Origin of the sequence: Microbacterium sp. JB110, from assembly GCF_003335195.1 — a bacterium.
In the GTDB taxonomy this organism is placed as follows: Bacteria; Actinomycetota; Actinomycetes; order Actinomycetales; family Microbacteriaceae; genus Microbacterium.
Window position 1 is genome coordinate 111022 of the sequence record NZ_QPGM01000004.1, and the last position, 56805, is coordinate 167826.

The 56805-nt window shown below is 67.0% G+C and carries 57 protein-coding genes and 1 pseudogene (2 of these 58 cut by a window edge); 18 read left to right on the plus strand and 40 right to left on the minus strand.

The window, feature by feature from the left end; translation table 11 throughout:
- Positions 1-360, plus strand: partial view of a Stk1 family PASTA domain-containing Ser/Thr kinase gene (gene pknB, locus CIK77_RS08880; RefSeq protein WP_087053463.1) — the final stretch only. Its footprint begins 1329 nt before the window's first position; only the last 360 of its 1689 coding nucleotides appear in the window; its start codon lies beyond the left edge, outside the window; the stop codon is at positions 358-360.
- 132 nt (positions 361-492) lie between these two features.
- On the opposite strand, the gene CIK77_RS08885 is transcribed toward pknB, so the two are convergent.
- Together CIK77_RS08885 and CIK77_RS08890 are read right to left on the minus strand one after the other, a co-directional pair.
- Positions 493-681 carry a hypothetical protein gene (locus tag CIK77_RS08885; protein ID WP_087053462.1) on the minus strand — a complete coding sequence of 63 codons (189 nt, stop codon included), beginning with the start codon at positions 679-681 and terminating at the stop codon, positions 493-495.
- On the minus strand, positions 681-1451 hold the full coding sequence (locus CIK77_RS08890; RefSeq protein WP_087053526.1) for a class E sortase: 771 nt from the start codon (positions 1449-1451) through the stop codon (positions 681-683). Before CIK77_RS08890 ends, CIK77_RS08885 begins: the two co-directional genes overlap by 1 nt.
- A 90-nt stretch (positions 1452-1541) precedes the next feature.
- Between CIK77_RS08890 and CIK77_RS08895 the strand changes: the two genes are divergently transcribed.
- Positions 1542-1772, plus strand: a complete 231-nt coding sequence (locus tag CIK77_RS08895) for a cell division protein CrgA (protein WP_087053461.1) — start codon at positions 1542-1544, stop codon at positions 1770-1772.
- 433 nt (positions 1773-2205) lie between these two features.
- On the opposite strand, the gene CIK77_RS08900 is transcribed toward CIK77_RS08895, so the two are convergent.
- Both CIK77_RS08900 and CIK77_RS08905 read right to left on the minus strand, forming a co-directional pair.
- The gene (locus tag CIK77_RS08900) at positions 2206-3132 is read right to left on the minus strand and encodes a rhomboid family intramembrane serine protease (protein WP_087053460.1); all 927 of its coding nucleotides are present in this window, start codon (positions 3130-3132) and stop codon (positions 2206-2208) included.
- A gap of 19 nt (positions 3133-3151) precedes the next feature.
- On the minus strand, positions 3152-3706 hold the full coding sequence (locus CIK77_RS08905) for a peptidylprolyl isomerase (protein WP_087053525.1): 555 nt from the start codon (positions 3704-3706) through the stop codon (positions 3152-3154).
- Between the two features lie 133 nt (positions 3707-3839).
- On the opposite strand from CIK77_RS08905, the gene CIK77_RS08910 reads away from it, so the two are divergent.
- Both CIK77_RS08910 and CIK77_RS08915 read left to right on the plus strand, forming a co-directional pair.
- A complete protein-coding gene (locus CIK77_RS08910) occupies positions 3840-4352 on the plus strand; it encodes a hypothetical protein (protein ID WP_087053459.1) in 513 nt (170 codons plus the stop codon).
- A 114-nt stretch (positions 4353-4466) separates the two neighbouring features.
- Positions 4467-4937: an aminoacyl-tRNA deacylase gene (locus CIK77_RS08915; RefSeq protein WP_087053458.1), complete on the plus strand. Its 471-nt coding sequence runs from the start codon at positions 4467-4469 to the stop codon at positions 4935-4937.
- Between the two features lie 117 nt (positions 4938-5054).
- Here CIK77_RS08915 and CIK77_RS08920 read toward each other — a convergent pair whose 3' ends face one another.
- The 13 genes from CIK77_RS08920 to CIK77_RS08980 all read right to left on the minus strand — a co-directional run bounded on the left by CIK77_RS08920 (position 5055) and on the right by CIK77_RS08980 (position 19111).
- Entirely contained in the window at positions 5055-5774 is a 720-nt protein-coding gene (locus CIK77_RS08920; RefSeq protein WP_087053457.1) for a FadR/GntR family transcriptional regulator, read from the minus strand.
- 40 nt (positions 5775-5814) lie between these two features.
- On the minus strand, positions 5815-7218 hold the full coding sequence (locus CIK77_RS08925) for an aldehyde dehydrogenase family protein (RefSeq protein WP_170934004.1): 1404 nt from the start codon (positions 7216-7218) through the stop codon (positions 5815-5817).
- A gap of 11 nt (positions 7219-7229) precedes the next feature.
- Positions 7230-8075, minus strand: a complete 846-nt coding sequence (locus CIK77_RS08930; protein WP_258861464.1) for an HpcH/HpaI aldolase/citrate lyase family protein — start codon at positions 8073-8075, stop codon at positions 7230-7232.
- On the minus strand, positions 8072-9172 hold the full coding sequence (locus CIK77_RS08935) for a zinc-binding dehydrogenase (protein WP_087053454.1): 1101 nt from the start codon (positions 9170-9172) through the stop codon (positions 8072-8074). The genes CIK77_RS08930 and CIK77_RS08935 overlap by 4 nt, the downstream gene beginning before the upstream one ends.
- A 13-nt stretch (positions 9173-9185) precedes the next feature.
- Positions 9186-10478 carry a TRAP transporter large permease gene (locus tag CIK77_RS08940; RefSeq protein ID WP_212647417.1) on the minus strand — a complete coding sequence of 431 codons (1293 nt, stop codon included), beginning with the start codon at positions 10476-10478 and terminating at the stop codon, positions 9186-9188.
- Entirely contained in the window at positions 10475-10993 is a 519-nt protein-coding gene (locus tag CIK77_RS08945; RefSeq protein ID WP_087053453.1) for a TRAP transporter small permease, read from the minus strand. The genes CIK77_RS08940 and CIK77_RS08945 overlap by 4 nt, the downstream gene beginning before the upstream one ends.
- 6 nt (positions 10994-10999) lie before the next feature.
- On the minus strand, positions 11000-12031 hold the full coding sequence (locus CIK77_RS08950; protein WP_087053452.1) for a TRAP transporter substrate-binding protein: 1032 nt from the start codon (positions 12029-12031) through the stop codon (positions 11000-11002).
- A 217-nt stretch (positions 12032-12248) separates the two neighbouring features.
- Positions 12249-13814, minus strand: a complete 1566-nt coding sequence (locus CIK77_RS08955) for a threonine/serine ThrE exporter family protein (protein ID WP_087053451.1) — start codon at positions 13812-13814, stop codon at positions 12249-12251.
- A gap of 113 nt (positions 13815-13927) precedes the next feature.
- Positions 13928-14167 (minus strand): hypothetical protein, encoded by a 240-nt coding sequence (locus CIK77_RS08960; RefSeq protein ID WP_087053450.1) that lies wholly within the window; start codon positions 14165-14167, stop codon positions 13928-13930.
- A 211-nt stretch (positions 14168-14378) separates the two neighbouring features.
- Positions 14379-15977 (minus strand): mycofactocin biosynthesis glycosyltransferase MftF, encoded by a 1599-nt coding sequence (gene mftF, locus CIK77_RS08965; RefSeq protein WP_212647416.1) that lies wholly within the window; start codon positions 15975-15977, stop codon positions 14379-14381.
- A gap of 70 nt (positions 15978-16047) precedes the next feature.
- A complete protein-coding gene (mftE, locus tag CIK77_RS08970; protein WP_087053448.1) occupies positions 16048-16776 on the minus strand; it encodes a mycofactocin biosynthesis peptidyl-dipeptidase MftE in 729 nt (242 codons plus the stop codon).
- A 166-nt stretch (positions 16777-16942) separates the two neighbouring features.
- Positions 16943-17794 carry a vWA domain-containing protein gene (locus CIK77_RS08975; protein WP_087053447.1) on the minus strand — a complete coding sequence of 284 codons (852 nt, stop codon included), beginning with the start codon at positions 17792-17794 and terminating at the stop codon, positions 16943-16945.
- Positions 17795-17803: 9 nt separating this feature from the next.
- Positions 17804-19111, minus strand: coding sequence for an ISL3 family transposase (locus CIK77_RS08980; RefSeq protein WP_114347214.1), 1308 nt, complete (start codon positions 19109-19111; stop codon positions 17804-17806).
- A gap of 121 nt (positions 19112-19232) precedes the next feature.
- Between CIK77_RS08980 and CIK77_RS08985 the strand changes: the two are divergent.
- Positions 19233-20060 (plus strand): annotated as a pseudogene (locus tag CIK77_RS08985) (IS1380 family transposase); the annotation flags it as partial.
- An 849-nt stretch (positions 20061-20909) separates the two neighbouring features.
- Here the strand turns inward: CIK77_RS08985 and CIK77_RS08990 are convergent.
- The 5 genes from CIK77_RS08990 to CIK77_RS09010 form a co-directional block, all read right to left on the minus strand.
- Complete coding sequence (locus CIK77_RS08990; protein WP_025388378.1) at positions 20910-21596, minus strand: energy-coupling factor transporter transmembrane component T; 687 nt, start codon at positions 21594-21596, stop codon at positions 20910-20912.
- The gene (locus CIK77_RS08995; protein WP_006821247.1) at positions 21593-23053 is read right to left on the minus strand and encodes an ATP-binding cassette domain-containing protein; all 1461 of its coding nucleotides are present in this window, start codon (positions 23051-23053) and stop codon (positions 21593-21595) included. Before CIK77_RS08995 ends, CIK77_RS08990 begins: the two co-directional genes overlap by 4 nt.
- Positions 23050-23640, minus strand: a complete 591-nt coding sequence (locus CIK77_RS09000) for a hypothetical protein (protein WP_006821246.1) — start codon at positions 23638-23640, stop codon at positions 23050-23052. The genes CIK77_RS08995 and CIK77_RS09000 overlap by 4 nt, the downstream gene beginning before the upstream one ends.
- Positions 23637-24527 (minus strand): siderophore-interacting protein, encoded by an 891-nt coding sequence (locus CIK77_RS09005; RefSeq protein WP_006821245.1) that lies wholly within the window; start codon positions 24525-24527, stop codon positions 23637-23639. Before CIK77_RS09005 ends, CIK77_RS09000 begins: the two co-directional genes overlap by 4 nt.
- Before the next feature lie 94 nt (positions 24528-24621).
- A complete protein-coding gene (locus CIK77_RS09010) occupies positions 24622-25929 on the minus strand; it encodes an ISL3 family transposase (RefSeq protein ID WP_114347214.1) in 1308 nt (435 codons plus the stop codon).
- Positions 25930-26053: 124 nt separating this feature from the next.
- Between CIK77_RS09010 and CIK77_RS09015 the strand changes: the two genes are divergently transcribed.
- Complete coding sequence (locus tag CIK77_RS09015) at positions 26054-27316, plus strand: IS256 family transposase (RefSeq protein ID WP_087053862.1); 1263 nt, start codon at positions 26054-26056, stop codon at positions 27314-27316.
- A 270-nt stretch (positions 27317-27586) separates the two neighbouring features.
- Here CIK77_RS09015 and CIK77_RS09020 read toward each other — a convergent pair whose 3' ends face one another.
- The 7 genes from CIK77_RS09020 to mftA form a co-directional block, all read right to left on the minus strand.
- Positions 27587-28504, minus strand: a complete 918-nt coding sequence (locus CIK77_RS09020) for an AAA family ATPase (RefSeq protein ID WP_170934206.1) — start codon at positions 28502-28504, stop codon at positions 27587-27589.
- Positions 28501-29334 (minus strand): mycofactocin-coupled SDR family oxidoreductase, encoded by an 834-nt coding sequence (locus CIK77_RS09025; RefSeq protein WP_087055909.1) that lies wholly within the window; start codon positions 29332-29334, stop codon positions 28501-28503. The genes CIK77_RS09020 and CIK77_RS09025 overlap by 4 nt, the downstream gene beginning before the upstream one ends.
- Positions 29335-29488: 154 nt before the next feature.
- Positions 29489-30298 carry a mycofactocin-coupled SDR family oxidoreductase gene (locus CIK77_RS09030; RefSeq protein ID WP_087055908.1) on the minus strand — a complete coding sequence of 270 codons (810 nt, stop codon included), beginning with the start codon at positions 30296-30298 and terminating at the stop codon, positions 29489-29491.
- A gap of 15 nt (positions 30299-30313) precedes the next feature.
- Entirely contained in the window at positions 30314-31153 is an 840-nt protein-coding gene (locus CIK77_RS09035) for a mycofactocin-coupled SDR family oxidoreductase (protein WP_087055907.1), read from the minus strand.
- Positions 31154-31289: 136 nt separating this feature from the next.
- Positions 31290-32765, minus strand: a complete 1476-nt coding sequence (gene mftC, locus CIK77_RS09040) for a mycofactocin radical SAM maturase (RefSeq protein ID WP_087055906.1) — start codon at positions 32763-32765, stop codon at positions 31290-31292.
- Positions 32762-33037, minus strand: a complete 276-nt coding sequence (mftB, locus tag CIK77_RS09045; RefSeq protein WP_087055905.1) for a mycofactocin biosynthesis chaperone MftB — start codon at positions 33035-33037, stop codon at positions 32762-32764. Before mftB ends, mftC begins: the two co-directional genes overlap by 4 nt.
- 2 nt (positions 33038-33039) lie before the next feature.
- Entirely contained in the window at positions 33040-33150 is a 111-nt protein-coding gene (gene mftA, locus CIK77_RS09050) for a mycofactocin precursor MftA (protein ID WP_087055904.1), read from the minus strand.
- Between the two features lie 193 nt (positions 33151-33343).
- Here mftA and mftR point away from each other — a divergent pair, with 193 nt between their 5' ends.
- The 3 genes from mftR (at position 33344) to CIK77_RS09065 (ending at position 36514) form a co-directional block, all read left to right on the plus strand.
- On the plus strand, positions 33344-33961 hold the full coding sequence (mftR, locus tag CIK77_RS09055; protein ID WP_212647512.1) for a mycofactocin system transcriptional regulator: 618 nt from the start codon (positions 33344-33346) through the stop codon (positions 33959-33961).
- Between the two features lie 3 nt (positions 33962-33964).
- The gene (mftG, locus tag CIK77_RS09060; RefSeq protein WP_087055902.1) at positions 33965-35533 is read left to right on the plus strand and encodes a mycofactocin dehydrogenase MftG; all 1569 of its coding nucleotides are present in this window, start codon (positions 33965-33967) and stop codon (positions 35531-35533) included.
- A gap of 150 nt (positions 35534-35683) precedes the next feature.
- Entirely contained in the window at positions 35684-36514 is an 831-nt protein-coding gene (locus tag CIK77_RS09065; protein WP_087055901.1) for an IclR family transcriptional regulator, read from the plus strand.
- Here the strand turns inward: CIK77_RS09065 and aroQ are convergent.
- Positions 36504-36944 (minus strand): type II 3-dehydroquinate dehydratase, encoded by a 441-nt coding sequence (gene aroQ / locus CIK77_RS09070; RefSeq protein ID WP_087055900.1) that lies wholly within the window; start codon positions 36942-36944, stop codon positions 36504-36506. The two genes, CIK77_RS09065 and aroQ, sit on opposite strands and share 11 nt — an antisense overlap.
- A gap of 85 nt (positions 36945-37029) precedes the next feature.
- Here aroQ and CIK77_RS09075 point away from each other — a divergent pair, with 85 nt between their 5' ends.
- Complete coding sequence (locus CIK77_RS09075) at positions 37030-37281, plus strand: PLDc N-terminal domain-containing protein (RefSeq protein WP_087055899.1); 252 nt, start codon at positions 37030-37032, stop codon at positions 37279-37281.
- Positions 37282-37356: 75 nt separating this feature from the next.
- On the opposite strand, the gene CIK77_RS09080 is transcribed toward CIK77_RS09075, so the two are convergent.
- Positions 37357-38400, minus strand: coding sequence for a PDDEXK nuclease domain-containing protein (locus CIK77_RS09080; RefSeq protein ID WP_087055898.1), 1044 nt, complete (start codon positions 38398-38400; stop codon positions 37357-37359).
- A gap of 149 nt (positions 38401-38549) precedes the next feature.
- Positions 38550-39614: a PLP-dependent cysteine synthase family protein gene (locus tag CIK77_RS09085; protein ID WP_087055897.1), complete on the minus strand. Its 1065-nt coding sequence runs from the start codon at positions 39612-39614 to the stop codon at positions 38550-38552.
- 233 nt (positions 39615-39847) lie between these two features.
- On the opposite strand from CIK77_RS09085, the gene mgtE reads away from it, so the two are divergent.
- Positions 39848-41194: a magnesium transporter gene (gene mgtE / locus CIK77_RS09090; protein ID WP_087055896.1), complete on the plus strand. Its 1347-nt coding sequence runs from the start codon at positions 39848-39850 to the stop codon at positions 41192-41194.
- A gap of 29 nt (positions 41195-41223) precedes the next feature.
- On the opposite strand, the gene CIK77_RS09095 is transcribed toward mgtE, so the two are convergent.
- Positions 41224-42000, minus strand: coding sequence for a TSUP family transporter (locus CIK77_RS09095; RefSeq protein ID WP_087055895.1), 777 nt, complete (start codon positions 41998-42000; stop codon positions 41224-41226).
- Between the two features lie 94 nt (positions 42001-42094).
- Here CIK77_RS09095 and CIK77_RS09100 point away from each other — a divergent pair, with 94 nt between their 5' ends.
- The 3 genes from CIK77_RS09100 to CIK77_RS09110 all read left to right on the plus strand — a co-directional run bounded on the left by CIK77_RS09100 (position 42095) and on the right by CIK77_RS09110 (position 46574).
- On the plus strand, positions 42095-43111 hold the full coding sequence (locus CIK77_RS09100) for an NAD(P)H-dependent flavin oxidoreductase (RefSeq protein ID WP_114347241.1): 1017 nt from the start codon (positions 42095-42097) through the stop codon (positions 43109-43111).
- A 388-nt stretch (positions 43112-43499) separates the two neighbouring features.
- On the plus strand, positions 43500-45941 hold the full coding sequence (locus CIK77_RS09105) for a M12 family metallo-peptidase (RefSeq protein ID WP_087055894.1): 2442 nt from the start codon (positions 43500-43502) through the stop codon (positions 45939-45941).
- A 168-nt stretch (positions 45942-46109) separates the two neighbouring features.
- Positions 46110-46574 carry a hypothetical protein gene (locus CIK77_RS09110; RefSeq protein WP_087055893.1) on the plus strand — a complete coding sequence of 155 codons (465 nt, stop codon included), beginning with the start codon at positions 46110-46112 and terminating at the stop codon, positions 46572-46574.
- Positions 46575-46644: 70 nt separating this feature from the next.
- Here the strand turns inward: CIK77_RS09110 and CIK77_RS09115 are convergent, their stop codons facing one another.
- Positions 46645-48270, minus strand: coding sequence for a solute symporter family protein (locus CIK77_RS09115; RefSeq protein ID WP_087055892.1), 1626 nt, complete (start codon positions 48268-48270; stop codon positions 46645-46647).
- Positions 48267-48617, minus strand: a complete 351-nt coding sequence (locus tag CIK77_RS09120; RefSeq protein WP_087055891.1) for a DUF485 domain-containing protein — start codon at positions 48615-48617, stop codon at positions 48267-48269. The genes CIK77_RS09115 and CIK77_RS09120 overlap by 4 nt, the downstream gene beginning before the upstream one ends.
- 163 nt (positions 48618-48780) lie before the next feature.
- Here CIK77_RS09120 and CIK77_RS09125 point away from each other — a divergent pair, with 163 nt between their 5' ends.
- On the plus strand, positions 48781-49620 hold the full coding sequence (locus CIK77_RS09125; protein WP_087055890.1) for a helix-turn-helix transcriptional regulator: 840 nt from the start codon (positions 48781-48783) through the stop codon (positions 49618-49620).
- Positions 49621-49706: 86 nt separating this feature from the next.
- On the opposite strand, the gene CIK77_RS09130 is transcribed toward CIK77_RS09125, so the two are convergent.
- Entirely contained in the window at positions 49707-50327 is a 621-nt protein-coding gene (locus tag CIK77_RS09130; RefSeq protein ID WP_087055889.1) for a trimeric intracellular cation channel family protein, read from the minus strand.
- Positions 50328-50467: 140 nt separating this feature from the next.
- On the opposite strand from CIK77_RS09130, the gene CIK77_RS09135 reads away from it, so the two are divergent.
- Complete coding sequence (locus CIK77_RS09135; RefSeq protein ID WP_087055888.1) at positions 50468-51088, plus strand: hypothetical protein; 621 nt, start codon at positions 50468-50470, stop codon at positions 51086-51088.
- 50 nt (positions 51089-51138) lie between these two features.
- On the plus strand, positions 51139-51759 hold the full coding sequence (locus CIK77_RS09140) for a M23 family metallopeptidase (protein WP_087055887.1): 621 nt from the start codon (positions 51139-51141) through the stop codon (positions 51757-51759).
- 10 nt (positions 51760-51769) lie between these two features.
- Here CIK77_RS09140 and CIK77_RS09145 read toward each other — a convergent pair whose 3' ends face one another.
- Entirely contained in the window at positions 51770-52888 is a 1119-nt protein-coding gene (locus CIK77_RS09145; RefSeq protein WP_087055886.1) for a DNA alkylation repair protein, read from the minus strand.
- Positions 52885-54177: an MFS transporter gene (locus CIK77_RS09150; RefSeq protein WP_087055885.1), complete on the minus strand. Its 1293-nt coding sequence runs from the start codon at positions 54175-54177 to the stop codon at positions 52885-52887. The genes CIK77_RS09145 and CIK77_RS09150 overlap by 4 nt, the downstream gene beginning before the upstream one ends.
- A gap of 17 nt (positions 54178-54194) precedes the next feature.
- On the opposite strand from CIK77_RS09150, the gene CIK77_RS09155 reads away from it, so the two are divergent.
- Positions 54195-54404, plus strand: coding sequence for a hypothetical protein (locus tag CIK77_RS09155; protein ID WP_087055884.1), 210 nt, complete (start codon positions 54195-54197; stop codon positions 54402-54404).
- 65 nt (positions 54405-54469) lie between these two features.
- Here CIK77_RS09155 and arfA read toward each other — a convergent pair whose 3' ends face one another.
- Positions 54470-55981, minus strand: a complete 1512-nt coding sequence (gene arfA, locus CIK77_RS09160) for an arabinosylfuranosidase ArfA (protein ID WP_087055883.1) — start codon at positions 55979-55981, stop codon at positions 54470-54472.
- A gap of 95 nt (positions 55982-56076) precedes the next feature.
- Positions 56077-56805 carry the 3' portion of an ABC transporter substrate-binding protein gene (locus tag CIK77_RS09165; protein ID WP_087055882.1) on the minus strand. 600 nt of this gene lie beyond the right edge of the window, so the window shows 729 of its 1329 coding nt (coding positions 601-1329); its start codon lies beyond the right edge, outside the window; the stop codon is at positions 56077-56079.

Below are 56805 nucleotides of genomic sequence, written 5' to 3' on the forward strand. Positions count from 1 at the left end.
GCGGCCCAGCAGGAGCTGAAGGACGCAGGGCTGAAGGTCGGCCTCGTCGCACCGCGCAACGATCCGGAGGCGGAGAAGGGCCGAGTGCTCTCTGCAAGCGCAACCGCCGGAGATGAAGTGCTGATCGGGTCGACGATCAATCTCGTCGTGGCCACCGGTGAGGTGGCTATCAGCGACTACACCGGCTTCACCGTCGACAGCGCCACCCGCGACCTGGAGGCTCTCGGGCTCACGGTCGCGTCCGCTGGCGACGACTCGTGCGCCGCCACCGACCCGGCGACGGTCGTCGCACAGTCGATCGGCGCCGGCGACACGAAGATCGCTTCGGAGATCAACCTGCGCTACTGCTCAGGCGAGTGACGCCGGGCGGGCCTCATGTTCCGAGGCACCGCGGGCGAGGCCGGCGCTCGGCGCGTGCCCGCCTTCGAAGCCCAATCGCGTACGCGTCCCGGGATGAGGGAGCCGACGCTGTGCTTCGGCGACCGTAGCCGTCTATGCCAGATAGGCGGCGATGGTCGCTGCCGACTCGTCGATCACGCCGTTGTCCGGCACGTAGTTCGAGGCGATCCACGGGAACGCGTAGAAGAACAGCCCGTACAGCGCAGCCGCGATCAGGGCGAGGAGAATCAGCAGCCGCACCCACCACGGACCGGGAAGCACACGCCACAGCGCACCGTACATCAGGCCGCCCCTTCCGTCAGCGATTCCGGCTCGCCATCGGAGCGCGGCTGGAACGAGTCGAACACACCGTAGGCGACGATGCGCTCGGCGAGCGAGTACTTGGGCGAGCAGGCCGTCAACGTGATGTAGCGCCCGTTCGCGGGAACCTCTGGGCTCTGCGGCACATCGAGCAGCACGTCGGTCTCGTCCGGGCGGACGTACTCGAGTGTCCGGAAGCGGTACGTGTACCAACCGGCCTCGGTCTCGACGACGATCGCGTCGCCCGCGTGCAGCGTCGCGATCTCCGCGAACGGCTTGCCGAAGGTGGTGCGGTGGCCGGCGAGCGCGAAGTTGCCGACCTCGCCGGGCAGCTCGGTTTCGTTGTAGTGCCCGATGCCGATCGGATCGAGCGTGATGGGCCGGGTCGTGCCGCCTGCCATCGGCATGGCGTAGTCGTCTCCCCATCGCGGCACGTGCATGACCCCGAAGCGTTCGCCCTCGCCGGGAGCAGCGACGGCTGGCGGTTCGGCGTCCGAGTCGCCGGAACCATCGGACGACGAGTCGTCGTCATCCGTCGCCTGCTGCGCCCACTGCTGCGACAGCTCATTGCCCTGCTGATTGCGTTCGGCTCCGTAGATCATGTCGCCGATCCACAGCTGCCACGCCACGAAAAGCAGCAGCACGACGCCAGCGGTGATGAACAGCTCGCCGATCACGCCGATCACGCTCACTCGGCGACGCGGTTTCCTCTGCTTGCGCGCCGCGACGCGCGTCAGCGGCTGGTCCGTCATGGTCACCATCTTAGAGTGCTCAACCTCTGCGAATCCGCCACGGCGGCCTGCTGGTTCCGCGGCGGACGCATCCCCCAGTAGACTGTCGGCATGGCACGTGAGACCGACGAGACACCAGAGCGCCCCGCTGGCGCCGGCGCCCCCAACCCCGTGTGGTTCAAGCCCATCATGGTGGGATTCATGCTGCTGGGGCTCGTGTGGATCATCGTGTTCTACCTCACCGACCAGCAGTTCCCCATCCCCGACATCGGCGCGTGGAACCTCATGATCGGTTTCGGCATCGCCTTCATCGGATTCCTGATGACGACGCGCTGGCGCTGACACACGCTTCGAACGAACCCCGCCCTCCGTGGCGGGGTTTTTTCGTACCCCGCGCCGAAGGGCGCCTTGCGCCTTCCTCAACGCAGCTGATCGAACTACACCCATGTGATTCATCCACAGGGCTCTCCCCAGGCGTGAATAACACGTGTGTGATTCTCCCCAGATGGGGACAATCCTGTGGATAACTCCGGGGAAAACCCTCGTAGGACAGTGGACAAACCACCTCGTCGCGGTGGAAAACGAGGAAAAAGTGTGGAGAAACGGTGGACGAATCGACCGGCGCCGACCCGCGCACGAGCTCACATCCGCGCCGCGGCGGGCGACGGCGCCCTCGCGTCCTGTGGATGAGCCCTCAGCGCATGCAGAAGCGGCCGGACCCGTCTGGTGAGACGAGTCCGGCCGCTGAGTCGATGTGCCGCGGTTGTTCGACCGCTCAGGTCAGCGCGACGTAGCCGAGGAGGGGCTGCAGGCAGAACAGGGCGACGAGACCGACGCCGATGGCGCCGAGCCCGAGGTACTGCTTCGAACGCTGGTCTCGCCGGCGCGTACGCGTGAAGACGAGGCCGCAGAGCGCACCGACCGCGAGACCGCCGACGTGCGACTGCCACGACACGTTCATCCCCGGAATGAAGCCGAGCACGAGGTTGATGCCGAGCACGACGATCATGCCCGTCATGTTGGCTCCCAGGTGCCTGCCGATCACCAGCAGACAGCCGAACAGGCCGAAGATCGCCCCGGATGCGCCGACGACGGGCGTCGTGATCGCCAGGACTGCCGCTGCGGCCGATCCGCCTGCCGTGCTGAGCAGATATGTCGTCACGAAGCGACCCGTACCGAGAAGCGGCTCGAGCTGGCGGCCGATCATCCACAGCGCGAGCATGTTCAGCAGCAGATGCATGAACCCGCCGTGCGTGAGCGCCACGGTGAGGATTCGCCATGGCTGGAACGGGCCCATCTCCGGCGCCAGGCCGGCGAGTGCCGGAATCGTGGGATAGATGTCCGGGGCATCGAACATCAGGAACCGCCTGATCGACAGCCCGCCCGCCTGGCCGGCCCAGTCGACGAGGAACAGCACGGCGGTGAGGATGAAGATCCACATCATCCCGCGAGTGCCGCCGCCCGTCAGCGCCGCGACCCCGCCGCCCCTGCCCCGCCACCGGCGCTGGGCGCGCTTGATGGCGGGGCTGCGGTTCTTGCGCTGCTCCTTGATGCACTCGGGGCAAATGAAGCCGACCGACGCCTGGGTCTGACATTCGCCGCAGATGGTCCGCGCGCACCGCTGGCACAGCACGAAGCTCTGGCGCTTCGGATGCCGATAGCAGTAGTTGTCGCGGTTGCTCGCGAAGTCTCCCGTACTCACGTGCGGTCAGCGCTCGCGGTCAGACCGCGGCGATGTCGACCGACGTGATCACGACGTCCGAGGTCGGACGATCCTGCGCGCCGGTGGGAACTGCTGAGATGGCGTCGACGACGCGCTTCGAGTCGTCATCGGCGACCGCACCGAAGACGGTGTGCTTGCCGTGCAGGTGCGGCGTCGGGCCGGTCGTGATGAAGAACTGCGAGCCGTTCGTGCCGGAGAGCTTGCCGAACGCGTCGGGGCGCTTGCCGGCGTTCGCCATAGCGAGCACGTAGGGCTCGTTGAAGCCCAGTTCGGGGTGGATCTCGTCGTCGAAGTTGTAGCCAGGGCCGCCGATGCCCTGACCGAGCGGGTCGCCGCCCTGGATCATGAAGCCCGGGATGATGCGGTGGAAGATGACGTCCTTGTAGAGGGGGCCTTCGCCCTTCTCGTCCGTGCGGGGGTCGGTCCACTCCTGCGAGCCGTCCGCGAGGCCCGTGAAGTTCTTCACCGTCTTCGGCGCGTGGTCGCCGTAGAGGTTGACGACGATGTCGCCGTGGTTCGTGTGGAGGGTTGCAACTGCAGTGTGAAGAGCCATGCCGTCCATTCTTTCAGGTTCCGGCTATGGGGTTGCTCCGATCCCTGCGAGATTCGTCACTATCTCGGCGCGGTAACACTTCCCGTGGCAGGATATGGATTGACCGGTTCCGTCAGCGATCAGGGAGGGCACTGTGAGCCTCAGCCCGAGCAAGAAGCAGAAAAAGGAGCTCAAGAAGCTCCAGAAGTCGGCAGCAGAGCTGTGGGAGAAGCAGCAGGTTGTCGCCGGCGATGCCGCTGCCCTGGCACGCGTCGTCGGGAAGCAGGCCAAGCGCTTCGGGCGCGAGCGGCTGGCTCCCGCCGCTCAGGAGAAGTACGACGAATACCTCTCCCCCTACGTCGACCGGGCGCGCCCCTATGCGGAGCGCGGCTACGCGGCGTCCAAGAAGACGCTCGACAACCGCGTCCTCCCCGCCGTCGGCTCGCTCGTCGGCCGTGCGGCCGGCGCATGGGACGCGGCGCGACAGGCCACCGGACGCACGGTGATCGTCGAGCCGCCGAAGAAGAAGCGCAAGACAGGCCCCGTACTCGCCGTTCTTCTGGGCCTCGGTGCCGCGTTCGGCATCGCGTTCGTCGCCTGGCAGACGCTCCGCGCGGACGACGAGCTGTGGGTCGCCGACGACCCGCTGTCGGCCCCTGACGCGTAAAGCGCTGAGAAAGCCCCACCGTCGATCGCTTCGCCGCGACGGTGGGGCTTCTTTCGCACGCCGGATGCCGCCACGGGCATCCGGCGCAGCACAGGTTGGTGAGAGGGGAATCGGATGACGGATCGTTCCGATCGGGTGCGCGCGGCCGCCGAGTCGCTGGGCCTCGATGTGCGGATCGAGCAGACGCCGAATGCGGCATCTCTCGAAGAGGCGGCACGGCTGCGCGGAGTCACCCCGGCCGACATCGTGAAGTCATTGGTCGTGAAAGGGAAGGGCGACGCCTATTATTTCGCCCTGGTTCCCGGCGACCGCTCGATCTCGTGGTCGAAGCTGCGCGGCGTCGTCGGGGTCAACAAGCTGCGACTGCCGGAGGCAGAGCTCGCGCTCGAAGCGACGGGCTTCGAGCGCGGAACGATCGTGCCGCTCGGCTCAACGACGGCGTGGCCCGTGTATGCCGATGAGCGCATGCGAGGAAAGCACGTCTCGATGGGGGCAGGGGCGCACGGCAAGGCGCTCTACGTCGACGCCGACGCCCTGATCGACGCACTCGAGGCGACGATCGCCGACATCACCGACGCGATCTGATCACGGTCCCGACCTCGCGCCGGATACAACGCCTGATCGCGCTGTGGACCAGGTACGTCAATCGGTGCTCACCACACGCTGCCGACGGCGAACGGACATACACGCCGACAGTCGTGTTCAGGAACTCTCACCGCCGCTGATGGTGCCGCGCGCGATCGCGCCGTCGAACCAGTCGAAGTGCACGTCCACGGCGCGCATCGCGGCATCCGGATCTGAGTCGCGCACGGCCTGGTAGATATCGACGTGAAGGTCAGTCAGCTGAGATACGCGCTCCGCGAGCGGCACTTCGCGCACTGTCGCCCACAGGATGTCCCGAAGCATCTCGCCGAAGAACTCCAGCCCTGGCACGCCAGATGCGGCGATGAGCGCCGTGTGAAAGGCGTGATCGGCCTCCCGGAACGCACCGTCATCGACGGATGAGGCCATCCGGTCCAGGGCCACCGCCATGTGCGCCAGGTTGATGTGATCGATGCGCATCGCCGCCTGCCGCGCTGCTTCGCGTTCGAGCGCACGGCGCACGGGCATCATCGACCCCGGGTTCAGGTTGTTCACGAGCATCCCCATCGCGAGGGTGTCGCTGGTCATACGAGACGACAGCCCCCGCAAGTAGGTGCCGGATCCTGCCCTGCGTTCCACGACGCCGATCGCTTCCAGGCGCATCAGACGGTCGCGCAGCGCTGTTCGGCTCACCCCGAGCGTATCGGCGAGGGCGCGCTCGCTCGGCAGCCGCTCGCCCTCGCGGAGCGAGGAGAGCCGACGGATCAATCGACCGACCAGCTCATCCGCGAATGGGATTTCGGGCGGGTCCGGGGGCGTCGACGGCGGTTCCTCGGTCATGGCGCCTCACTTTCTCGAGCCGCCCGTCCCGTCGCCGTCCTCACAAGGCGCCGTAGCCGACAAACAGATCGGGCTCATCGACAAGGCTACCGAACAGCTCCCCATCCGACGGGATCACGGGATTCTCGATCGGGCGCGCGACCCACGTGGTGTTGATGTAGTGCTTCCACGTCACGTTCTCTGATGCGATGTTGCCTCCCCACGTGCCGCAGCCCAGATTGATCGTGAGCGGCATGCCCGTGGTCCAGCCGCCAGCGTTCGACTTCGTCGTCGCCTGGCCGACCGCGACGCGGACGGTGTTCGTGCTCTCTGCGAACCGCATCACCCGCTCGTTGTCCGCCGAGTAGATACCGCAGGAGTGACCGGCGCCGCTGTACGCGTGGACACCGTTGACGATATCGATCGCGTCGTCGAAGCCGTTTGCGCGGTAGAGCGCGACGACCACTGAAAGCTTCTCGCCGGAGAAGGGGAACTCCCTGCCGAAGCCCGACTCCTCGACGATCAGCCAGTCCTCACCGTTCGCGAGATCGATTCCCGCAGCCTCGGCGATCACTCCGGCCGGTTTGCAGATCAGGTCAGCGTTCAGGTGGCCGTCCGCGAAGAGCACCGACCGGAGTCGCTCCTTCTCCTCCGACGTGCACACGTGGGCACCCGCACGCCGGAAGGCAGCAATGGCGTCCTCGTACACGTCCGACACGACGACGGCCGCATTCTCAGTCGAACACCCGATTGCGAGATCGCTGCGTTGCGATGAGGCGATCTCGGATGCGACGTGGTCGAGATCCGCTGTCTCGTCTGCGACGGCGACGGCATTGCCCGCCCCGACCCCGTACGCAGGCGTCCCCGAAGAGTACGCAGCCTTCACCATCGGCGCACCCCCTGTTGCGACCACCAGGTCGGCGCCGCTCATCAGCTCGTTGGTCTTGTCCACGCTCGGGCTCTCGATGCACAGAAGCAGATCCTCCGGGACATTCAGTCGTCGCAGCAGTTCTCGCAGCTCCGCCACGATCCGGGCCGTACTGCCCTTGGCACGCGGATGCGGCGAGAAGACCGTCGCATTGCGACCCATGATCGCGTTCATCGCGCCGATGAATACGACACCCTCCGGCACCGTAGTCGGCACGAGCGCGGCGACGACGCCGACCGGCTTGCCGATCTTGACCAGGCTCCTCGCCTCGTCCGTCTCGATCACGCCGACCGTCCGCGCCGCCTGGTAGTCGCGCATCAGCACGCGAGCGCGCGTCGAGGTGCGCGTCACCTTGCTGGCCACATCACCCAAGCGCGTCTCCGCGAAGACCATCTCGGCCCAGTCCGAAGCGCGCTGGACCGCGAGCCATCCGATCGCGCCGGCTATGCGACGCACTTGTTCTTGGTCGTAGCTCGCGGCGATCCTCTGGGCCGCGCTGGCGCGGACGATCAGCTCGGGGATCTCTGTGGTGGTCATTGTTCTCTCCTTCATACGGAATCGGATGGCGTCGGGGCGGCCTCGAGGGTTGCGAGTATCCGCCTGGCTCGTGCAAGCACTGGGGCATCGATCATCTGCCCGTGAAGCGCGACCGCTCCGACGCCCCGCTCGGTCGCGTCCGCAGCGGCGCGCACGACGTCCCGCGCCCACTCGATGTCGTGCGCACCAGGGCGGAACGCCTCGGCCACGATCTGCAGCTGCGAGGGATGGATGCAGGCCTTGCCTGTCATGCCGCACGACCGGGCAATGCGTGTGTCGGCGACAAGCGACACCTCATCGGCAATGTCGAGCTGGGGCGTGTCGATCGCCATCAGGCCGTGCGCGCGCGCGGCGACGGCGAGCTGGTGACGGGCGAACCGGATCTCCTCGCCGCCCCGGGTGCGCGCGACGGCCAGCTCCGCGGTGAGATCCTCGGCACCGAGTTGGAGCCCGGTGAGCCGCGGGCTGGCCCGACACAGGCTCCCCAGCTCGAGCAGCCCCATGCATGTCTCAACCAGCGCCACGATCGGAATCGAGCTTCCCTGCGCGTCGAGGCGGGCGTCGAGGGCGGCCAGTGACGCAGGTTCTGCTTTCGGCAGCACGATCGCATCCGGCGCCGTCGCGACGATCATCGCGACATCGGCACGATGCTCGTCGCTGTCGCCCGGATTCACCCGCACCCAGCGGGCCCCTCCGCGAGTGCGCGACAGTTCAGCGGCGACATGTTCCCGCGCCGCACCCTTCTGGTCGGGGGTGACCGCGTCCTCGAGATCGAGGATCACCGCGTCCGCCTCGAGAGTGCGCGCCTTCTGGATCATCCGCGGCGAACTCCCCGGAACGTAGAGCGCGGCCCTCACCGCGCACTCCGCTGCGGATCGATGATGGCGCGGGCAACCTGCTTGTTCGCGGCGCGCTCGAGCGCGAGCTGCGTTTCTTCGAGCGCGTACTCCCTGTCGGTCAGCGAGGAGAACGGGAAGCGGTGCCCTTCCCGCGCCAGCAGACGAAGCGCCCTCGCGAGATACCATGGCTGGTACCTCAGCGTGCCACGGATCGTGAGGCATTTGCGGGTGATGAGACCCGGCAGGATCGCGGCTGCGCGTTCCTCCGACACGCTCACATTGCCGACCTCGACGACCTCTCCGCCGGCGCGCACGAGCCGGATGGCCTCGTCGAGCGCGACAGGCACCCCGGCGGCCTCGACCACGATGTCCGGTTCGCGCCCTGCCAACTCGACGATCCGCTTGCGGCGGTCCTCGACTGTGGGGAACTCCCCCATGTCGACGATGTGGTTCGCACCGAACCGCTCCGCGTCGCTGAGGCGGTCGGCGACCCCGTCGACCACGATCACCTCCGCGCCGGAGACAGAAGCGATAGCCGCAGCGAAGAGCCCGACTCCTCCGGCACCCTGGATGACGACAGTACGGTCGGCGAGCGCGCCGCACTGGTCGAGCACGTACAGCATCTGTGCGAATCCGCAGTTCGCACCGGCCGCGACAGTGTCCGGCACCTCGTCCGGCACCTTGAAGAAGTACTGCGCGCGCTGCACCACGTAGTGCGTCGCGAACGCGCCCGTGAAATGCGGCTCCCTCGCGGCAGGGGCTCCCTGGAAGTCACTGCCGTGCTCGCAGATGTTGAAGAGCCCTTGCAAGCAGTTCGGGCACCGCTGACAGGTCTGGTAATACACGGGGACGATCCGGTCGCCGATCGAGATCGGCGACCCGGCGGAGTCAGTGGCGACCCCATCGCCGAGCGCCTCGACCACCCCCGTCATCTCATGGCCCATGACATGGTCGCGGAAGATGTGGTTGCCCTCCCACATGTGGATGTCGGACCCGCAGACGTTCGCCTTCGATACCCGCATCAGCACCTGGCCCTCGACGGGCTCCGGCAGCTCGTACTCTTGGATCTCTGTCATTCGCACACCGCTCATCGCGGCGAGACGGCCATAGGCCATGGTGTTGCTCCTTCTACTTCCACCAGAGCGACAGCTCAGGCACGAATGTGATGACCATCAGCACCGCCAGCGCGGCGAGCAGGAACGGCCAGATGTGGCGGAGAACCTGCGGGAGCGTGGTCTTGGTGACCTTCAGCGCGACGAAGATGTTCGCCGCGAGAGGCGGCGTGATCAGTCCGAGCTCGATGTTCGTCACGAGGATGATCCCGAAGTGAACGGGATCGATGCCGAACTGAACGGCCGCGGGATACAGCAGCGGCGCCATCAGGAGCACGGCGGCATTTGTCTCCATGAACATGCCGACGAGCAGGAGCAGTGCGTTCACCGCGAGCAGGAAGAGCACGGGGTTCTCCGTGACGCCCGTCGTGAACTCAGCGATGTCCTGCGGCACGCGCATCAGGGTGAGCACCTTGTTGAAGATGCTGGTGAAGGCGATGACGACGAGAATCGCGCCGCTCATGAGCGCCGCCTGGTAGAAGGCCTTCGGCACGCGCTTCGCTGGCAGCATCCTCCCCACAACGATGACGACGAGCGCATAGAATCCGGCGAGCGCCGCCGCCTCTGTCGCAGTCGTCAGTCCCGAGTAGATGCACCCCAGGATGATGACCGGCATCACGAGCGCTGGCAGTGCACGCAGCAGACGACGCCCCAAGCCGTTGAGGGCTCCGGCGTGCAGACCGCCGCGTGCCTCTCCCAGCGCCGCATCACCCTCGGAGCCGAGCACGCGACGTGTCCGGAGAGCGTGAACCACCATGAACGCGAGCGTCATGATCATGCCTGGCAGAAGTGTGGCGAGGAACAGGTCGGCAACCGAAACCCCCACAGCCGCGCCGTACACGATCAACGGAATCGACGGCGGGATGAGCACGCCGAGGAGCCCGCTGCTCGCGGTGAGCGCTCCGACGTATCCGCGGTCGTACCCCGCACGGACCATCCGATCGCCGACGCTGCTGCCCATTGCTGCGACCGTGGCGACGGACGACCCCGTCATCGCGCCGAGGAAAGCGCTCGACACTGTCGTCACATGGCCGAGCCGGCCGGGGAGCCAGGAGAACACCGTGTCGGCGAGATCGACGAGCCGGTCGATCAGCTTCCCGCGGTTCATCAGTTCGCCGGCGAGGATGAAGAACGGGATGGCGAGGAGCGGGATCGCCGCGACCGCATAGTACGGCGCGTTCGCGATCGTCTGCGCCGGCAGGCCGGCGGCGGCGGCACCCACGCTGCCCGACAATGCGAACCCGAACCCGATCGGAACCCCGACAAGGAGGAGCAGGACGAGGGAGCCGATCGCGATGACGAGCTTCACTCGCTCTCACTCCCCTTCAGATGCACGTCGAACTCGCCGTCGCGGGTCCGCAGGACGCTGACGTCGCGAACGACGTTCATCACGGTGTGGAACGCGGCCATGATCAGCCCGAGAACGAGCGCCGTGAACGGCATCGCGAGTGGGATGCCCAGCGCAATCGAAGCCTCCCCTGATCGGATTGCTGCGGCGAGGAGGCTCTGCGCCTGCACGCCGAAGACCACGACGAACAGCAGGATCCCGATGTTCGCCAGTTGCCGCACCACGAACCTTGCGACCCGAGACGGCACGAGCGCGGCCACCTCGATGGCGATGTGCCCGCCGGTGCGCACGAGCAGCCCCACGCAGAGGAAGGTCATCGAGGCCACAGCGGCGATGCTCGCTTCGCTGATGTCGGGCACCGGCAGATCGAAGTATCGAACGGGAACCATCACGACGAGCCCGACGAATGCTACGGCCATCAGAAGGGCCACCAGCACTTTCTGCGCCACGAAGAGAGCGTTCTCCAGCATGATCATGAGCGCCTACTTCAGATCCGCGACGGCCTCGACCTCTTCGCGGAGAGCCGCGATCCGGTCCTCGCCGTACACGTCGGCCATGTCGTCCCACACCGCTCGCCCGGCCGCCTGGAACTCTGCGAGCTCTGAGTCGTCGAGCTCTGTGACCTCGACGCCCTCATCCGTCATGAGCTGGATGTATTCGTCAGTCACGGCCCGCTCCTCAGCGATCTCCCATTCCTGCGCATCCGCCGCGGCGTCTTCGATCCATCCGGTCTCCTCGTCGCTGAGGGTCTCCCAGATCGACTCACTCGCCGCGATGGTGCCTGAGGCGTAGACGTGCCGTGTCAGCGTGTAGTGGTCGTTGATCTCGAAGAAGCGGTTGTCATATGTGATGAGCAGGCCGTTGTCCTGGCCGTCGACCGTTCCCTGCTGGAGCGCGGAATAGAGCTCGGGAAACGGGATCGTCGTCGGCTGTGCGCCGGTCTCCTCGAAGAACGCTCCGATCGCCGCTGAACCGGGCACGCGGATCTTCTGTCCGGCCAGATCCGCCGGTTCCTGGATGGGCCCGTCGGAGGTGGATGCTCCGCGGAATTCCAACTCGTACCAGCCCAGTGCCCGGATGCCGTGCGCGGCGAGCGTCTCGGTCATCGTCTGCGGGATGATGCCGTCGCCGTAGAAGAGTTCATCGGCCTGCGCATAGTTCGTCACGATGTACGGCAAGTAGTGGAAATCAAGCAGCGGATCGGTCGCAGCCATCGAACCCTGGTTCAGGAACGCGAAGTCGAGCGCCCCAGAGGAAAGGTCCTGACCCAGCGACTCATCGCTGCCGATCTGCCCCGCGGGAAAGACCTCGACCTCCAGCTCGCCGCCCGAGCTCTCGGCAACTGACTCGGCGAATCGCTCCGCTGCCTGGTGCTGCACGCTGCCGTCGGCAGCGACCATTCCGAGGCGCAGCGTTGTCGCATCACCTTCCGCCGTGCCGCCGGAGCACCCGGCAACCATACCCAGCGCCGCCGTTGCGGCGATCATCCCGATAATCCGCTTGCGAGAAGTCATGTCGTACTCGTCCCTTCAGTGACGTCGCTGTCATGGAGGCCCGTCCACTCAACTTTGAGGATCAGTAGGACCGCTTACTCTAACGGTAGTACCACTTTTGCGAGAAGTCCACCACCCATCGCCTCCCGTGCGAACTCGACCCGCCCGTCTGAAGACGAACGTGCCCTCGGACGCTGCCGCGCTCCGTCCGACGGTCAGTCAGTCCGACGCGGGGAGTTCACCGCTCGTCGCGGAGATCCGACACGTCGAACGGGCGGGTGATCGGCGGTTCCTCGGCACCCGCGGGCTCCGCAACCGGATCGGGAAGGGGCTCGGTCGGGATCTCGCGCGGCTCTGCGGGAACGATCTCCAGCGGTGCCGTGCCAGCGCCGGAGGTCGGCCTGGCCGCGGGAAGGAAGCGGACCTTGCGGTCGGACAGGCGCACTCGAAGCGGCGCACCGAGGAAGATGCCGAGCGTGGCACCGGCGGCGAGCGCGATGCCGATCATGATCACGTCGAGTAGCCCGCCGAACGCGATGAGCAGGTGATCTGCCTCGGAGCCGGACTGCACGATGCCGAGGAGCGCCCGGAACAGGGCCGCACCCGGCACGAGCGGGATGATCGCGGCCGTCGTCACCGCCACTGACGGCACGTGCAGCTTCACGGCGAGCACCGACCCGACGAGGCTCGCCAGCAGCGCGCCGCCGAAGGCCCCGGCCGCCGTCGGCAGGTCCACGAGCCGCTCGAACGCGAACGACCCCATCCACGCCAGCGCACCCAGCACCGTGCTGACCCCGATGATGCGGGGGCCCCCGCCGTTGATGATGGCGACGGCGGAGGCGATGACGAGCGCGCCGACCAGTTGGAAAATCCACGGCCCCATCGTGACGGCATCACTGGGAACGGGAATGCCGACGCCGAGGCTCTCGGCGACCTGAAGACCCACCAGGATCCCGACGACCAGCCCCATCGTCATGATCGTGAGATCGAGGATTCGGCCGGTAGCCGTCAGCGAGAACCCGTCGATCGCGTCCTGCGCCGCTCCCACCACGGCGACACCGGCCAGCATCAGTACGATGCCTGCGGGGACCACCAGGTTCGCGCGCACGTCGACGAACGGTTCGACGCCCATCCGGCCGAGCCAGGCGATCAGCGCGGTCACGGCCGTGAGCACGATCCCACCGACGATCTGGCTGAAGAACACGGGCACGCGCGCCCTGCCGAGCCCCATCTGCGCCGCGGCGACGACGAGGGCGGCGAAGCCGGCCGACAGCAGCACCACCCACCCCGCGTTGAACATCAGTGCGACGGCGACGGCCAGCAGCGAGGAGACGAGCACGACGATCGCCTCGCGGTACATGAAGGGAATGCGCCGGATGCGATGGAACTCCGTCACGGCGTCGTGAAGCTCCATACCGCGCTCGATCTGGTCGACCAGAGCCTGCAGCCGCTGCAGCTTCTGATGATCGGCGCCGATGGACTGCACCACCTGCATCAGCGTGACCGGCTGCCCCGCGCCATCGCGATGGTCGGAGACGGTGATCGAGGTGAAGGTCACGTCGACGTGCGCCTTCTTCAGCCCGAACGCGCGAGTGATGCGCAGGGTCGCCTGAGCGACCTCCCTCGCCGACGCCCCGATCGACAGCATCGCCGCGCCGATGCGCATGGCGAGGTCGATGATGCGGTACGCCAGGGCGTCGTCGACGATCGGTATCGCCTCGGTCATCCGCCGCTTCGCGGGGTCGGTGACGAAGGCGCGCTTGACGCCCTCGAAGACCCTGCGCGCGTGGTGTTCCCTGCCCATGTCTAGAGCGTATCGGCGCGTTGCTGTGGGGTCGACCGGGGCTGGCCGTGAGGCGGCTGTGGGCCCGCTACCAGAGTGCCAAGCGGCGTCGTCCGCGCGGGTCGCGGAGCCGCCTACTCGCCCGCGTGAACCTCGACGGGGTAGGTCATCTCGATGCTGTCGGCGGGAACGCCGATCATCGGCGACAGCATCTGGCGCATCAGATCCTTCGGCACGAGGCACTCGGCGCACGCATCCGGCCCCGCCGTGATGACCGCCTTCGCCGCTTCGTCCGCGACGTCGAGCGACAGATGATAGTCGTCGGCCTCCAGCGAACCTCGCAGCGCGTCGATCTGACTCTGGTCGATCGTCATCGGTTCCTCCTCGCCCGCGGCATCCGGCTCCGCGAATACTCAGAAGCTACTCGCCGCGCACCCCATCCGGAAGCGCCCCTTCCACACGCCGGAAACCGACCCTTCCCGTGCGGCGGATCGCGGTTCCGCGCTGTCGTCACTCGATCCGATGCTCGGGCTGCGCCCTCCGACCGTCAATCGCTCGTCCCGAGCATGCGAGCATGCTCTGTCCTCACTCGATCCGGTGCTCGGATTGCCCCGAACGTCGCTCCTTGGCGCGATCTGCCGCACGGGAGCGACCGATCCGGATGACCGGGAGCAGGGCGGAGGGGTCCTTCGCGCGGAGGGCGCCCCACCAGACGCCCGCGCCATAGGCTAGGTCGTCGAGGCGGCGCGCGACGAAGAAGCGCGGGAAGTCGAGGCGGGGGCGCAGACGCAGGTACTCGACGGCCGCGTCTCCGACTGCGGCGAGCGCGATGAGACGGCGCACCCGTCTGGAGAACAGGCCGGCGATGGCGAACGCCGGCCACCAGTGCCGCACCACGAGCGCTGAGCTCTGTTCGAGCGCCGAGACGACGCCTTTGCCTGCCAGCTCGGCGGCGAGAACGCCGCGGCCGGTCGCCTCGCGCGCCTGCGATCCGGAGTCGTCCGACGCCGCACCGCGCGGCAGTCTGCGGGCGATGCGCACCGCCGCACCTGCCGTGATGGCGCAGGCCGCCGGCAGCGACCATCGCTTCCCCGCGGCGAGCACGGCGATCACGCCGGCGGTCCACGGTGCCAGGACGGCCGGGGCGGCCAGACCAGGGTGCCGCCGCGCGAGGTCGGCCGCACCCGTGCCGTAGACGAACTTGCGCTCGAGCCAGGTCGCGACCGTGCCTCGGTGCTCATGCGCGACCCTCGCGCGAGGTTCGTACCGCACGCGCCATCCGGCCTCGGTCAGTCGCCAGACCAGGTCGACGTCCTCCGCGACGCGCATATCGGCGCCGAAGCCACCCCGCCCATCCGGACCGCGCAGTGCGGCCACACGACCGATCAGGCACGTCGACGACACCCACGCCATCGGCGACTGCGGGCGCACCAGCGAGGGGCGGGGGCCGTGATCGAGCGACGAACGGGCCTCCTCGTAGCGGAGCACCCACGAGTCCTTCGGCCCCTCCCACTTGCGCTCGCTGCGCAGAGCGCGCACCCGCGGCGCCGCGAGCGCAAGGGCGGGATCGACGAAGTGGCGGAGCACGCGAGCGACGGCGCCGCGGCCGAGCACGACGTCGATGTCGCAGAACAGCACGAACTCGGTCTCGACCATCCTCAGGCCGGCGTTGCGCGCCTCAGCGGGTCCACGATTGCTCTCCAGCGCGACGATCTCAGCGCCGTGATCGCCCGCAGTGCGCGCGATCGCCTCCGCATCCCGAGGCGCCGATCCGTCGTCGACCACGATGATCCGGATGTCGCCGAGGTCGGCCCTGATGCTGCCGAGCAGACGCTTCAGCTGGCGCGAGCGTCCGTACGCGGGGATCACGACGGTGACCTCACTCGTGTCGGGCGCAGGCAGAGTATCGGGGTCCGGATCGGCGTGGCCGGCTTCGACGAGGTGCGCGGCGAGCGAGCGGGACGTGCGATCGGTGACCTCGAGCGCTCCGTCGCGGAGCAGCCCGCGGGCGGCACGCTTGAGTCTGGTGGCCCGCGTCGGCACGCCGCCCACCAGTACGGCGCCGCCCTCGGCGAGGCGGGTGTGCGCTCCGAGCCGCACGACCGCGCCTTCGGGGAGGGCACGCGCAGGGGCGGGCTTCGGCGCCGCCGCCATGCGATCCGCCGTGCTCGTACCGCGCCTCATGCGTCACCCTCCGAGACCTTCGCGCATTGCTGAATCAGCCGTCCGCCGATGCGCCGCGCTCCGCACACCATCATGCGTCCTTCCCCGCGATGCGTGCGACCACGGCCCGCACGATCGCATCGAACAGCGACTCACCCTCCGCCGCTGTCGCCCCGGTCGGGTCTCCCAGCACCCCGTTCGGTGAGACACCGGCGACCCCCGCCTCGCGCAGCTCAGGCAGCACGTCGCGCAGCGGTCGGGTGTCCCCGGGCTCCGCGAGCTCGTGCCGCACGAGCTCCGGGGCGAGATGGAGGAGCAGCGAGGTCTCGATGCGACCGGCGTGGGCGTCCGCCGCGGGCAGGCCCGCCTCGCCCTCACGTGGTGCGCACGGCACCCATCCGGCGCTGCGGCCCTCATACTCGAGGCGGTCGACCGCCGCGCGCGCGGCCTGAACGTTCCCGCCGTGGCCGTTGACGAACACGACGCGCCCGGCCCATCCGGATGCCGACCTGCCGTACTCGACGAGCAGGCGCTCCAGCACCTCGGTGCCGATCGATACCGTGCCGGCGAAGCTCTCGTGCTCGCCCGACGCGCCGTATGCGATGGCGGGCGCGGTGACGACGTCGTGCCCCTGCACCCGCAGCGCGTCGGCTGCGGCGAGCGCGACGGCCGTCGCAATGCGCGTATCGGTGTCGAGCGGCAGGTGCGGGCCGTGCTGCTCGAGCGCTCCCAACGGCACGATCAGCACGGTCCGTGTGCCCCCGGCCTCACGGCTCGCGCGCTCCGCGAGAAGGTGGCGGGGACCGCCGCTCGTGATCATCCCTTCAGTCTGCCCTCCCCCACGCGTCGCGCCCAGCGACACCCCACGCGCGACGCCGAGACCGTCGTGTTCAGGAGTGCCCAACGGTTCTTCACGCCGCGATCCAGAGCACTTCGACACTCCTGAACGGCGGCGGCAGGGCATCGCGGGCGATCTGGCGCGCACGTCACTCGCCGAACACCGCGCCCAGCGCGGGCGCGACGTCACGATGGTGCCGGATGACGCGCAGACGGCCGCGCCCGGATGTCGCAAGCTCCCGCCCCAGCTCGACGTCGTTCTCGCCGTCGGCGTCGAGGAGCACGTCGAGTCGGGGCAGCCGTGCGGCGAGCGGACGAGGGTCGGGCCCTGCGTTGTGCACGCAGTCGGAGAGCAGGAGCACACGCGATTCCCGCACGGGGACGCGTTCGAGCTGGCGCGCTGCGAGTTCGAGCGGGAAGGCGACATTGGTGAGGCCCTGCGCAGGAATCCGGAGCACCCGGTCGAGGATCTCGGAGGGCCGCACCGGATCGCCGAAGCGGTGGATGATCGCCGCGTCGGACCAGAACGCGATCACGGCGAGCGCGTCGTGCACCAGCTCGGCGGCGAGGGCGCCCACGGTCGCCGCCGCCGTGCGCACCCGCTCGCCGCGCATGGACCCTGAGACGTCGATCGCGAGCACCACACTGCGCCTGGTGCGCATCCGATCGCGCACCACGATGTCCTCCTCGTCCGGCACCGGCCGCTCGGCGAGCACCTCGAGCGTGCGGTCGAGGTCGATGTCGTCGCTTCCGCCCCGGTACGGCAGGCTCACCAGCGCGCCCGCGCCTCGCGTCGCCGTGGCATCGACCCTGGGGCGCGGCATCGACAGGCGCGCCGCGATCCGATGCGCGCGGGCACGCGCATCAGGGTCGGGTTCGACGGTCTCGACCTCGGCGGCGACCAGTTCCCCCTCCTCGTCGGTGAATTCGCGCGCATCACCCCCGTCGCTGCGCGGCGTCCTGCGCGCTCTGCCTGCTCCCGCTCGGGCGTGAAGCGTCATTCCGGCTCTTCACGAACGAGGGTGTAGTCGAGGTCTGAAACCGCCGGCTTCGAGCAGACTCCTGTCGATGTAGTGCCTCAGGTTCCGGAACCCAAGCGCGATCCCGCGCAGATGCTCGAGTCGGCCATTGATCGCCTCCGTCGGGCCGTTGCTGGTCCCGGGCCGATCGAAATAGCCGAGGACGTCAGCGGCTCGTTGCTTGAGCGTACGAGCGAGCTTGCGGACCTCGACCAGCTGCACGGGCACCCCCGTGGAGATCCGGTCGATCGTGTGCTGCAGGAAGAACCTCCCCAGCCCGCGGTCCGTCTCCCGATACGCGGTGATCATGTCCTGATACACACCCCAGGTCGCTTCAACCTCGACATGGCGCTGGTCGGCGAACACCTCCTCGAGTCGCGCATGCTGCCTCTCGGTGAGAAGACCCGCTCCTGTCAGCAGAGTCCGGCGGACCCGGTAGAGCGGATCACCAGTCCTACCCCGACGACCGAACACATCGCGCTGAACACGGCGCCGACAGTTCTCCAGCGCGTCCCCGGTAAGCCGGATCACATGGAATGGATCCATGATCGGAGCAGCGTCGGGAAGCTCTTCGGCGGCGGCGGTCTTGAACCCAGTGAATCCGTCCATCGCAACGACCTCGATCCCGTTCTGCCACTGCTGCGGGCGTGCAGCCAGCCACCGCTTGAAGACTGCTTTGGAGCGGCCTTCGACCATGTCCAGCAGCCGGGCAGGTCCGGTCTTCTCACGCACCGGGGTCAGATCGATGATCACGGTCACGTACTTGTCGCCACGCTTCGTGTGGCGCCACACGTGCTCGTCGACACCGATCGTGGTGACACCGTCGAAGCGGTGGGGGTCATCGATCAGTTGTCGTGTGCCTTCAGCGAGGATCGCGTCGTTCGCGGCCGACCATGACACGGCCAGTCCTGCCGCGACGCGGGAGATGGACAGATGGTCCACCACGAGTCCTTCCAGTCCCCATCGCAGACCGCCGCGGGAGATCTTCGCCCGCGGCGGCGCCGCTGCGGTCGTGTCCTGGCGCCACACCCGGCCGCATCCTGAGCACTTGTAACGACGCACGCGGATCAGCAGCGTCGTGGGTCGGTGTCCGAAGGGTTCGTGCGCGAGCCTGCGCACCACCGTGTCCCGTGGCGTCCCCTCACATCCGCAGTGCTGGCACCACTGGTCTGGTTCAACGACTCGGCATTGGAGCATCGCTCGGTCGGGTTCCAGGTGTTGTCCGACGGCTTGGAGACCGAGCTCGTCGAGGCGGCAGAACGTGGTCAGGCAGGGCGCATCAAAAGTAGGGTGGGACATGTCGAGGTCTTCCGGGTGGGCAGTGTAGGAACTTCCATCTTCAGGGAGACCTCGACTCCTACACGGACAGCGACGCGCTCAACGGACTACACCCTCGTTCGAGAAGAGCCGCAAAGGGGCAGCTCATTCGGTGCGAGGCGCTGACAAATTAGTCAGTGACAGCCTGGCCACTGCCAAACGCATCATCGATCCCGATACCCCTGTGTTGGCGCGGTTTGATTCGGCCTTTTATAGTGCCAACGTCGCCAAAGCAGTCCGCGCGGCTGGAGTCCACTACTCAGTGACCCTGCCCCAAAACGCTGCCGTGAAGAAAGCTATTGCTCACATCCCGGCCGAGGCCTGGAGAGGGATCAATTACCCACAGGCGATCTATGACGACGAAACGGGTCGATGGATCTCTGATGCGCAGGTGGCTGAAATTGATTTCACCGCCTTCTCGTCCAAAGCCCAAGAGGAGCAACTGGCTGGCCGGTTGGTGGTCCGCCGCATCCCGGAACTCAATACCACCAAACTGGCAGCCGCTCAAGGCCAGCTGTTTGACACGTTCCGTTATCACGCCTTCTTTACTACCGTCGAACAATCTGTCTTGGATACGGTGGCTGCAGACAAAGTCCACCGTCAACATGCCGTCGTCGAGCAGGTTTTTGCTGATCTCAAAGCCGGGCCATTAGCCCACATGCCCTCCGGGCGGTTTTATGCCAACGCGGCCTGGCTAGTCATCGCGGCCATCAGCCACAATCTGCTGCGAGCAGCAGGCAGTGTTGCCGGTGGCAAGCTGGTCAATGCCAGAACGGTCAGCCTGCGCCAGAAACTGGTCAATATTCCCGCCCGGATTGCGCATCGGGCTCGCAAACTGATCCTGCATTTACCTACGCACTGGAAATGGGCCACCGCCTTTGACCGGCTATGGCACAACACGCTGAGCCCACCACAGCTGGCCACACCGTGACCACCCAGCCCGAAAAGGGGCGCCCGGCCGAGCAGCAGAAAGGAATGCTCGGAAACCCATCAGTGGACACAACCGGTGCCAGGCCGGGAGACATCAACGACCCCAAAACGCTCAACCGCGCACCATCGATTCCTCAGCGTCGCAACTGCACATCGCTTATCTAATCGGTGGATCCAGGTTTAGTTTCACCGGCCAAAATCGCAGCCTGACCATACTGTTTGGGCAGAGCCTACCACCGCACTTAGCATGTCAATCTCTTGGTTTGGCGTTACAGTCATGGTTCACGGGAGATGCATCGTCGGCTCGAAGTTATGCGTTGATAGATCTGTAGGGGGCTGGAAGGATCGTGCCGGTTCGGGCTTGGGCTGGGTGAAAGCCGGGTCGCACTACGGGAGCAAGCTAAGGTTGACAGACTCAGCAACTCAGCAGTGCAGGAGGATGCTTCCCGGGGCGCGGATGTCGAGCTCTGTATTGCTGATGCTTGCGTGCCTGGCGAAGATGCACCCCGCAGGATGACCTGGCGGAGGTGGCTTTTGTGCAACATGACGGCAACACAGATACTTGGTTATTCACCGCCGGAATGAGTAGCGCAAGCGAGTTTCCAGTGCGCCTCTACGACACGGAGGGCGTCGTGCTCTCCGACACGGCGGCCGCCCCGGCGAAGCGACGGTCCTAGTGGGGCACTGACGGGGCCACTATCAAGTCTATTTCCGGCTCATTACCGCAGTTCAGTAGCGTCGGGATCGGGCCCGGTCTGCACCGGGAGGGCGGCTCTGGCGTCAAACTGGTGAATTAACAATACGAAGCTGCCTGGAATTGATCAGGGGGCAAGCTGCCTGTCAGGCACCTCTACATTCTTTCGAGGAATACGGCAATGAAAATGCTGCATACCCATACTGCGATGAGAATAGCCAGCTCGAACGCTCGGAGCGGTCGACTCTGGTGGACCGTGCGTTTCGGATGGGCACCGAAACCACGAGTGTCCAGGGCGAGAGCGAGCTCATCGCTATGCCGGAAACTTGCCACGAGAACTGGCAGCGTCGTCCGCAGTAATAATCGCGTCTGTCCACGAATGCTCCCGCGGGCACGTAGTCGAGCCATCCTGCGGGCGGTGCGCAGGTCAGCTCGCATGAGCATAGTGAAACGTTCCCCGAGTAGCACGGTGTCCATGACCCGATAGGAAACACGGAACCGATCAATCAACGAGTCTGCCAGCACCGGCCAGTTCACATAGAAAAACGGCACCACGAGTAGGGCGCTGAGTGCAACGATACGCAACGCCCCGTTCGTCGCGGCCTCTAGAGGCAGCCACAGGCCCATCCCGACCCAAAGAACCAGGGATAGCGCGCCAGCCGCCGCGATAAAGACAGCGGCAAAGCGGGGTTTCGTCACCACTGTCACCAAGAGACAGCACGCCAGCACTGTAATACTGAACCAGGGCCGTTGGGCGAGCAATACCGCGAGCTGTGCGGGAACGGTGAGCAATACGATAATCAGCGGATGCGGAACCCACCTGCGGGAGTTGAAGCGGGTCATATCTGCCAGACCCCTTTGACGATTCCGGTTTGTAGCTCGATGTGATGAGTGGCGATGCCGCGGAAGGAGCCCGCATCATGCGTCGCGATGACGGCGACGCGATCCTGAGCATTTCCTGCTAACAGCGCACGAATCTGTGCTGTGCCAGTCACATCCTGTGCATTCGTAGGTTCGTCCAGCAGGAGAAATGCCGGTCTTCCGGCGACGGCGAGGAGCACCGAGAGCCGCTGTCGTTGCCCGCCCGATAAGTGCTGCGGATGCACTTCGGCCAGACACAAGAGCCCCGCCCGGTTCAACATATCGTCGATCTCCGCGGCACTAGAACGCGCCCCCGGTGGTAATGCCAGGTGTAGCTCCGTCCGAACGGTGTGGGCGAACATGAGCTCGCTCCCGCGTTGTGGCAGGTACCCAATGCCTCTGGTGAGCCTTACCCGCCGTGACGGATCGATGTGCCCGCGCACCCCGCGTTTCTCGCCGGCAAGCGCATCCAGCAGGCTGGTCTTACCCGCGCCGTTTGGGCCCAGCAGCAGCGCGATTGCTCCTCGGGGAAGTGTGAGGGTGGCGTCTCGCAACAACAGTGCGCTGCGTCTGGCGACCGTAAGAGCCTGGGTTGTCAGACCGGGTGCTGTCTGGTGGACGGTCAACGCGCCGAAGTCTGTGTCACTGCTCGAGGTCTCTTTTGCGGGTAGATGCACGCCGATTCTGCGGCAGAAGTCTACGTTCTCACCGTATACACTGGCGGGCTTGTCGTCGAGCGCGATTCTGCCGTTCTCATCGAGTACGATGACCCGATCGGTATGTTCCAGATGTGGGTCCGGACGGTGGTCGAACGCCACGACGGTGAGCTGGCGAGCGGACCGAATCTCCCTGATGATTTTTCCGAGCCGGTGGCTTGCGGTGCGATCCAACTGTGACGCGACCTCGTCGAGCACCAGGATAGGCGCTCGCAGCACGAGTGCTGACGCGAGGGCAAGTCGCTGTTGTTCGCCGCCCGAGAGGGTCAGTGGGTTACGGGATTCGTCAATGTGGCTCAGACCGACGAGGTGCAGGGCTCTGCGCGCCCTGAACGTGGCCTCGTTGGGTGCTATGAGTTGGAAGTCGAGGCCGGCACGGACTTCTGCCAAGACGGTGCTGGCGAAAAGCTGGGTTTCTGGGCGCTGCCAGACCGCAGCGATCGTACCGGAGCGTTGGGCTGAGTCTAGGGTTGCAAGCTGGGTTCCGTTCATGCTGATGCTGCCTGCAACCCGAGCTGTCGTCATATCTTCAAGCACCCCGACCAGTGCGTGTGCCAGACTTGACTTACCGCAACCGGTGGGTCCGGTGATGAGCGTGTAGCTCCCGCTGACCAGCTCCAGGTAAGGTATATTGAGCACCGGATTTGCGCCATCGTAGGCGATTGTGAACTGCTGTATCCGTACGTTGTAGCGGCCAGGGTCGGCCGAGTTCGGGAGGCTCATGCGACGACGATGCGCTGTGGGTTCACATTTGCACGTAGCAATCCGATGGTCATGACCCAGGCGCCCCACCCGTAGAGCACGCCAAGTCCAACCCGAATGATGAGGGCGAGTAGCTTGATGCTGGGGTCTAGCAGCAGAAACTCTTGGTAGAAGAACATGAAACCGAAGCTCATCAGACTCACGATTGCGCAGGCCAGGATGGCCCACCACAGCCAGAACTGGGACCGGGCAGGGGGCCAGGTGGGCTGGGTTTGTGAGCGCAACCGTCTGGTAATGAAGAAGGTGAGTTCGATGACGATGCCCGCGCACAGGGCGAGTGCGCCGAAGCCTGCGACGGTTGTGACAATCGAGGTGAGCAGCGCCGCGCCGCTGCGTTGAATCAGCAGGGCGGCGATGAGGATCCCCAGAAACCAGGGGACTGGTGCCGGGAATGCTAGCCACGGGACCGTGGCTTGTAATGCGACCCCGAGAATTCGTGATACGTGGACGATGATCGCGCCCAGCGCGCCGAGTACAACGAAAGTCAGCAGAGCACGAGTGGAGAATCTGTCGGATTTCAGGCTCGTAATTCTTGTCTCGCCGTTCACAGTTCGATCTCGAAGTCGTCGGTATCGGTGAATGCGCGCCCCGCTGCGAGCCCCTTTTGCGTTGCCCGGAGTCTGGCGAAGTCCAGCCGGGTGTTCGTCATCCCATATTTCCAGTAGCCGAATACCTGTGTTTGCTCGGACAGTAGTCCGAGATGGTGTTTGCAGCGGTGGCGAATTTCGCGCATATCTTCCCGTTCGCCGGCCGCCCACACGCTGGCGTCAGTGGTGAGATCGAATTCGGCGAAAGCAGTGGCCAGTGGGTATTGGCCGTGCGGCTCTACTCGAAACGCGGTGATGGGTTCTGCTAATGCGGAGATCTCCTGTTGCAGGATAGCAAACTCATCCTCCGGGACGGCAGCAAAGACGAAAGTCTCGTCCACGTGGGGCATGGTGCGCAGGAGCCGCGTCGCCGCGGGGAGCGCAGAGGAGTCGGCAAGCAGCACCCGCGGGGTGCCCTCACCGGGGGTGCGGTGCGGGCGTGGTCCGACAATGTCAATGCGGTCGCCAATCCTGAGCTGCGCTAGCCAGCGCATCGCAGGAGAAGCTTCGGCGTGCACTACGAGGTCTATTTGCGCGGTGCGGGTTGCTGGATCGATTTCCACGAGTGTGTATACCCGCGTCGTGGTCTTTGGTACCCCGGGGATTGCGGCGAATTCCTCGGGTGGTTCCGGCAATGCGACGCGGACCGTGGGATTTGCCAGAGTCCATTCGTTGAGTGGGTCGTCGCCAGAAATCGTCGCTGAGATACGAGTGAGTTTTCGTGCGCGGTGCTCAATTGCGGTGACGGTCAGATAGCGGTCCTCGAGCCCCTGCTGATGATCGGGGTGTTTGAGTACCTCGAGTAGTCCTGCGAGCTCGTCTTGGGTGAGGTTGATCGAATCTGTCATGTTGGCCCCGTCAGTATGATGTTAGTAAGGCTAACCTTACTTATAGTTTGGCGTGGACGCAATCGGACATGGCAGGATGGCGTTATGAGGCTCTTCACGAACGAGGGTGTAGTCGAGGTCTGAAACCGCCGGCTTCGAGCAGACTCCTGTCGATGTAGTGCCTCAGGTTCCGGAACCCAAGCGCGATCCCGCGCAGATGCTCGAGTCGGCCATTGATCGCCTCCGTCGGGCCGTTGCTGGTCCCGGGCCGATCGAAATAGCCGAGGACGTCAGCGGCTCGTTGCTTGAGCGTACGAGCGAGCTTGCGGACCTCGACCAGCTGCACGGGCACCCCCGTGGAGATCCGGTCGATCGTGTGCTGCAGGAAGAACCTCCCCAGCCCGCGGTCCGTCTCCCGATACGCGGTGATCATGTCCTGATACACACCCCAGGTCGCTTCAACCTCGACATGGCGCTGGTCGGCGAACACCTCCTCGAGTCGCGCATGCTGCCTCTCGGTGAGAAGACCCGCTCCTGTCAGCAGAGTCCGGCGGACCCGGTAGAGCGGATCACCAGTCCTACCCCGACGACCGAACACATCGCGCTGAACACGGCGCCGACAGTTCTCCAGCGCGTCCCCGGTAAGCCGGATCACATGGAATGGATCCATGATCGGAGCAGCGTCGGGAAGCTCTTCGGCGGCGGCGGTCTTGAACCCAGTGAATCCGTCCATCGCAACGACCTCGATCCCGTTCTGCCACTGCTGCGGGCGTGCAGCCAGCCACCGCTTGAAGACTGCTTTGGAGCGGCCTTCGACCATGTCCAGCAGCCGGGCAGGTCCGGTCTTCTCACGCACCGGGGTCAGATCGATGATCACGGTCACGTACTTGTCGCCACGCTTCGTGTGGCGCCACACGTGCTCGTCGACACCGATCGTGGTGACACCGTCGAAGCGGTGGGGGTCATCGATCAGTTGTCGTGTGCCTTCAGCGAGGATCGCGTCGTTCGCGGCCGACCATGACACGGCCAGTCCTGCCGCGACGCGGGAGATGGACAGATGGTCCACCACGAGTCCTTCCAGTCCCCATCGCAGACCGCCGCGGGAGATCTTCGCCCGCGGCGGCGCCGCTGCGGTCGTGTCCTGGCGCCACACCCGGCCGCATCCTGAGCACTTGTAACGACGCACGCGGATCAGCAGCGTCGTGGGTCGGTGTCCGAAGGGTTCGTGCGCGAGCCTGCGCACCACCGTGTCCCGTGGCGTCCCCTCACATCCGCAGTGCTGGCACCACTGGTCTGGTTCAACGACTCGGCATTGGAGCATCGCTCGGTCGGGTTCCAGGTGTTGTCCGACGGCTTGGAGACCGAGCTCGTCGAGGCGGCAGAACGTGGTCAGGCAGGGCGCATCAAAAGTAGGGTGGGACATGTCGAGGTCTTCCGGATGGGCAGTGTAGGAACTTCATCTTGAGGGTGTTTCATTGACTGTGTAAGGGTCCGGTCTCAAACCGAGGTGTGACCTGCGGGTTTCACCTCTGAAAAGGACCGAACGAATGACCGAAATAGCTGATGCCCAGAACCCCCTTGCCGGGGTGTTGAGCGCCGACCAGATCGACGCGCTGGTGACCGCCGCAGAGGACCTCGGCCAGGGCCGCCACGGGGTCGAGGAACTGCTCTCACAGATGACCAAGGCGGTGCTGGAACGGGCCATGGAGACCGAGCTCAGCGACCACCTCGGATACGAGGCAGGTGACCCCGCTGGCCACGGGACCGGCAACTCCCGCAACGGCAAGAACACCAAGTCCGTGCAGACCCTCCAGGGCCCCGTGCAGCTCACCGTCCCGCGGGACCGCAACGGCTCCTTCGAGCCGGTGATCGTCCCGAAACGGGCCCGCCGGCTGGGCAAGGTCGAGGACATGATCCTCTCGCTCTACGCCCGCGGGATGACCACGAGGGACATCGGCTCACACCTGGAGGAGATCTACGGGTCCAAGGTCTCCGCCGCCACGATCTCCAGGGTCACCGACGTGGTCGCCGACGAGGTCGCCCAATGGCAGTCCCGGCCCCTGGAATCGGTATATCCGATCGTCTACATCGACGCGATCTGGCTCAAAATCAGGGACGGTGGGGTCGTGGCCAACCGGGCCTGCCACGTGGCCGTAGGCGTGGACCTGGAAGGCCGCAAGCAGGTGTTGGGCCTGTGGCTGGGCGCCACGGAGGGGGCGAAGTTCTGGGCCAATGTCCTGACCGAGATCCGCAACCGCGGGGTGCGGGACATTCTGATCCTGTGTTGCGACGGGCTCACCGGGCTGCCGGCCGCGGTCAACAGCGTCTACCCCGAAACCGTGGTCCAGACCTGCGTGGTGCACCTGTTGCGATCAGCGATGAAATACGCCTCCTACTCCGACCGCAAGACCATGGCCAAGGACATGAAACCGATCTACACGGCGGCCACCGTGCAGGCCGCCGAGATGGCGATGGAGGCCTTCGCCGAGGTCTGGCAGGCGAAGGCGCCGGGGGCGGTGTTGGCGTGGCGGAACGCGTGGGAGGACTTCACTCCGTTCCTGGCGTTCACCCCGGAGATCCGCAAGGTCATCTACACCACGAACCAGATCGAATCGATCAACTACCAGCTGCGGAAGATCACCAAGACCAGAGGCTCCTTCCCCTCGAACGAGGCGGCGATCAAGCTGGTCTACCTGGGTATCCGGAACATCGAGACCACCCGTGGTGGTGAGCTCGGCACCGGCACCCAAGGATGGCATCAGGCGTTGAATGCGTTCGCCGTGCAATTCCCCAACCGACTCCCGCTCTGACCACCTGGCAGAGGGGCTAACCGACCGGACCCTTACACAGAAAACTTGACACCCCCTCCATCTTCAGGGAGACCTCGACTCCTACACGGACAGCGACGCGCTCAACGGACTACACCCTCGTTCGAGAAGAGCCGTCATTCCGCTGCCGCTTCCCGATGTCTCGAAAGCCGTCGGCGCCTCATCGAGCTGCTTCGGCTTTCGGCGCAGGGCGCGGGTCTGTTTCGGCCGTGCCGACTCGCGCCGCAGCGGAGAGTCGGCCTCCACCTCTCTTCATCCGGGCGCGGCGGCGCGCGGCTCCAGGATGAAACGGTCCTCCCAGATCTCGCGCAGCACGCGCTCCGGCGTCGTCTCGGCAGCCTCGTCGACGTGGATGCGGCCAGACAGCGACACGATCATCGCATCGTGCACGAGCTCCGGATACTCCTCGGCGTCCGCACCGGCGATGCCGCGCAGACCGGCCAGCTCCAGCGCGATCATGGTGCAGTCGATCGCTCCGCGCACGCTCGACCCCTGGCGGACATCCGGATGCCGTCTGGTCGCGCGGGCGACGGCCACGGCGTCGGCGATGAGCCGCTCCCCGAACTCCCCCTCCGCCCCGGTCCGCAGCGCGACGATGCCGTGCTCAGCCTGCTCGTCCTGGTAGCTGATCTCAAGACGGTTGAGCCGGTCATGCATGCTGGTCGACAGGCGCGTCGTGCCGACGTTGTCGTACGGGTTCATCGAGGCGACCACACGGAAGGTCGGCAGCGCCGCGATGGTGCCGACGCGCGGCACCGCGATCGATCGGTCGGCCATCGCGGTGAGCAGCGTGTTGAGTGTGTCCTCTGGTGCGCGGTTGAACTCCTCGATGTAGAGGAACCCGCCCGTGCGCATCGCCTCGACCAGCGGGCCCTCGACGAAGTTGTCCGCGCTGTAGTCCTCGCGGAGCACGCGCGCCGGGTTGTGGTGGCCGACGAGCTTCGCCGGCGTGAGGTCGGCGTTGCCTTCGACGAACACGAGCGGAATGCCCCACTCACCGGTGATCGCCTGCAGGATCGTGGTCTTGCTGGTTCCCGGCGGCCCCTCGAGCACGATGTCGCGCCCTGCAGCCACGGCCGCGAGCGTGAGCTCCAGCTCCCGCTCGCGACCGACGAGGTGTGCGGCGATCCGCTCCCTGGCGCCCGCCGTGATCTCTCCTGCGGTCGTCACGTCAACTGGTTCCCGGCGTCGACGGGCAGCGGCACTCCCGTGATGTAGCGCGCCTCGTCCGAGGAGAGGAACAGCAGGGCGTTGGAGATGTCGACCGACTCGACCCACGGGATCGGCAGCGGGATGACGCGCCCCGACGATTCGGCGAACTCCTCCTTCGTGGCGTCCGCCTTCCCGGTGAACAGCGAGTAGATCGTCTGATTCTGGATCATGTCGGTGTCGACCTGCGTCGGATGGATGCTGTTGACCCGGATGCTGTCCGGTGCCAGCTCCATCGCGAGCGTGCGCATCATGCCGACCAGGCCGTGCTTCGCCGAGACGTAATGCGCCATGTTCGCGTAGCCGCGGATGCCGGCCTCCGAACTTGTCAGCACGATCGAGCCGCCGTTCCCGCCCGCCTTGATGTGCGGAATCGCCGCCTTCACGCTGTGCCAGACGCCCGACAGATTGATGTCGATCATCGTGGTCCACTCGTCCTCCGGCATGTCCTCCGTGCGGTTCGGAGTTCCCGCGACGCCGGCGTTCGCGCTGACGATGTCGAGCCTGCCGAGCTCGGCGACGCCTTCGTCGACCGCCGCCTTCAGTGCGGCGAAGTCGCGCACATCCGCTTTCTTCGCGATGATCCTCCTGTCCAGCGCCTCGACCTGCCGCACCGTCTCGGCGAGATCCGCCTGGGTCGCACCAGTGTGCGCGTTGTACGGAATCTCCTCACAGATGTCGACTGCGATGATGTCGGCTCCCTCCTGCGCGAGCCGCACCGCGTGCGAGCGTCCCTGCCCGCGAGCCGCGCCCGTGATGAACGCGACCTTTCCCTCAACTCTTCCGGCCATGATGGCCCTCCTCTCCTCCGGCCGCCCATCCGGCGCCGGCTCATCTGCCGCAACCTGCTCGAAACCGTCGATCTTGGAGCACTCCGCGACATGTCTTACCGCGGTCACGTGACCGCGGCACCCCCGTCACCCTCTTCGACGTCTCGCCCCCGGCTCAGTAGCTCGACAGCCCGCCGTCTACGGCGTACGTCGATCCGGTCACCCATGTCGACTCATCCGATGCCAGGAACAGCACGGCGTTCGAGATCTCCCGCGGCGGCATCACACCCGGAATCCACTGCGTGAACATGCCGGTGAGATCGGGGTTCTCACGCTCGAACTCATCGAACATCGGCATCGCGCCCTGCGCCATCGGCGTATCGACTGCGCCCGGATGCACACTGTTGACCCGGACCTTCTCCTTCGCCAGCTCCATCGCGAAGGACTTCATCAGCGCGACGACGCCGTACTTCGACGCGTTGTACGCGATGTTGAACGGACCAGCCTTCAGCCCGTTCGCCGAGCTGGTCATGACGACCGACCCTCCGCCGCCGTCCACGAGGTGCTCCACGGACGCCATCACGGTGTTCCACACGCCGATCAGGTTGATGTCGATCGTGTCGCGCATGATCTGCGGTGTGATGTCCCGCCAGCTGCCCAGGATGTCGATGCCCGCGTTGGCGACGACGATGTCGAGTCGCCCCAGCTCTGCGACGCCGCGCGAGACCACCTCGTGCAGTCGGTCCAGATCGCGCACGTCGGCCTGCTCCGCGACGATCCGGCGATCCAGCGCCTCAACCTGGCGCACTGTCTCGGCGAGATCCTCCGGCGTCGCGCCGGCGTATGGTGTGCCCGGCACCGCCTCGCACACGTCGACCGCGATGATGTCGGCGCCTTCCTCTGCCAGGCGCAGTGCGTGAGAGCGTCCCTGCCCCCGCGCCGCGCCCGTGATGAATGCGACTTTTCCTTCAACTCTTCCTGCCATGATGACTCTCCTTCCTCACTGGACGGCGGCGGCGCCGTCGACCGGGATCTGGCCGCCGGAGACGTAGTAGGACTGGTCAGACGCCAGCCATGCGACCGCGTTGGAGACGTGGATCGGTTCGATCCACGCTTTGCCGAACGGGTTCAGCCCGGCGAAGGCAGCCTCCGCGTCCTCTGCCTTCGGATCATCGAGATCCGGTCGGAACAGGCCGTATGTCGCGCTGTTCTTCACCATGGGCGTGTCGATCGAGTTCGGATGGATCGTATTGACCCGGATGCCGTGCGGCCCGAGCTCGTTGGCGAGCACCTTCATGAGGCCGACGATGCCGTGCTTGGTCGTGGTGTAGGCGGCCACGTTCGCGAGACCCTTGAACCCGGCGAGAGACGAGATGATGATCACCGATCCGCCCGCGCCTGAGGCGATCAGATGCTCGGCCGCGGCCTTGTAGGTGTGCCAGACGCCGGTCACGTTGATGTCCATCAGGTCCTGCCACGCCTGCTCGGCGACCTCGTGCGTCGCGTCTCCGAACGTGAAGATGCCCGCATTCGCCACCACGATGTCGAGCCGCCCGAGTTCGGCCACCGCGGCATCGACATCCGCCGTGAGCGCGTCGATGCTGCGCACATCCGCGGTCGACCTCACGATGCGCCGGTCGAGCGCCTCGACCTGCCGCACCGTCTCATCGAAGTCGGCAGCCGTCGCCAGCTCGTAGTACGACTTCACCGAATCGACGTCGCCTATGAAATCCACGGCGATGATGTCGGCGCCCTCCTGTGCCAGCCTCACCGCGTGCGACCGGCCCTGTCCTCGTGCTGCGCCGGTGATCAGCGCGACCTTGCCGTCCAGCTGTCCCATTGTGAACTCCTTCCGCACGCCTCGTTGCGCGCATGGCGCCGGTGCGTCCGGCGCTTCGGTTGTTCCTCCCCGCTTGGCGGGCCTTCCGGCCCGGGAAACGCAGGAAGGGCGCCGCTCACGCGACGCCCTTCCGTGCTCATCCTGTCGAGCAGCAGCCCCCCTCATCGGCGGAACCGCACCCGCATCCGGATACTCCGACTCCCCCGCCGGATTCGGCAGGGCCGGGTTGCTCCGCGCCCGCACGCGCCGCGAGCTCCGCGGCGAACCCGGCGAGCGGACTCTCATCACAGTCCGATACCGGCGGTGCCTGCGGACCGCCGGAGCGCCGCCCAGACAGACGCGCGGGGGTGAGACCGGCAATCGGGCTCTCGTCGCACGCCGATGTCGGCGGGGCATCCGGCCGGGTGGCCGAGAGCGTCACGCGCACCGGCCCCATACCGCTCGGCGCGGGCCCCTGGCGGGGGCGCGGCGGCGTCGTGCGGTGCGAGTGGTCGCCGCTGGGCTTCGGCTTGTCGCCCTTCATGTCCTTGAGGGCGGTCTCGCCGTGCCCGATCACGCATTCGGGGTCGGGGCCGTCCAGCGGCAGGCCGGTGAAGAACTTCGCCGCCATGCACCCGCCCTTGCACGAATCGAAGAACTGGCACGACGAGCACGCCCCGCCCGACTGCGGCTCGCGCAGCCGGGTGAACAGCTCGGACTGCTGCCAGACCTCTTTGAATCCGCCCGGCTCACGCACGCTGCCGGCGAGGAACTCGTCGTGGATCGCGAACGGGCAGGCGTACACGTCGCCGATCGGGTCGATCAGACACACGACACGGCCGGCGCCGCACAGGTTGAGGCCCTCGAGCTCCTGACCGTATGCGGCCAGATGGAAGAACGAGTCGCCCGTGAGCACCTCGCCGTCGTGGGCGACGAGCCAGTCGAACAGCACCTTCTGCTGCTCGGGCAGCGGATGCAGCTCGTCCCACACGTCGGCGGCGCGGCCGGAGGGGCGCAGGCGGGTCAGCCGCAGCTGGGCGCCGTAGCGGTCGGCGATCTCCTTGAACTGATCGAGCTGCGGAATGTTCTGCTTGGTGCACACCACCGAGAGCTTGAAGTTCTTCATCCCGGCCGCCTGCATGTTCGCCATCGCCTGCAGCGCCATCTCGTAGGAGTTGGGCCCTCGGATCCAGTCGTTCACCTCGGCCGTGGCCCCGTCGAGCGAGACCTGCACGTCGACGTAGTCGTTCTTCGCGAGCTCGGCCGCGCGATCCGGTGTGATCTTCACGCCGTTCGTCGAGAACTTCACGCCGACGCTGTGGGCGGTGGCGTAGTCGATGAGTTCCCAGAAGTCGGGCCGGACGGTGGGCTCGCCGCCGCCGATGTTCACGTAGAACACCTGCATCCGTTCGAGCTCGTCGATGATCTCCTTGCACTCCGCGGTCGACAGCTCACGCGGATCGCGACGACCCGAGCTCGACAGGCAGTGCAGGCACGACAGGTTGCAGGCGTACGTGAGCTCCCAGGTGAGGCAGATCGGTGCGTCGAGCCCGTACTCGAAGTGGTCGACGAGCCGCATCGGCTTCGGCGGAGATTCGGTTCCGGATGTCGGGGTCGCGTCCACAAGTGTCATACGTCACGCTCCTGAATCATGTTCGAATCGGCAAGTGTCCGCACCGCACCGACGTAGGGCGCGGTCGACGCCGCTGGCACGCCCTGGGCCTCGATGGCCTCGCGGACACTGGCGTGGTCGCCCAGCGTCCTGACCACGTCGAGCAGCGTGCGGTCCTTCAGGAACGACAGCTTGCGCGTTCCGAAGTGATACAGCAGCGCGCCGAACGACTCAGGGCGCACAGCGACCTGCGGATGCAGGCGCCACGGCCGGTCGGCGTCGAACGCGGTCATGATCAGTACACGCCGCACATGCCGTCGATGGAGACCTCTTCGACGAGCGACTCTGCCTCGACGACTTCCGTCTCCTCCGGCGCGTTGTCACGGAGCTTGCGAACAGTGGTCATGGTGTTCCTCCTTCGTCGCCCCCATTGGCGACCTCGTCCCGCCCTCGTCGGCGGAGATCCGTTGCGCTCTGACGGAATCGCTGATCGACTCGTGCCGATGAGGGCTACTGTCGGTGCTAGCGATCACGTCGGACCGTGCTCGCGATGCTAATGGCACTGGGTGCCGAATGGGAAGAGGGGTCGCATGAATTCGATGCCATCCATCGCGGCGCGTCCGGGCAGGGCGCGTGCCACGAGTGCCGCCGAGCTCGGCGAGATCGGGCTGTCGCTGATCCTCGAGCGCGGCTTCGACGCCGTCACGGTCGATGACATCGCCACGGCGGCCGGCATCGGACGACGCACGTTCTTCCGCTACTTCTCGTCGAAGAACGACCTGCCGTGGGGCGACTTCGATGCGCTGCTGCAACGGATGCGGGCGCACCTGGCCGAGGTGCCGCGCGACGCGCCGCTGGCCGTCGCGCTGCGCGAGGCCGTCGTCGAGTTCAACTCGTTCCCGGCCGACACGCTGCCGCAGCACAGGCTCCGGATGGCGGTGCTGCTCGAGACGCCGACGCTGGTCGCCCACTCGGCGCTGCGCTACGAGTCGTGGCGCCGCGTCGTGGCCGACTTCGTCGCCGAGCGCCTCGGCCTTCCGCCGCGCTCTGTCGGCGCCGAGGCACTGGCACGCGCCTGCCTCGGCATCTCGCTGGCCGCCTACCAGCACTGGCTCGGCGACCCTGACGCGGTGCTCACCGACCTCATCCGCGAAGGATTCGACGAGATGAGCATCGTGTTCGGCGACGCTCCGGATGATCGAGGCGGCGAGAGGTAGGTCGTGCCTCACGATCAGTCGGCGGCGGCGCGGGCCGGAGACGGGCCCCGCGGCTTCGACGTCGTGATCGTCGGCGGGGGCTCCGCCGGCGCGGTGCTTGCGGCCAGGCTCAGCGAGGATCCCGCCAGGCGAGTGCTGCTGCTCGAGGCGGGATCGGCCCCGCGCACGCCGGCGGAGGTGCCGGATGCAGCGCTCGACGGCACGACGGTGGCGGCGTCCGTGCCGGGGCACGCGTTGGGCTGGACGTATCGGGCGTCCCTGTTGGCTCCAGATGCCGCTTCCGGCATACACATGCCGCAGCGGGAATACGATGTGGTCAGAGGGCGTCTCATCGGCGGCAGCGGCGCGGTCAACGGCGGATACTTCGTCCGGCCGCGCCCCGCCGACCACGCCGAATGGGCCGCAGCGGGCGGCGACGCATGGTCGGAGGAGAACGCGCTGCCGCTGCTGCGCGCGATGGAGACCGACGTCGACTACGGCGACACCGAGATTCACGGCGGATCCGGCCCGATCCCGGTGCGCCGAGCGGCCGAACATCCGGTGTCTCAGGCGTTCGAGGCGGCGTGCCTGGCCGCGGGATCTCCGAGCGATCCGGACAAGAACGCGCCAGGCGGCGGTGGCGTCGGCCCGGTGCCGCAGAACGTCACGGACGGGGTGCGCCGCAGCCCCGCGATGCAGTACCTGCTGCCGGCGCTGAGCCGCGAGAACCTCGACGTGCGCGGCGGGGTCGCAGTGATGCGCGTCATCGTGCGCAGCGGCCGTGCAGTCGGTGTCGAGGCGACGGTGGCCGGCGACCGCACGGTCTTCACAGGTGAGGAGGTCGTGCTGGCCTCTGGGGCGATCGCCACGCCGCAGCTGCTGCAGCTGTCTGGCATCGGCCCCGCCGACGATCTGCGCGCCCACGGCATCCGGTGCGTCGCCGACCTTCCCGTGGGCCAGGCGCTCTCCGACCACGCCAGCATCACGCTCTCGGTGACTCCTCGCACGACGCTTCCTGCCCCTGACGGGTCGCCCTTCCCCACCGCACTGCATGCATCGGCGCTCACCGGTGAGCCGTTCGAACTGCTTGTCGGTGCCCGCCCGCTCGACGAGATCGTGCCGGGCATCGGGGCGCCGAACGCGCTGCCCGTGATGGTGAACCTCCCGGCGACCGGGCGGGGCTCGCTCACGCTGCAGTCGGATGATCCGGCTGCGCCGCCGCTCATCCGGTACGGCTACCTCGCCGACGAACGCGACCGTGGGATCGCCCGGCACGCCGTGCGCGTGGCGGCCGATCTCATCCGGTCGCGCGAGTTCGCGGTCGTCGCGGAGAGCGACGACGCCCCAGGCGCTCGACTGCTCGCCGACGACGGCGCCCTCGACACCTGGGTCGCGTCCGGCATCGGCACCACCGTGCACACCTGCGCCACCGCCCCGATGGGCACGGTGGCCGACGGCGCCGGCCGCGTGCTCGGCATCGACGGCCTGCGCGTGGCCGATACCTCCTTGCTGCCGGCCGCCCCCACCCGCGGCCCCGCCGCATCCGCCGTGCTCGTGGGCGAGACGATCGCCCGCGCGATGCGCACCGCGTGAGATCCCCCCTTCTCCGGCCCTCCGTCAGCGGACTGCTGCGCGGATGCAGCAGTCGTACCGGCTCGTGGCGCGAGAGCGGAGCCTCGCGCTGGGAGCAGGCGTGACACACAATGGGGTCACCACACCAGAGCGGGCACTGCGAGGTCGATCATGGCGGACGCGTCCTCCCCTCCGGCACGCGGAACAGGCGGTTCCGCGGCCGAGGAGCCGGGTTCCGGCGCGCCGTCGGGTGAGGATCGACCGACCGCCGCGGGCAGAGTGCTCGCGGTGCTCGACGCCTTCGACACCCAGCACGTGGTGCTGTCGCTGACCGACATCTCCCGCCGCGCCGGCTTGACGCTGCCCACCGCACACCGCCTCGTGCGCGAGCTGCGTGAGTGGGGTGCACTCGAGCGCAGGGCGGACGGACACTACGCGATCGGCATGCGGATCCTCGAGCTGGGCTCGCTCGAGCCGAAGGGACTGCAGCTGAGAGAGGCAGCGCTGCCGTACCTCGGCGACCTGCACTCAGCGGTCGGCAGCGATGTGCACCTGTCGGTGATGGCGGGAACCGACGTCGTCTACGTCGAATCCCTCCGCTCGCGTCACGGTGCGCCCGTGCTCACACGCCTCGGCGGACGATGGCCGCTGCACGCGACCGCAACTGGTCTGATCCTTCTCGCGCACGCGCCGGATGAGCTCCGCGAGCACATCCTCGCCGGGCCGCTGCAGGCGTACACCCCGCGCACCATCACGGACCCCGAGCGAGTGCGCAGGACGCTGGCGGAGGTGCGCGGCAACGGGCACGCCTTCGTCGATGAGTCCATCACCGAGGGCGCCGTCGCCCTCGCCGTGCCCGTGCAGGATCGCCGCAGCCGGGTGGTCGCCGCCGTCGGTGTGGCGCTGCGCCGCGGCAGCGTCGATCCGCAGTCGGTCCTGCCTGCGCTGACGATGACCGGCCGCGCGATCTCCCGTGCGCTCGGCGCCCCGTCTACGCGCTGACGACCTCGATCATCCGGCGCACGGCGAACTCGTAGCCGCGGGTGCCTGCTCCCACGAAGACGCATGAGGCGATGCCGGAGAGGTAGGAGTGGTGCCGGAACTCCTCGCGGGCGTGCACGTTCGAGATGTGCACCTCGGCGAACGGCAGGGAGACACCGGAGAGGGCGTCGCGCAGCGCGATCGACGTGTGGGTGAAGGCGCCGGGGTTGATCACGACGGCGTCGCAGTCCTCACGAGCGGCATGGATCGCGTCGATCAGCTCGCCCTCGTGGTTGCTCTGCACGGCGCGCACCTCGAAGCCGAGCTCACCGGCCGTGCGGGAGGCGAGTGCGACGACGTCGTCGAGCGTGTCGTGGCCGTAGGTCGCCGGCTCACGTGTGCCGAGCAGGTTGAGGTTCGGCCCGTTCACCAGGAGGATCCGTTTGTTCACGCCACTGTCCCTTCGCCGCCGCGTCACTCGGTCGGTTCAGGCTATCGCCCTTGTCCGGGGTCCGGAGCGTCGCTAGCCTGGCGGGATGCCGACCGACCCGCTCTTCATCGCGTTCCTCGCCGTGGGCATCATCGCCGCGGCAGTACTGCTCGCGGGCATGGCACTGGCGATCGCGCAGGCGCTCCGCGACAACGAGCTGCCGCCGCTCATCCGATGGGGCTGGGCGATTGCGGTCATCGCGTTCCCGCTCTTCGGCGCGATCGCATGGTTCGCATGGACGTCGCTCGACCGACCTGGCGCCTCCGCTCTGACGCGGGTCGTCACCAACGCCCGGTAGCCAGGAAGCGCTCGATCTGCTCGCGGTGCGGGGCAGGGTCGAGGCCAGACAGTGGAGCGCGCTCAAACGTGCGGTCTATGACTCGACGAGTCCGTCGTCGGCTCGAGTGAGTTCGTGGGTGAAGGCTTCGACGAGCGTGCGCTCGTCCGGAAGCGCTGCGTCAGCTTCTTGCTCGAGCTGATAGCGGCTGACAGCAACAGGTTGGGCGGTCGACGCGAGCGCGTATCGGACGACTGTGTCGTTCTTGCCCGCGACGAGGAGGATCCCGACCGTCGGTCGATGCTTGTCGTGGTTGCGGAGTCGATCGTCGACGATGGTGACGTAGAACGCGAGTTGGCCCGCATCAGCCGGTGCGAATGTGGTGGTCTTGAGTTCGACGACAACATAGCGCAGCTGCTCGATGTGGAAGAACAGCAGGTCGACATAGAAGTCCTCACCGTCGATGTCGAAGTGCATCTGGCGGCCGACGAACGCGAATCCCGCGCCGAGTTCACGCATAGTGTCGAGAATCCGGTCGACCATTCGCTGCTCGAGCTCTCGCTCCGAAGCGTCACCATCGACGGCGAGGAAGTCGAGGGCGTATGGATCCTTCGTGAGCTCCTGCGCTTGCTCGGAGTCCGACGGACCAAGCGCACCGGGAAAGTTGGTCGGCGCGGCCGCTTCCCGCTCGTGAAGACGTGTCGCGATCTGGTGCGCGAGCACGGCTCGGCTCCAGCCGTAGTGAGCGTCCTTGGCGGCATACCAGTCGCGCAGTGCCTGGTCGTCGAGCTTGTCGAGCATCACGATCACATGACCCCACGGCAATTGTCCAACAGGTCGTTGGACAATTGCCGTGGGGTCCGGCCACGCCTCCGCGAATCCGCGCATGTAGAAGAGATTCGCACGAGAGAACCCCTTAATGGAGGGAAACTCAGCACGCAGATCGGCGGCGAGCCGCGCGAGGACCTTCGAACCCCAACCCTGCTCGGTCTGCCGGTCGAGGATCGTACGACCGATTCGCCACCACAACTGCAGAAGTTCGGCATTGGCCTTCCGTTGCGCCCGGAACCGTGCGGTATGGACCTGCCTCTTGACCTCCTCGAGCGTGGCCGCATACTCATCCGGGATCAGGTTCGTCATGGCGTCACCGTACGTGCAACCGGCGACACTCGTAGTGACGCGTCGCATGGAACGCCTGAAGGCCTGATCAGAGCGGCCCGATCCGTGACCCCACAGCACTCTCGCGCAACGAAGCATTGCACAACGGCATCACGCTCCGGCGCGGGTCGTCACCAACGCCCGGTAGCCAGGAAGCGCTCGATCCGCTCGCGGTGCGGGGCGGGGTCGAGGTCGTGCTCGGCGACCCACGCATCGTCGTAGTACGTCTTCTCGTACCGCTCCCCGCCGTCGCAGATGAGCGTGACGACGCTGCCGCGTTCGCCCCGCTCGAGCATGCCGGCGATCAGCTCGAACGCACCGCACAGGTTGGTGCCCGTCGACCCGCCCGCCCAGTGCCTGGTGCGCTCGCGCAGCATTCGGATGGCCGCGATCGAGGCCGCATCGGGAACCCGGATCATGTGGTCGATCACGCTGGGAATGAACGACGGCTCCATCCGGGGCCTGCCGATTCCCTCGATGCGGCTGGGCATTCCCGTGCCGTAGTCGGTCGCGCCGGTCTCCCACCCGCCGTAGAACGCCGAGTTCTCCGGATCGACGACCGCCACGCGCGTGGCGTGGCGGCGGTAGCGCACGTACCGACCGAACGTCGCGCTGGTGCCGCCGGTGCCCGCGCCGACGACGATCCAGCTCGGCACGGGGAAGCGCTCGAGGGCGAGCTGCTGGAAGACGCTCTCGGCGATGTTGTTGTTGCCGCGCCAGTCCGTCGCGCGCTCGGCGTAGGTGAACTGGTCGAGGTAGTGGCCGCCGCACTCGGCGGCGAGCCGCTCTGCCTCGGAGTACATCTCGGGCGGGTGGTCGACGTAGTGGCAGCGACCGCCGTAGTACTCGATCAGCTCGATCTTCTCCGTGCTGGTCGAACGCGGAACGACGGTGACGAACTCGAGCCCCAGCATCCGGGCGAAGTACGCCTCGCTGACGGCGGTCGATCCGCTCGACGCCTCGATGAGGGTCGTGTCGCGGCCGATCCGGCCGTTGACCAGACCGTAGAGGATGAGCGAGCGGGCGAGGCGATGCTTGAGCGAGCCCGTCGGGTGCACCGACTCGTCCTTCAGATACAGGTCGATGCCCCATTCGGCAGGCAGCGGGAACACGTGCAGGTGGGTGTCCGCGCTGCGGTTCGCGTCGGCCTCCAGCAGTCGCACCGCCTCATCGGCCCATCCGCTGCGCGTCTCCATGCGTCGAGCGTAGCCGGTGATCCCACACAGACAGCGCTCGCGAGATGCGCACCTTTTCGACATTTGGGCGTTGAAATCGACGCATCTCGACGAAAGGTGCGCATCTCGGCAGCGGGGCGCGGAGACTACGCTCGGGTGGGGGGCGTTACGCGGTGTTCGCGCGGCTGTCGGCGAGCATTCATCCTGGCGGGCGACAATCGCACGTCGGCCACTTGGAGCAAGGGAGGTGCGCGATGGACGAGGAGTTCGACGAACTCATCGAGCGGATGAATGAGGCTCTCCGAGAACGATCACTGACCGCCATCCAAGCCACCCTCACCGAGCAGGATCCGCACGACATCGCGCGCCTGCTGGAGCGCGAGGACACCGACGACCGAGCGATCATCTACCGGCTGCTGCCGCGCACCAGGGCCCTCGAGGTCTTCGAGCTTCTCGAACCGGAGATGCGCAGTGAGCTGATCCTGGGCCTGCAGGACGAGGACGTCGCGCGCGTGTTCGAAGAGATCGACCCGGATGACAGAGCCCAGCTGCTCGACGAGCTCCCGGCGGGCGTGGCCGCGTCGCTCATGAAGGGCCTGTCGCCGACCGAGCGCGCGCTGACGGCGCCGATGCTCGGCTTCGACGCCGACAGCATCGGCCGCTACATGAGCACGGAGTACGTGCGTCTGAACGACGAGATGACGCTGGGCGACGCGCTCACGCACGTGCGGCACCGCGGGCTGGGCGCTGAGACCATCTACCAGCTCCCCGTCACCTCACCGCATCGTCGCCTGCTCGGCGTGATCAGCCTGCGCCGGCTCGTGATGGGCGACCCGAGCGCGCTGGTGAAGGACCACATGCGCGATCCGGTGTTCGTGCACGCGACGGACGACGCCGAGTACGCGGCGCGCGAGCTGATCGACGCGCAGCTGCTCGCCGCGCCGGTGCTCGACAGCGAGGATCGGCTGCTCGGTCTGCTCACCAGCGACGACGCGCACGCGATCGTCGAGCGCAGCGAGGACCGCAGGGCCGCCAGACAGGGTGGTGCCGAGCCGCTGCGCCGCCCGTACCTGACCGCGCCGATGTGGGGTTTGGTGCGCTCCCGCGTGGTGTGGCTGCTCGTCCTGGCGGTGTCGGCCGTTCTGACGGTGCAGGTGCTCAACGTCTTCCAGCACACGCTCGACCAGGTCGTCACCCTGGCGCTGTTCGTGCCGCTGCTGACCGGAACGGCGGGGAACACAGGGTCACAGGCCGCGGTGACCGTCACCCGCGCGCTCGCGCTGGGCGAGGTCAGACCCCGCGACATCCTGCTCGTGATGTGGCGGGAGGTGAGGGTCGGCCTGATGCTCGGCGCGCTGCTGGGCACGATCGGATTCGCGGCGGCGAGTCTGGTGTTCGGGCTCGAGTTCGGCGAGGTGATCGGCATCACCCTGTTGTGCGTGTGCACGCTCGCCGCGACGGTCGGCGGCGCCATGCCGCTGATCGCGCGCGCCGTGCGCGCCGACCCCGCCGTGTTCTCCACACCGTTCATCGCGACCTTCTGCGATGCCACCAGTCTCATCATCTACTTCCTGATGGCGACCTGGTTGCTCGGCCTGTGACGGGCGGATGAGCGGACCGCGCGGACCGCTCATCCGCCCGTGATCATGTCCCACGAGATCTTCGCGACCAGCGCCGCGATCACGACGATGAACACCACGCGCACGAACCTCGACCCCTTCGACAGCGCCATCCGTGCGCCGATGTAGGCACCCACGAGATTCGCCGCGCCCATGGCCAGGCCGAGCCCCCAGATCACGTGGCCCGCGGGGATGAAGAAGATGAGTGCTCCGATGTTGGTGCACAGGTTCGCGATCTTGGCGAAGGCCGAAGCGGGCATGAAGGCGTAGCCGAGCACGCTGACGAAGAGGATCACGAAGAAGGAGCCGGTTCCCGGCCCGAGTGCGCCGTCGTAGGTTCCGACGAAGAGTCCGATCATGGTCGCGGCGACGACGTGCTTCCAGCCGTGCCAGCGGCGATTCGTGTGCACACCCATCTTCGGTTTGAAGACGGTGAAGGCGCCGACGCCGATGAGCACGACGAGGATGATCGGGTCGAACGCCTCCGCCGGGATCAGCGTCGCCAGCGCGGCGCCGAAGACGGCACCGGCGAGAGCGGCGAGCGCCAGCGGCACCGCCGTGCGAGGGTCGGGCTTCACCCTGCGCGAGTACGTGGTCGCCGCGACCGCCGTCCCCATCACGCTGGAGAGCTTGTTGGTCGCCAGCGCCTGCAGCGGCGCGATGCCCGGCGCGAGCATCAGGGCGGGCAACTGGATGAGCCCTCCCCCGCCCACGACCGCATCGACCCATCCGGCGGCGAGAGCCGCGACGAGCAGAAGCACGAGAGTGAGCACGTCGATCTCCGGCACCAGGTGATTCTAGTCGTCGCCGCATCCCCCGCTTTCGCGGCGTACTCTCATTGGACGGGCAGCAGCGCTGCGCGCACGTGAGGAGGAGACGTCCATGCCGATCCTGGATTCCCGACTTCCCCTTGCCGCCGCTCCGATGGCCGGCGGCCCGTCCACGATCGCGCTGGCGCGTGCGGTCGCGCAGGCGGGAGGGTTCCCCTTCCTCGCCGGCGGGTACCAGAGCCCGGATGCGCTGGCCGAGCAGATCGCACAGGCGCGGTCGATCGGCAGCGATTTCGGTGTGAACCTGTTCGCCTCTGCGTCCGCCGAGATCGACGACGACGCCTTCGAGGCCTTCGTCGACGAGATCGCGGAGGAGGCCGCGCGGTACGACATCGTGCTCAGCCCCGAACCGGTCAGCGACGACGACCAGCTCGGCGACAAGGTCGCCATGCTCGTGGAGATGCCGGTGCCCGTCGTGTCGTTCACCTTCGGGCTCCCAGGCGCCTCCGCCCTGCGCGCGCTGCAGTCGGTGGGAACAACGGTGCTCGCCACTGTGACCACACCGGACGAGGCGAGGCAGGCCGTCGACTCCGGCGTGAACGGCCTCGTGGTGCAGGGCTCGTCAGCAGGCGGTCACAGCGCGACCTTCGACCCGACGCACGACCCGCGTCCGCTCGACACCGCTGAGCTCGTTCGGCGCGTGAAGCACGAGATCGAGGCTCCCGTGATCGCGGCCGGCGGCGTCGACGGCCCGGATGCCGTGGCGCGACTTCTCGAAGCGGGCGCGGAAGCGGTGTCGGTGGGAACGCTGCTGCTGCGCACCGACGAGGCCGGAACCTCGGTCGCGCACCGACGAGCGCTTGCCGACCCCGACTTCACAGAAACGGCCATCACGCGTGTGTTCACGGGGCGCCCGGCACGCGCGCTGCGCAACGGCTTCATCAACAGGCACCACAGCGCGCAGATCACCGCGTACCCCGCGGTGCACCACCTGACGAGGTCGCTGCGGCGCGCGGCGGCCGCGGAGGGCGACACCGATCGGCTGCATCTGTGGGCGGGAACGGGCTGGCGCTCGGCGCGCGCCGATTCGGCGGTGAACGTCATCCGGTGGCTGGCAGGAGACGAATGAGGTGTCGTCTCGCCTCATCCGGGCCCCGCCCAGCAGGGGTGCACCCGGGATTCTGAAGAAGTTTTCCGCGCATTCATGGACGAAAGTGGGCAGTTCTCCCCACTGAGTGGGGATTGCAACGGTCGGGGTCGTGGAGAATGACACCATTGCAATTCACAATGCGTGCAGAGCGCCGCGCCAGGGCCTGTCGTTTCTACTGCGTGACCAGCGCCTTCGCTGAGCAGGATGCAATCAGAGCAGGACGAATGTTGCATTCGAATGAATCATTCTGAGCGACTGCCCAACCTACTGCCCATGGGTACTTGGGTAGTTTTGCCGATTACAACGAACTGGTATCGTCCCTCTGGATTGTCCTTGTTCTTTCCACCGACACACAGGAATCAGTGAAGTGAAATCAACACACCGTAAGTGGCTCACGGCCACTGCGGCGACAGTCGGCGCGGGTGCGCTGGCCTTCGGTGGCGCGGTTCTTCCCGCCGCCGCCGAAGAGTCGCCAGCAGAAGCAAGCTTCTCGACCGCTCAGGTCGAGACCGACAAGTACGAGCTCGCCGCACAGCGCACCGGCGAAACCGTCGATGAGCTGAAGCAGCTCGAACGCAGCGACGAGATCAAGGTTTCCGAGTCCGGATTCGTCATGCACGTGGACCCGGCGGCCGAGACTGCGCCGATGAGCACCAAGGGCCTTCCGGCCGCACCGGAGGGGGCGCAGGTGCCGGGCAACCCGGACGACGGCTCCCGTCCCGGCGCTGACGTCACCGTCTATCTCGACTTCGAAGGCGAGACCCTCGAGGGCACGCATTGGAATGACGCTGTGTATGAGGGAGACCCGCCGACCCTCGTCCGCGAGGCCATCCCGACTCTCAACTTTGAAGGGGCCGCCGCGGCGGACACCGCATTTGTCGAAGAGGTCTGGGCGGCCGTCGCCGAGGACTACGCGCCGTTCGACGTCAACGTGACGATTGCGGAGCCGAAAGACGACGACCTGTACAAGACCTCGGCCGATGACGACAAGTACGGCTCGCACGTCATCATCACCGACTCCTACGACGAGACGCTGCCGGAAGCAGCGGGCACCGGCGGTCTCGCCTGGCTCGGCGGCGTCGGTTCCGACTACCTCACCGGTGCCCTGGTGTTCACCGAGGGCGTGGGCGGCGGCAATTCCGCCGATGCCACGGCACGCAGCATCGCTGACACCGCCAGTCACGAGGCGGGCCACAACTTCGGGCTCCAACACGACGGCCACGGCGACGACGAGTACTACCAGCCGACCGATGGCGTGTGGGGCCCGATCATGGGCGCCACTTATCAGGTGCCGCTCAGTCAGTGGTCCATGGGTGAGTACAACGAGTCCACCCAGGGCCAGGACGACCTGGCGATCATCACCGACCGCTCCAAGGCCGAAGAACTGTTCGTGGGATGGCAGAACGCCAGCGGCGAGTTCGCCACGGCGTACTGCTATGACCCAACCGAGGTGGACGACGATAACCCCCAGCCGGGCGACGAAGTCTACGGCATCGATGAGAACGATGAATGCGACACGTCTGACGTGTACACGGCCACCTTCACCTACACGGACCGCGCCGACCCCGCGGCGGACGAGGTGGACGGCACCCTGGACACGGCGAAGGCTCTCGACAACACCGACGGCACCTTCGAGGCTGCGAGCGCCATCGAGACCAGCGACGATGTCGACGTCTACAGCGTGACGACCACCGGCGGCACCGTGTCGGCGACCGTCGAGGTCGCTGACCTGCACCCGAACCTCGATGCGAAGCTCACACTGCGCGACGAGGCGGGCGACGAGATCGCCGCGAACGACCCCGCCGCCGAGCGCGAGTCTGAGGACGTCGCCATCGGTCTCGGCGCCTCCGTCTCGGTCGATGACCTGGCTGCCGGCACCTACTACCTGTCCGTCGAGGGCGTCGGCTTCGGCGACCCGAGCACGGCGACGGGTGGCCCCACCGGCAACGCAGGCGGCTACACCGACTACGGCAGCCTCGGCTACTTCGCCCTGTCTGGTGAAGCCGCTCCGTTCGAGACCGACCCAATCGTGATCGAGTCGCCTGCTGACGGCAGCGAGGTCACCGGCGGTTCCGACGTCGAGGTCACCGGTACCGCGACTCCGGGCGCCGAGGTCGAGCTGACGGTCGCCAGCGACCAGGGAAGCGGAATCGCTGGCACGGCTACGGCCGACGACAGCGGTGCGTGGACCGCAACCGTCACCGCCAACGAGTACGGCGAGACGAGCATCACCGCTTCGCAGACCGTTGACGGCATCGAGGTCCCCGAGACCGACTCGGTCACGGTCCTCTCCCCCGTCGAAGCCCCGGCCATCCAGAACCCGGCTGACGGCTCGACGACCGACGACACCAGCCCGACCGTCACCGGCACCGGCATCCCCGGGGCCGAGGTCACCCTCGTCGTCGACGGTGTCGAGTACACAGCGACGGTCGACGAGGACGGCAACTGGGAGGTCACGACCGACGTGCTCGCCGACGGCGAGTACACGGCAACGGCCACCCAGAGCATCAACGGTGCGACCAGCGATGAGTCGGCCACCGTGGCCTTCACGGTCGAGGCGCCGGACAACGGCACCGACGGCGGCACGGACGGTACGGATGGCTCCACCGACACCGACGGCACGGACGGCTCCACGGATGGTACGGACGGCTCCACCGACGGCACGGACGACACCGACACCGACCTGGCTGTGACCGGTGGTGACTTCAACGTCACTCCGTTCGTGCTCCTGGCTGCCGGCCTGCTCGTGATCGGTGCCGGAACCGCAGCGTTCGCCATCCGCCAGCGCAAGCTGGCGATGAGCAGCTGATCATCACGGCGGTGCTGTAGGCCACGGCCTGCGCACGTGGGGGCGGGAATCGCGAAGCGACTCCCGCCCCCACTCCTGTATATGGGGCTTTGTCGGTATCATGAGAGACCCATCCGGCACCCAGACCTCTCGCCCGTTCGGGCGGGAGACCGATCAGAGGGGGCTGAAATGACCGAGCACGCTGAAGGCAGCCGCAGAGGCATGATCATCACGGTGGTCATCGTCGCAGTCGCCGTCCTCGCCGTGATCGCGTTCGCCGTGTCGCAGCTGTGGGCGAACGACGGCGATGCCGATCCGACCGGTTCCGACGGAACGACGATGCCGACCGAGACCGCCACGGCCGATCCGGATGACGAAGGAGACGACGTGAGCACGGATGACGGCAGCGACTCGAACGGCACAGACGCCACCACGACCGAGCCAGGTGAGGTGACCGGCACGAACAAGGTCCTTCCCGGAAGGATGAGCGGCCAGGAGGCCATCGACGCCCTCGGCGACAAGATCGACGTCGTCGCGAAGCGCAACAGCATGACGGTCGACGAGTTTAAGGACCTGCTGCTGCGCGACAAGTCGGCGCACGTCTCACCGCAGGGCTTCATCGTCTACATCGACACCAACGCCAAGGACGGCTGACCGCCCCGCACGCAGAGCTCGGGCGGCACTCCTGTGGTGGAGTGCCGCCCGGACTCTGTATTCGGATGGACTAGTGCTGCACCGCCTTCTCCGCGCCGTGGCCGGTCAGCGAGCGCACCTCCATCTCCGCGGCGAGACGCGCGCTCTCCTTCTTCGGCCCGAGAACCGAGCCGAGGAAGCCGAGCAGGAAGCCCACGGGGATAGAGATGATGCCGGGGTTCGACAGCGGGAAGATCGCGATGTCGAGACCCGCGAACACGCTCGTCTCCGTGCCGGAGAACACCGGCGACAGCACGATCAGCACGATCGCGGCACCCAGGCCGCCGTACATGCTCATCACCGCACCGGTCGTGGTGAACCTGCGCCAGAACAGCGAGTACAGGATCGTCGGCAGGTTCGCCGACGCCGCAACGGCGAACGCCAGCGCCACCAGGAACGCGACGTTCTGGCCCTGCACCCCGATGCCGCCGATGATCGCCAGCACGCCGACGACGACGGTCGTCACGCGGGCGACCCTCACCTCGCCGTTGCCGGTGACCTTGCCCTTCTTGATCACGTTCGCGTAGATGTCGTGCGCGAACGACGCCGACGCGGTGATGGTCAGGCCGGCGACGACCGCGAGGATCGTGGCGAAGGCGACAGCGGAGATGATGCCCATCAGCAGCGGACCGCCGAGCGCGTTGGCGAGCAGCGGGGCCGCGGAGTTCACACCGCCCGGTGCGGCAAGGATCTGCTCGGGCCCGACAAGAGCGCCGGCACCGTAGCCGAGCACGAGGCTGAGCAGGTAGAACAGGCCGATCAGCCAGATCGCCCACACCACCGAACGCCTGGCCTCCTTGGCGGTCGGCACCGTGTAGAACCGCATCAGCACGTGCGGCAGGCCCGCCGTGCCGAGAACGAGGGCCAGCGCCAGGGACAGGAAGTCGAGCGGATTGGCGTACTTCAGGCCTGGGCCGAGGATCTTGTCGCCGTGCTCGGACGCGGCGACCGCCGACTCGAGCAGCGTGTTCAGGCTGAAGCCGTTGAGTGCGAGCACCCAGATCGTCATCACGAGGGCGCCGCCGATGAGGAGGAACGCCTTCACGATCTGGACCCACGTCGTGCCCTTCATGCCGCCGATGAGCACGTAGAGCACCATGATGATGCCGACGACGGCGATCACGACGGACTGGCCGATGGAACCGTCGATGCCCATCAGCAGCGATACCAGACCGCCGGCGCCCGCCATCTGCGCGAGCAGGTAGAAGAAGCACACCGCGAGCGTCGTGATCGCCGCAGCCATCCGCACCGGCGCCTGCTTGAGCCGGAACGAGAGCACGTCGGCCATCGTGAACTTGCCCGTGTTGCGCATCAGCTCGGCGACCAGGAGCAGCGCGACCAGCCACGCGACGAGGAATCCGATCGAGTACAGGAACCCGTCATACCCGTTGACCGCGATCGCACCGACGATGCCGAGGAACGAGGCGGCGGAGAGGTAGTCGCCCGAGATCGCGAAGCCGTTCTGCGGGCCGGTGAACGAGCGTCCTCCTGCGTAATAGTCGGCCGCGGAGCTGTTGTTCCTGCTCGCGCGGATCACGATGAACATCGTCACCGCCACGAAGGCGGCGAAGATGGACATGTTCAGCACCGGATTCGTCTCGACGGTGTCGATGGCGGCCGCGATCATCGATCCGGCCGATGCGAACAGTTCGCTCATGCGCCCGCCTCCTGCTTCTCGAGTTCGGCCCGGATGTCCGATGCATCCGGATCCAGCCTGCGATTCGCGAACGAGACGTAAGCCATCGTGATGACGAAGGTCGTCACGAACTGCCCGAAGCCGAACAGCAGGCCGACCGTGATGTCTCCCCAGACGCGCTGCGCCATGAAGTCCGGCGCCCAGCCGGCGAGGCCGACGTAGACGAAGTACCAGACCAGGAACACCAGTGCCATGGGGAACACGAACGATCTGTGCTTGCGTTTGAGCCCGCGGAACTTCTCCGAGTTCTCGACTTCTATGTAGTCGATCGCCTCGCCCGATCCGACGTCTGTGGCGTTGTCCGTCATGTGGCCTCCCTGCCGCATGTCTGGTCTCGCAGCGAACCGATCGGCGCGCCGCTGCCGAGGTGCATCGTCGCACCCTGGTGGTAGTTTCGACGCTACGAAGCGGATCGAGGGTCGCGTCACCTCCGAAAGTCGGTAGCGACGCGAGCATGCAAAGGAGCGCACCGTGACCGAGTCACGACTTCTCGCCGGCGCCGTCGACGAACTCGCCCGGCGCACACACCTGCCCGTGGCCTTCGGCGGGCTGATCGACGGCTCGGGCGTGACGAGGGTCACGGCTTTCCGCGGCAACCGCACGCCCTCCCTGTACGGGCTGTCGGTGGAGCGCGATCGCGGGCTCGGCGGCAGAGCGGTGACCGAGCTGCGCCCGCGCATGGCGCGCGACTACGCCTCGGCCAAGCAGATCACGCACGACTATGACACCTACATCCTCGGTGAGGGTATCGGCACGCTGCTGGCCGTGCCCGTCATCGTCGGCGGCGCCCCTCGCGGCGTGCTCTACGGCGGCGTGCACGGCAGCTGGAGCATCGGCGGCGTCGCCGCCGCACCGGCCGTGCAGATCGCCGAGCGACTCGCCCACGAGCTCGCAGAGCGCGAAAGGGCGCTCGAGCAGGCGAGGCCGACGCCGGAGGCGCGTCCGGAGCCCGGGCTCTCCGCCGTGCAGCAGGAGGAGCTGCGCGAGAGCTACGCAGAGCTGCGGCGCATCTCGTCCGAGATCGACGATGCGGGGCTGCGCCAGCGACTGCACGATGTCGAACGCCACCTCGCCGCGCTGTCCGGGGCGACCCCCGCCGCAGCGCCCCGCACCGATGTGCGCCTCTCACCGCGCGAGACGGATGTGCTCGCGTGCGCTGCACTCGGGTCGACGAACGCGGATATCGCCGGTCAGCTCGGTCTGCGGGAGAGCACCGTCAAGGCCTACCTGGGCTCGGCGATGTCGAAGCTCGACGCGAACACCCGTCACTCCGCCGTCACGGCCGCCAGGCGCGCGGGACTGCTGCCATAGCCGCCTCGCACCGCTCTCTTCCCCCAACGACCGCGCGCGACCGTTCGGGTGCGAAATGGGGGCGGCAGGAGGTCCGGCCGTGCACATCACCCGTCGTCGGTGATCGGCTTGCGCACGGCGTGCGGGACGCGCCAGCGGAGCCAGAGGGAGAGCAGGCGCAGCACGAACACGAGCGCCGCGACAGCGAGACTGACCCAGCCGAAGTACCAGTCGGCGGTCCACATCACCGTGACGAGTGCGGCGCCCAGCATCGCGGGCAGTGCGTAGAGGTCGCGAGGGTCGAACAGCTGAGGGTCGCGATTGGCGACGACGTCGCGCAGCAGCCCGCCGCCGACACCGGTGGTCACGCCGATGAGCGTCGCCGCCACCGGGTTCATGCCGTGCTCGAGCGCCTTCACCGCTCCCGTCGTGCAGAACAGCCCGAGCCCCGCGGCGTCGCACACCAACAGGGGGCGTGTGAACCGGCGCATGTGGCTGTGCAGCACGTACACGATCGCCGCGGCCACCAGCGGAGGCAGAAGGAAGATCGGCTGGTCGAATGCCGTCGGCGGCACACCGAGCACGAGGTCCCGGATGACGCCGCCCCCCAGCCCGGTGAGCGACCCGAGCAGCAGAGATCCGATGATGTCGAAGCCCCGTCGCGCCGCGAGCAGCGACCCGGACAGTGCGAAGAAGAACACCCCGAGAAGGTCGAGCGTCAGCGCCATGAGGTCCCCTCCTACTCGTGACGACACAGAGCCTACGCGGTGCGCACGAAGAAGATCCCGGGACGATTCAGAACATCCTGAGTACGCGACTCACACGGCCACCGCCCGCACCCGTCTCGCGGCATCGATACGATGGCCGCGTGACGATGACGAACCGCAGACAGCCCATCCGATCGCGAGCAGGGATCGCCCTCGTTCCGGCGGTCCTCCTTGCCGCCCTCACCGGATGCGGACCCGCTGTCCCATCTCCCGAGAACATCGGCGAGCGCACCGCCGCCGCGATCCGCGACGCCGGCTCGGTGGAGTTCACGATGACGAACGGCGACCTCGAGCAGACCGGAACCGTGATGTACGAGGACGACGAGATCGTCGCCCTCGACGTGACGATCAGAGACAACGCAGAGCGGTCCGTGGAGAGGGAATGGGTCGTCGACGGCGAGTACTGGCACGCGAGAAATGAGCATGCAGACCCGGCCCGCAGCGGTGCAGTTCCGCCGGACGAGCTGCTCGCCGCATGGGACTGGGCGCAGGTGCAGGAGGACATGACCGCCGACGCCTCCTCGATCGAGGAGGTCGGTGAGCGCACGATCGACGGCGTCGACACCACAGGCTTCGAGATCACGTCGGACGATCGGGTCGAGACGTGGTGGGTCGACGAAAGCGATCACCTCGTCGAGTACGAATCCGAGCTCGAGGACGGAACCACCGGAACCGGCACCCTCTTCGCCTACGGCGAGACCACCGAGATCGAGGTCGAGTAGCTCCGGATGTGCCACAGGGGCCCGCACCGCTGACAGACTGAGCGCGACCGATGCCGAAGGAGCTCGCCGTGCTCGACCTCGCCTTTCCGTTCGCTGGGCGTTGGCTGACGCAGAACAGCCCGGCAGATCGAGTGCCCAGCCACGGCACGACTCGCTTCGCCAGCTCCCACTCGATCGACTTCGTACCGGTCGACGCCGAAGACCGCAGCGCCCGGTTCTCGCTCGCCTCGCTTCTGCGACCCGAACCGCCCGAGCGCTTCGTCGGATTCGGCCGTCCGGTGCTGGCCCCGGCCGACGGAACCGTGGTCTCTGTCCATGACGCCGATCCGGACCACGAGGCGCATCGCGGCTTCCCATCCGTCGGCTACGCCCTCACCCAGTCCCGTCGCGCCGATCGCGGCTGGCAGCACCTGGCTGGGAATCACATACTGATCCGGATCGACGGTGCGATCCTCGCCCTCTGCCATCTGCAGCGCGGCAGCATCCGGACTCAGGTCGGAGCAGAGGTGCACGTCGGCGAAGAGATCGGACGCTGCGGGAACTCGGGCAACAGCACGGAACCCCATCTGCATCTGCAGGCGATCGACCGGACCGACCCGGATCGAGCGGATGCAGTGCCGTTCACGCTGCGCGGGCGGCTGCCGCGGAACGGGGAGATCGTGGTGGCGTGACCGACGTCCGTCACGCGATGACGGAGAACTCCCGCACCGGATGGCTGTGGCCGTTCACGATGACCTCGAGCCCGTGGGTGCCGGGTCGAATCGTGCGCGTCGTCATGTTCTGCCGCAGCAATCGCGACTTGGTCAGCGTGACGGTCTCGCCCGCCGGCAGAGCGGTGCGCGCCAGTTTGAACACCTTGCGGCTGTTTCTCCCGTCGGCGCGCGGTGAGTGCATCGCGTAGTCGACGATGGCCTCCGCGTCGTGCGGCGACCGGATCTGAACCCGGAAGTCGAGACTCTCGCCGAGAGCGACCGACGCGGGCACGTCGACTTCGACCAGCTCGATGGTCTGGCCAGGCGCGATGCCGACCAGCTCCAGTGCCCCGGGATGCCCGGCTTTCACCAGCGTGCGGGTGGCGTGCCGCACGATGAACGCCAGCTCGCGCGGCTCCTGCCTTCCCTTCCCCTGCCACCGGCGCAGCGTCTCGAGCACGAGATCCGGATCGGTCTTGGCCAGGTCATTGACGTGATTGGCGACCGATCGCGTGACGAAGCGCGTCGGATCGGCGTGCAGCTCATCGAGCAGCCGGACAGCGCGCAGCGGATCCGTGGTGATGCCCTGCCCCCAAGGCAGGCGGGGCCTGGTGCCCTCCGAGCACAGCCGACGCACGTGGTAGTGCTCATCGCGGCTCCATCGCTCGAGCGCCGCGTACGTGTCGTCAGGGAACTGATTGAGGAACGAGCGGATCGCGTACTCGGCCGAGAATCGGGTGGTGATCTGACGGAGCGCATCGAGGGCGAGCTCGAGGTGCTCGCTGCTGCAGCCGTACGCCGCCACGAACTCGCCGTACGACGCGTAGATGAAGTCACCGAAGTCACCGTCACCGAGGGTCGGATCCGCCGGCTCGGGCAGCGCATCGACGAGCACGCGCACGGCGTCAGGGAAGTCAGCGGGAAGCCGCTCGCGCAGGCATGTTGCGATCCAGCTGATGCGCTGCTTCAGCTCCAGATCCGGCAGCCGGGCCACGACCGCGTCGGTGAAGCCGTTCGCGTCGAACGCATCGTGCGCCGCGAAGATCTCCGCGGCGACGCCTGCCACCTTCTCGCGGTTGAAGAGCTGGTCCTTGAGCGGCTGCGTCACCGTTCTGCCCGAACCAGCTGAACGACGACCAGCACCGCGGCGGGCGCGAGCAGCACAAGCGCCACGATGTTGACCCCATGAAACCCACCCCACGCGAGAATCGGACCAGCCAACGCCGCCGCGGCGGCGCCTGCGTAGTTCATCCCGGCATCGGTCACGCCCTGCAGCGGCAGTTTGACGCTGGCATCAGGATTCGACGCGAGCACGGTCGACGACGAGATGATGCACGCCGACCAGCCGATGCCGAGCACCACCAGGGCAGTCGGCGTCCAGCCTCCGCCGAGAGATGCGGCGATCAGACCGAGCACCACTGCCGCGAGCAGGAGAGCAACACCGATCGCCGCGGTGCGAACCGCCCCGATCCGATCGACGAACCAGCCGAACAGCGGGCTGAGCGCGTACATCCCGAGCACGTGCAGGCTGATGACGACGCCGACGATCGTGAGCGAGTCGCCATGGTGCTGCATGTGCACGGGGGTCATCACCATGACCATCACCATGACGGAATGCGCACACGCCGTCAGCACAACCGCCATCCGTGCGCGCGGGTGAGCGAACGCCCAGCGCAGCGCAGCCATGGCGGACACGCGGGCGACATCCGCAGCCAGCCCGGGCGCCTCAGCGCGCACCGAATCGGTGGCATCGCCCCGGCCATTCGGAGCAGCGATGACGTCAGAGGGCCTGCGCGTGCGGTCACCGCCGTAGAACACGACGATGACCGTCGCGGCGCACGCGATCGCGATCGCCGAGAACACGTACGGCCCTGCCAGCTCGGGCAGACCGAGGGAGAAGCCGAACTCGTTGCCGAGGTTGGTCAGATTCGGTCCCGCCACGGACCCGATGGTCGTGGACCAGATGACGAGTGACATCACCCGGCCGCGCGCGGCGGCTGACGCGTTCTCGCCGGCCGCGTAGCGCGACTGAAGATTCACAGCCTGGGCCGTACCGAACATCGCCAGCCCGATCAACAGCAAAATGAACTGCTCGACCACTGCGGCCGTGATGATGGTGACGGCTCCGAGCAGAGCGATCAGGTATCCGACGGACAGGGCCGCCCGCCGTCCCGCCTTCGCGGCGAGGGTGGCCAACGGAATCGCCGCCACGGCGGCGCCGAGCACGCTCATCGCCTGACCGAGGCCCGCGAACTCCGTGCCGGCGAGTCTCTCGGCCATGAGCCCCGCAACCGCGATGCTCGATGCCACGCCGACCCCACCGAGCAGATTCGAGGCGATCAGCACCCCGATCCGGGTACGCGCGAGCGCGACCGGCGGTGTGGCCTGCACTGTCATGTCGTCTCCGATTCCCCGTGGCGCTCATCGCCCGACTCCATGCACTCAGTCGTGCACTGGTCGCATCGTATGCGCTGCGCCGCCGCGCCAAGGTCGTCACGACCGACGGATCGAAGTGCGGCGACGGTTACGAGACTGCCATCCGGTTCAACGTCGCGATACCGCACCCGTTCCTGCGTGCGGCCGTCTCCGCCGCGCGCGCGGAGTCAGCGCGCGGCTTGTCGTAGGAAGTGAGCGCTTCCGTGCGCGGCCAGTCTCGACTGCGCCCTCCCGCGCGCCGTCCCCGTTGCCCTCAGCTCTTCGTCAGCCGCAGCATCGCCCACGACACGGGCGGCAGCACCGCACTCAGGCTCTCCCCCTCGATGGCTGCGCTGTCGTTCACGCGCGGAACCACGGAATCCGGATCGTCAGCCGTCGCCTGTCGCATCGGGTCGGGATGCGCGAGCGTGAGGGCCTCCACCAGACGAAGCTCGCCGACGCCGCGCACGTCGACTGTGAGGTCGAGTTCTTCCTCGGTCGAGCGGTTCACGGCGAACACCACGACGTCGCCCGTCTCTGCATCGTGCGTCGCGACGGCGTCGAGCACGGGGGACGAACCGAACTTCGCCGTGTCGTACGTGGGTGCGTCGATCGCGACGCGGAGCACCTGGCCCGACGCGTGACCGGCGGTGAGGGAGAACGGGTGGAAGGTCGTCTGACGCCAGCTGCGCCCGCCCGGCTCGGTCATGATCGGCGCGATCACGTTGACCAGCTGGGCGAGCGACGCCGAGTGCACCCGGTCGGTGTGCCGCAGAAGCGAGATCAGCAGGTTGCCCACCACCACCGCATCCGCGACGTTGTACTTGTCCTCGAGGAGCACGGGCGCGACGGGCCAGTCATCACCTTCAGGAACCTTCGACTCTGCCCGCTTCTGGTACCAGACGTTCCACTCGTCGAAGGAGATCGCGATCCGCTTGTCGTGCTTGCCCGCCGCACGAACCGCGTCGGCCGTGGCGGTGACCGACTCGATGAAGTGATCCATGTTGATCGCCGACGACAGGAACGACTTCAGGTCGCCGTCCTCTTCGTAGTAGTACGCGTGAGCCGAGACCATGTCGACCTGCTCGTACGACTCGGTCAGCACGATCCGCTCCCACTCGCCGAAGGTCGGCATGCCGGATCCGGATGATCCGCACGCGACCAGGACGAGATCCGGATCGATCATGCGCATCGCGCGCGCCGTCTCAGCCGCCAGCCTGCCGTACTCCTCCGCCGTCTTGTGCCCGATCTGCCACGGACCGTCCATCTCGTTGCCGAGACACCACATCCGGATGTCGTACGGCTCATCCGCTCCATTGGCGCGCCGCAGATTCGCGAAGTGCGTGTCGCCGGTGCCGTTGCAGTACTCGAGCAGGTCGAGTGCCTCCTGCACGCCCCGTGTTCCGAGGTTCACGGCCATCATCGGCTCGACGCCTGCCGAACGGCACCACGCGATGAACTCATCGACGCCGACCTGGTTCGGATCGGTGGAGTGCCACGCGAGATCCAGGCGCCGAGGTCGTTCGTCCGCCGGCCCCACACCGTCCTCCCATCGGTACCCCGACACGAAGTTGCCCCCTGGGTACCGCACAGTCGTCACGCCGAGCTCGCGCAGGAGCTCGATGACGTCGCCGCGGAAGCCGTTGGCGTCCGCGGAGGGGTGCCCTGGCTCGTAGATTCCGGTGTACACGCAGCGTCCGAGATGCTCGACGAACGAGCCGAACGTGCGCGGACGCACCGGGCCGACGACGAAGGCGGGGTCGACGGTGACGGAGGCGGTCAGCATGGATGGTTTCCTTTCGGTAGAGGTCGGCGCGATGCCGACATCAGGGATGAGCTGCGCCCGGTGGCGACGCGGAGCGCGTCGCCACCGGGCAAGGTTCAGCCGAGCTCGTTCTCGAGGTCGGACTGCGCCTGGTCGAGCACCTCCTGGGCAGGCACGCCGTTCTCGAACGCCTCATTGAGCGTGACGGTGCGGAAGAGGTTGTCGACCGACGGCCAGTCAGGCGCCGAGAACGACTCCCAATGGCCGATGCTGCCGGAGACCTCATTCAGCACGTCGAACAGGTTCGTCTGGAAGTACTCGTTGAACTTGTTCTCGGGGTTGTGGGTGACGGCTTCGTCCTCCCACACCGCCATGTTCACGGGGTCGAAGCCGAGCTCCTCCCACACCGCCACGTTCGCCTCAGGCGAGAGCTTGGCGAAGGCGAGCCACTCAGCCGCGAACTCGGCAACCGGCGACCCGGCGAGCGCGGCCGTGCCCGTGCCGCCGCCGCCGATGGTCCGCACATCGGAACCCTCGATGACCGGTGCGGGTGCGATCGCGACCTTCCCCGCGAGATCCGGCATGTAGTCGACGAACCGCGAGGTGTACCAGGCGGGATACACGACCGCGGCGACATCGCCGCTGTTGATCACACCGAAGGCCTCTTCGTCATCCGGACTGCCGCCAGGGATCGTCGAGATCGCACCGGCATCCTGCATCTCCTGCATCATCTCGATGGTCTCGACGGCCTCCGGGCTGTTCACCTGCGGCTTGCCATCCGCGTCCATCCACTCGCCGCCCAGTTGAGCGGTGATGAGCGGATCGACGAAGTTGACGCCCGTCTC

Bases quoted from the DNA above. Each gene is read 5' to 3' on its own strand.
- arfA (WP_087055883.1), bottom strand. From the start codon at position 55,981: ATGCTGACCGCCTCCGTCACCGTCGACCCCGCCTTCGTCGTCGGCCCG.
- CIK77_RS09015 (WP_087053862.1), top strand. From the start codon at position 26,054: ATGACCGAAATAGCTGATGCCCAGAACCCCCTTGCCGGGGTGTTGAGC.
- CIK77_RS08895 (WP_087053461.1), top strand. From the start codon at position 1,542: ATGGCACGTGAGACCGACGAGACACCAGAGCGCCCCGCTGGCGCCGGC.
- CIK77_RS09075 (WP_087055899.1), top strand. From the start codon at position 37,030: ATGCCGACCGACCCGCTCTTCATCGCGTTCCTCGCCGTGGGCATCATC.
- mftF (WP_212647416.1), bottom strand. From the start codon at position 15,977: ATGAGGCGCGGTACGAGCACGGCGGATCGCATGGCGGCGGCGCCGAAG.
- CIK77_RS09005 (WP_006821245.1), bottom strand. From the start codon at position 24,527: ATGACAGATTCGATCAACCTCACCCAAGACGAGCTCGCAGGACTACTC.
- CIK77_RS09030 (WP_087055908.1), bottom strand. From the start codon at position 30,298: ATGGCAGGAAGAGTTGAAGGAAAAGTCGCATTCATCACGGGCGCGGCG.
- mgtE (WP_087055896.1), top strand. From the start codon at position 39,848: ATGGACGAGGAGTTCGACGAACTCATCGAGCGGATGAATGAGGCTCTC.
- CIK77_RS09110 (WP_087055893.1), top strand. From the start codon at position 46,110: ATGACCGAGCACGCTGAAGGCAGCCGCAGAGGCATGATCATCACGGTG.
- CIK77_RS09130 (WP_087055889.1), bottom strand. From the start codon at position 50,327: ATGGCGCTGACGCTCGACCTTCTCGGGGTGTTCTTCTTCGCACTGTCC.
- CIK77_RS08890 (WP_087053526.1), bottom strand. From the start codon at position 1,451: ATGACGGACCAGCCGCTGACGCGCGTCGCGGCGCGCAAGCAGAGGAAA.
- mftB (WP_087055905.1), bottom strand. From the start codon at position 33,037: ATGACCGCGTTCGACGCCGACCGGCCGTGGCGCCTGCATCCGCAGGTC.
- CIK77_RS08960 (WP_087053450.1), bottom strand. From the start codon at position 14,167: ATGACGATCGACCAGAGTCAGATCGACGCGCTGCGAGGTTCGCTGGAG.
- CIK77_RS08990 (WP_025388378.1), bottom strand. From the start codon at position 21,596: ATGACCCGCTTCAACTCCCGCAGGTGGGTTCCGCATCCGCTGATTATC.
- CIK77_RS08975 (WP_087053447.1), bottom strand. From the start codon at position 17,794: ATGACGCTTCACGCCCGAGCGGGAGCAGGCAGAGCGCGCAGGACGCCG.
- CIK77_RS08885 (WP_087053462.1), bottom strand. From the start codon at position 681: ATGTACGGTGCGCTGTGGCGTGTGCTTCCCGGTCCGTGGTGGGTGCGG.
- CIK77_RS08980 (WP_114347214.1), bottom strand. From the start codon at position 19,111: ATGTCCCACCCTACTTTTGATGCGCCCTGCCTGACCACGTTCTGCCGC.
- CIK77_RS08905 (WP_087053525.1), bottom strand. From the start codon at position 3,706: ATGGCTCTTCACACTGCAGTTGCAACCCTCCACACGAACCACGGCGAC.
- mftA (WP_087055904.1), bottom strand. From the start codon at position 33,150: ATGACCACTGTTCGCAAGCTCCGTGACAACGCGCCGGAGGAGACGGAA.
- CIK77_RS09065 (WP_087055901.1), top strand. From the start codon at position 35,684: ATGGCGGACGCGTCCTCCCCTCCGGCACGCGGAACAGGCGGTTCCGCG.
- CIK77_RS08945 (WP_087053453.1), bottom strand. From the start codon at position 10,993: ATGATCATGCTGGAGAACGCTCTCTTCGTGGCGCAGAAAGTGCTGGTG.
- CIK77_RS09010 (WP_114347214.1), bottom strand. From the start codon at position 25,929: ATGTCCCACCCTACTTTTGATGCGCCCTGCCTGACCACGTTCTGCCGC.
- CIK77_RS09100 (WP_114347241.1), top strand. From the start codon at position 42,095: ATGCCGATCCTGGATTCCCGACTTCCCCTTGCCGCCGCTCCGATGGCC.
- CIK77_RS09115 (WP_087055892.1), bottom strand. From the start codon at position 48,270: ATGAGCGAACTGTTCGCATCGGCCGGATCGATGATCGCGGCCGCCATC.
- CIK77_RS08920 (WP_087053457.1), bottom strand. From the start codon at position 5,774: ATGACCGAGGAACCGCCGTCGACGCCCCCGGACCCGCCCGAAATCCCA.
- mftE (WP_087053448.1), bottom strand. From the start codon at position 16,776: ATGATCACGAGCGGCGGTCCCCGCCACCTTCTCGCGGAGCGCGCGAGC.
- CIK77_RS08995 (WP_006821247.1), bottom strand. From the start codon at position 23,053: ATGAGCCTCCCGAACTCGGCCGACCCTGGCCGCTACAACGTACGGATA.
- CIK77_RS09120 (WP_087055891.1), bottom strand. From the start codon at position 48,617: ATGACGGACAACGCCACAGACGTCGGATCGGGCGAGGCGATCGACTAC.
- CIK77_RS08935 (WP_087053454.1), bottom strand. From the start codon at position 9,172: ATGGCCTATGGCCGTCTCGCCGCGATGAGCGGTGTGCGAATGACAGAG.
- CIK77_RS09025 (WP_087055909.1), bottom strand. From the start codon at position 29,334: ATGGCCGGAAGAGTTGAGGGAAAGGTCGCGTTCATCACGGGCGCGGCT.
- CIK77_RS09085 (WP_087055897.1), bottom strand. From the start codon at position 39,614: ATGGAGACGCGCAGCGGATGGGCCGATGAGGCGGTGCGACTGCTGGAG.
- CIK77_RS08950 (WP_087053452.1), bottom strand. From the start codon at position 12,031: ATGACTTCTCGCAAGCGGATTATCGGGATGATCGCCGCAACGGCGGCG.
- CIK77_RS09080 (WP_087055898.1), bottom strand. From the start codon at position 38,400: ATGACGAACCTGATCCCGGATGAGTATGCGGCCACGCTCGAGGAGGTC.
- mftR (WP_212647512.1), top strand. From the start codon at position 33,344: ATGCCATCCATCGCGGCGCGTCCGGGCAGGGCGCGTGCCACGAGTGCC.
- CIK77_RS09140 (WP_087055887.1), top strand. From the start codon at position 51,139: ATGCCGAAGGAGCTCGCCGTGCTCGACCTCGCCTTTCCGTTCGCTGGG.
- CIK77_RS09150 (WP_087055885.1), bottom strand. From the start codon at position 54,177: ATGACAGTGCAGGCCACACCGCCGGTCGCGCTCGCGCGTACCCGGATC.
- mftC (WP_087055906.1), bottom strand. From the start codon at position 32,765: ATGACACTTGTGGACGCGACCCCGACATCCGGAACCGAATCTCCGCCG.
- CIK77_RS08955 (WP_087053451.1), bottom strand. From the start codon at position 13,814: ATGGGCAGGGAACACCACGCGCGCAGGGTCTTCGAGGGCGTCAAGCGC.
- CIK77_RS08915 (WP_087053458.1), top strand. From the start codon at position 4,467: ATGACGGATCGTTCCGATCGGGTGCGCGCGGCCGCCGAGTCGCTGGGC.
- CIK77_RS09035 (WP_087055907.1), bottom strand. From the start codon at position 31,153: ATGGGACAGCTGGACGGCAAGGTCGCGCTGATCACCGGCGCAGCACGA.
- CIK77_RS08925 (WP_170934004.1), bottom strand. From the start codon at position 7,218: ATGACCACCACAGAGATCCCCGAGCTGATCGTCCGCGCCAGCGCGGCC.